Raw genomic sequence first — 57,671 nt, forward strand, 5'->3', positions numbered from 1 at the left:
AGGCCATCGCAGTCCCAGGCATGCCGCTGAAACCCCTCGGGCAGCGGCCAGTGACTGGACTGGTTATGTAACCGCCCTGCTGTTTCACCGATAGCAAAATAGAGGGCGGAAATCTGCGCAGCATTATCGCCCAGACCATGCTCGACTGAACCGAGCTGTTCACCGTCAATCCAGGCAAACAGATCGAGCTGCCGCGGCTCAGGAATGCCTTCTAACTGTTCGGTAATGAGCAGTTCGCCAGCTGCAGTAGGGATCACTTCCGGAACCAATACACCGACCTTATTCAAAGCCTCCATCCATTGAAGCTCTGAACGTAACGCTGCATCGCTGTGATATTCAGGACGATGAATACGCAGTGCGTAGCGAACGCCAGTGGTCGTCACCACTGCAAATACAGCGTTTTCCCGATATTTAATCAGCTCAATACTGCAGGCATCCAACTGCCAGTGACGCAACGCTTTTTGCGCCAGCTGTTGCAATCGTTCACACTGCTGCGCCGGACCTATCTCATAAAAGCTATTCATCCGGCCATCTCCCGACTAACGATTTCAAGCACGTCATCGAGTGTCGAAATCAACAGATCCGCATGTTCTGGCTGGAAAGGCATTGGCGGACGCAGTTTCAGGATCGAATCGGTGACGCCGATGGTGCTGATCAGTACCCCCCGCTCCCGCATCAGGTTAATGATCCGGCGAGACTCAATAATCGCTGGAGCTTTGGTGGTCCGGTCCTGCACCAGCTCAACCCCAAAGAACATTCCCAGATCGCGCACATCTCCGATCAAAGAATACTTATCCTGTAACTGACGCAGACCCGCCGTAACATAAGCACCGGTCGTCACTGCATTTTCCATCAGGCGATCTTCATGCAACGCATCAAGCACCGCCATGCCCACGGCGCAAGAGACCGGTGTCCCGCCGAATGTATTGAAATACATCGCCTCCTTGCTAAACGCCTCAATCATATCGGCACGGGCGACAACCCCGGCCAATGGGTGGCCGTTACCCATCGGTTTGCCCAGGGTGACAATATCCGGCGTCAGATCATACCGTTGATAGGCCCAGAAATGTGTACCGCTGCGGCCAAAGCCCGCCTGCACTTCATCGGTAATCATCACACCACCCGCTTTCCGCACCAGTGCAGTGGCTTTCTCAAGGAAGCCCTTGGGTACAGTTAACAAGCCTTCATTCGCGAAATCAGGACAGACCAGCATCCCCGCAACGTTTATCCCTTCCGCTTCAAACTCATCAATAGCTTGCTGTACTTGTGCTGCATACGCATCGGCAAGATCACTTTCAGCCACACCACTGATACCCCGATAGGCGTCTGGAATAGCAAAAGACTTAACCCGTTTAGTCGTCTTTGCTTCCGGCATAAAACCGGTACCCAGTTCGGCAACCGCTTCGGTATTACCGTGATAGGCAAAGTCGGTCACGATGATGCCCTGATTTCCGGTACAAAAACGAGCCATCCGCAGTGCCAGTTCATTCGCTTCACTGCCGGTACAGGTCAGCATCGCCATTGACAATCCATCATCGAAGGTTGCTGTGAGACGCTCAATATACTCAACGATATTATCGTGCAGATAACGGGTATGAATGTTAAGCGTGGATGCCTGCTTATACATTGCCTCTACAACACGGGGGTTACAGTGACCCACATGGGGGACATTGTTATACACATCCAGATAACGGTTCCCTTGATGGTCAAACAACCAGACCCCTTCTCCACGCACCAGATGCAAAGGTTTCTCGTAAAAAAGCGGAGAGCTTTTGCCCATAACATTGTAACGACGCTGTAATAACTCAGTATTTGTAGTGCTTGACATAAAGTTGCCCTGTATTTCTTCAGGTTCTGACCTGATTAGTTTTGGCAAACAGTATCTAAGTAAGAGGTATTAACCGACATCCACCAAAAGGTGGAAGCGGACAGATTAGCGCAATTATAGATGCGTTTTTCAGGCTTGCAGATCCAGCAGAACGCTGGCTATCAGTTCACTGCGAGATTGTACTGAGACTTTCTGAAAGATGTGATGCAGGTGAGTCTTAACCGTCGCCAGTCCAAGACCTAGATCAACCGCAATCTCTTTATTACTCGAGCCACTCAATAACAACTCAAGCACATCCAATTCACGTTCGGTCAGTGCGTATTTATCGGTAATTGAACTGCGTTCTGCATTCCGGTGAGGCAGATATACCGCATTCAGACTGTATTCGAGAAAGGGCTGTAGTTTACGTAATAGTTGCAACTCATCATCGCTATAGTTGCCCAATCGTTCTTCACGCAACATCGACAACACCGCAATAATGCGCTCTTCACTGCGAAAAAAAATATCCGCTACATAGCGATGATTATTGGGCACCATAAACTCCTGATAATAGATGGTCTGCTTCAGGAGGTGCGGCGACATCTGTGAATCAAGAGTGACCACCCGCTCGACGCTACGATTGAAACGTTCCGGATTTAACGGATCCATGTTTCTGTATGTCGTTTCATATTGCTTTTCAATATCAGAGCCACTTTTATACACCACGGCCCCGCGATGGCGCATATCGGGCTCAACCAGAAAAAACACCGATTCACTCAACGGGATCAGATCGTTAATCAGGTCCAGGGCTTTACGCTGAAATATATTTGGAAACTTAGGTTGTGGCATCTATCTAATCCAATATTTCATGATGAATGAACCGCCAATAAGGTTGCCAGACTCTGACAGGCAATACAAACATCACGATATCAACCATACGGTTGATTACTTTCAGCGTTGATTCCGGGTCGAATAAAGGCGTAGTTGGTCTGGTTATCTACTCCCTTCAATAACCGCTTCTGCTAAAAAAACAAAGAATCCCCGGAGGATCATGTCGATGACACAACACTTTAAACAAAAGCTCTCTGCTGTAGCGCTGGGTTCAGCCATTGCCCTGGTTTCAGGTTCAGCATCTGCTTACAACCTCTATAGCGAAAACGGTTCTGAACTGAATCTGGATATAGAAGCCGTTGTTGGCACATTCAGCAGCCAGGAAAACTATTTTGGCAAAAGCGGTAACAGCTCCAGCTGGCAGGAAGGCTACCTGAAGGCTGGCTTCAGTGGCAGCAAAGAAGTCTCTACTGAAAGCACCATCTATGGCGGTATAAATTTTGTTTCTTCCGGCACCTGGGGTGACGGCGATGCCGGTGGTAACACGAATGGTAGCGAGCGCCATACCGAAATTGAAGACGCCTTTGTGGGTGTCCGTACAGGCTTACTGGATCTCTCTATCGGTCGGCAGAATTTCTCCATTGGCGATGGCTTTTTAATCAACGGCGATGCGTTAAACCTCGGTGAAGGTGTTTTCCCTGATTCCAACCGTGGTGGCGCATACTGGCTGGCAGCCCGGAAAGCATTCGACCAGACCGTAATTGCCCGTATTGGTGGTGAAGACGGCCTGCGCGGAGACCTGTTTTACCTTGGGTCAGACAATAAGGCTCAATCCGAAATGGAGCTGGGCGGTGCAAACATCGAGTATGTTACTGAAAAAGGCACTTTCGGAGCTACATACATCAAGGGACTTAACGCCGTAGACAATGCCAAACGTGATGGACAGAAGACTGTCAGCGTGCGTTTCCAGGGTAATGCAGGTGTTGAAAACCTCTTCCTGTCTGCAGAATATGCTGATCAGTCTCAGGGCGACAGTTCTGCCGATGCGAATGCATGGTATGCAGAAGCGGGTTGGACCTTTGCCGATGTTGCCTGGTCTCCACAGCTGACTTATCGCTACACGAAGTACGATGAAGGCTTTGACTCCCTGTTCTACGGTTTCAACCGTGGCTACGGTACCTGGTTCCAGGGTGAGGTTGCGGCCAACTACGCCGGTCCGTTCGGTTCTTCTGCCGAAATCCAGCATGTGTCGCTTAAAGCCTCTCCTACCGAGATGCTGTCTGTTGGTGCGCTGTTCTTTGACTTCAGCAATTCAACCACGTTTGGCTCAAACTCCGATGGCCAGGAAGTAGATCTGTACGCTGAATGGGTTGTGAATGATCACCTGATCATCAGCCCACTAATCGGTGTTTATTCCCCTGATAGCGATAATGCTACCCAGAATACCAACGACGATAACTTCTACGCTCAGGTTATCGCTATCGTACCATTTTAAAAACCGGGCTCTATCTATATAACTATAACAGAGCCCTGCCTTTGCAGGGCTCACTTGTCTCCAGGAGAACCAAGATGCTGACCTCTTTTTCATTGACCATTAACGGTGAACAACTTGCTGGCGCAGCAGGCACCTTTGACGTAATCAACCCGGCGACCGAAGAGGTTATTGTTTCTGCCCCTCTCGCGTCGGTCGAACAGCTGGATCAGGCCGTTACCGCAGCCACCCATGCTTTTAAAACCTGGCAGCACACCTCCGATGCAGAACGCCAGGCTCTGATGCATAAGATTGCCGATCTGATTGAAGCCAAGGCCGATGAACTGGCGGAGATCATTGTTCTGGAGCAGGGTAAGCCGATGTTTCTCGCTCAGGCAGAAGTGGGTGGAGCTGTCGCCTGGACCCGCTACAATGCAGACCTGACTATTCCGGTAAAAATTATCGAGGACAGCGAGCACAAACGGATCGAAGCACACCACAAACCGCTGGGAGTGGTTGCCTCTATCACGCCGTGGAACTGGCCGCTGATGATCGCTATCTGGCACATCATGCCGGCACTGCGCACCGGTAATACCGTCATCTGCAAACCATCAGAATATACGCCACTGAATACCCTGCGACTGGTTGAGCTGATCAACGAAGTCCTGCCTGCAGGCGTGGTCAATGTGCTAACCGGACAAGCCGAAATCGGCGGCGCGATCAGCAGCCATCCGGGTATCAGTAAAATTGTCTTTACCGGATCAACCCCTACCGGACAGCGGATTATGAGCAGTGCCGCTGCCAATCTTAAACGTCTGACGCTGGAGCTGGGGGGTAACGATGCCGCCATCGTCCTGCCGGATGCCGATGTTGATGCCATTGCCGAGGGGATCTTCCAGACTGCGTTCCTGAATATGGGACAGACCTGCGCAGCCCTGAAGCGCCTCTATGTGCATGACGACATCTATGACGCCCTGTGTAACAAGCTGGCTGAGATTGCTCAGGCACAGGTTGTTGGTAATGGTCTTGAAGCTGGAACTACCTTCGGCCCGATACAAAACGCCAACCAGTTCAGAATTGTCAGCGAACTGGTTGAAGATGCAAAAGCCAATGGTGCACGCATTCTCTGTGGCGGTGAACCACTGGAAGGCAATGGTTATTTCTATCCGCCGACCATTGTTGCGGACATTACTGACGGTGTCCGCCTCGTTGATAAAGAGCAGTTTGGCCCGGTACTGCCTGTTATTCGCTTTACCGACGTGGAAGATGCTCTGGCCCGGGCGAACTCAGCCAATGTTGGCCTGGGTGGATCGGTATGGTCCGCAGATATTGAGAAAGCCACGCAGATCGCCAGCCAGCTTGAATGCGGTACCGCCTGGATCAACGGACACGCCGAAGTACTGCCCCACGCGCCTTTTGGCGGCTGTAAGATGTCGGGCTTTGGTGTCGAGTTCGGTGAAGAGGGGATGTTGGAATATACCCAAATGCAGGTACTCAATATCAACAAATAATTCCTCAGCCAGAGGTTATGCGGGGGCAGATTCCCCCGCTTTTCCCTATATCTATGACACAAAAACGATGACCGATATAAACCTTATTGACGACCTTAAAGGTCGTGGACTGATCGCCCAGCAAAGCGGCGATGCCGAAAAACTGACTGAACATCTGCAACAAACACGAACCCTGTATTGTGGCTTTGATCCAACCGCAGACAGCCTGCATATTGGCCACCTGGTGCCGTTGTTAATGCTTAAACGTTTTCAACAGGCAGGACACCGGCCTATCGCATTGATTGGTGGGGCAACCGGAATGATTGGCGACCCCAGTTTTAAAGCCACAGAGCGAAGTCTGAATACGGTTGAAACGGTTGATCAGTGGATTCAGAGCATCAGTGATCAGCTCGCCCGCTTTATCGACTTCGAGTGCGGCGCCGAATCAGCCATGATCGCGAATAATCGTGACTGGATGGGCAGCATGGATATCATGAGTTTTCTGCGTGATATCGGCAAACATTTCTCGGTGAATGCCATGATCAACAAGGAATCGGTACGTCAGCGTATTGAACGCCCGGATCAGGGGATCTCCTTTACCGAGTTTTCCTACAGTTTGCTGCAGTCTTACGATTTTGCCGAGCTTAACCGCAGCTATGAGTGTTCGCTGCAGATCGGCGGTAATGATCAGTGGGGCAACATCACCGCCGGTATCGACCTGACCCGGCGACTCAATGGTGCTCAGGTGTTCGGGATGACCCTGCCACTGATCACCAAAGCCGATGGCACCAAATTTGGTAAAACAGAATCCGGTGCTATCTGGCTGGCCCCTGAAAAAACCTCGCCCTACAGTTTCTACCAATTCTGGATCAACACCGCAGATGCGGATGTCTATCGGTTCCTGCGGTATTACACCTTTTTACCGCTCACAGAGATTGAACAGATTGAGCAAACCGACCAGTTGAGTGAATCAAAACCTCAGGCACAGCGCATCCTTGCAGAACAGATGACCCGCCTGGTGCACGGCGAGCGCTCACTTGAGCAGGCCCGGCGAATCTCTGAAGCGCTGTTCAGCGGTTCAGTCGATACACTTACGCGGGAAGAGCTACAACAGCTGGAACAGGATGGTCTGCCCACCTGCGAAGTCACTGAAGCGATGACCGTGACCGACCTGCTGGTCAGTTCAAGGCTGGCGACATCCCGCCGACAGGCACGGGAGTTTGTCTCATCTGGCGCAGTCCAGCTGAACGGGTCGGTGATCAATGAGGCGGACCTGGCGATGAACGCTGACCTGGCACTTCATGACCGCTTTATGCTGCTGCGTCGGGGTAAGAAAAACTTTTCGCTGGGCTGCCTGAATCCAAGTAGCTAATGAATCACAGTATCTCACGGCCCTGCAGATCATTGCAGCAGCACACTCTGGCTCAACCCTTTGGTCGATATCGGTCAGGCGGTAATGCTGGCTTAATAGCGATGTCTGTTGCACTGGCTTAGCAGACGCTTGCCAATACTGGCGGATGCTCGCAGCACGCACCTTGTCAACAGTATTGGGGAGCACCTCTTCTCTCATGAAGATTTTGCAGAGCTTACCCCGGTAAGCTCTTTTTTTATGTTCCTGCCCCAAATACTAAGCTCACCCCTTTAGCCCATAACGGCGATGGGCAAAGAGATGACCTGTTAAAAGCGTTAACGCGGTAGTGCTTCGTCATGAGGCACATTTTACAAGCCTGCTCTGCGGGCTTTTTTTTTAAAAAAATAGCACCTCAGTAATCCGGTCAACCTTATGGTTGATACTCAGTCGCAGAGTTTTGCTCTGTAATGAGAGATAAGAAGAATTCAACGGGAAGATTTAATCATGCTACCTGAGATCAACACAATTCTGTACGCCAGTGATATCAGTGAGGGCAGCCGACCTGCGTTTCGTATGGCGGTCAAGCAAGCGATCAATAACAACGCACAGATAATCTTCCTTCATGCCATTGAGCCAATGGACGATTTTATCGATGATTTTTTACCGGTAAACGCGTCACTCAAACATAAGAATCAGCTTATCGAAAGTTTCAAAATACGCATAGGTATGCGTATTAAAGAGTTTCTTAAAAGCGAGCTCGAAGAGGATTTCGAACTCCCCTATCCGCCCACGATTCAGGTATCTCCAGGAAAACCTGATCAGGTTATTCTCAAAGCGGCCGCACGGCTGAACGCCAGCATGATCATCATGGGCGACCGGGAAACCTCTTCGGTTTCCAGAGTATTTCTAGGCTCAACCGCTCAGAAAGTCATTCATCACAGTGAAATACCTGTATTGATTGTTCCATTGAAAAAACACACTAAACAAAACTAAGATTAACTCCCGAGGAATGTCTATGAAGAAAATAATAAAGGTATGTGCTCTCGCTGCGCTTGCAACGGCTCCATTTATGGGCTCAGTTGCAGAGGCCTCCGACTATCCTAATCGCCCGGTAAAGTTCGTAGTGCCATGGCCTCCAGGTGATCTTGAAGATATCCTGACCCGCATGATTGCGGAAGATATGGCCAAAGAAACCGGCAAGCCAGCCACCGTCGTTAACAAACCAGGAGGTGCAGGTATTGTGGGTGCATCTGACGTCGCCCGTGCCCGTGCAGATGGTTTGACTATCGGTTCTTTTGTCATTGATATTCTGACGACTCACCTGTTGTCAGGTAATGCCCCGTATGACAAAGATACCTTTGAGCCTGTCGGTATCTTCCTGGATTATCCATTTGTACTGGCCACGAAGGCGGACTCCAAGTACAACAACATTGAGGAGCTGGCCGAATACTCCCAGACTCACGATGTATCGCTGGGCCACTTTGGCTATCAGGCACTGCCCACAGCAATCACCTTTAAAGTTGCTGCGCAAGAGGGTATAAAATTCTCATCTAATGCGGCGTTTGATTCGAATGACTGCTCTACCCTTTCAAATGGCGATGCCGATGTTATTAACACCACCACGCAGCAGATTCTGGCGTGTCTGAAGTCCGGCGACGTTAAGCTGCTGGCATCGCTGACCCGCAGTCGCCTGAGCATTGCGCCTGACGTCCCAACACTCAACGAACAAACCGGTATCAGTCAGACAACCTGGAACGGGCTGTTTGTTAAGAAGGGCACCCCTGAAGCGGTTAAACAGCGTATCGCAGAAATTGCTGAAAAAGCCCTTTCCAGCGATCGGGTTAAAGAGCTGAGTGCGACGACCGGTGCAGGTATTTACTGGATCGGCGGTAAATTCGCAGAGGAGGTCGTTGCTAACGACTACGAAGCGTCTAAATCCTTACTGGATTACATGAAAGAGTAATCACGCCAGTCACTGCAGCAGGCACAGCTGCCTGCTGCAGTATTTCACCCTGTTAACCCATAATAATAATGGTATCAACTCATGAGCAGTCAGGTAAAAAGCACCGCAGAGATTGACACAGATGAGCTGACTCAGGAAAAACACTACGGTATTTACTGGTGTATCCTGGCTCTGTCCCTGATATTGCTGGGTTTACTGCCTTTCCAAGCACCGTTGATTCATACCAATCGCGGCTGGTTTTTACAGCCGATGTTCGGTTCATCTGTAGGGCTTTTGCTATTAGCGATATTCACCAGCGTCAGGGTGATCGAGTCATTAAAAAGCGGTTTTCTCAAGCGGTGGAATATTACTGAATCACTGTTTGACACCCTGAGCAGTTACCGTACAGCGCTGATCTCGGCGGCTCTGTTTTTTCTCTATATCAACACTCTGTCAGTGCTTGGCTTTGTACTCTCGACTCTTTTATTCACCACTACACTTTTGTGGATGTGTAGACTGCTGGACCGAACCTGGTTCCTGGCAACGCTGGGCACACTGACAGTCATGGTGTTGATTTTCCGTGTTGGCGTCAGTCTCTGGCTGCCGGATGTATGGCTGTACAGTCTGCTACCGGATGTATGGTCTGACTTTGCTAACCAATACCTTTAAGACGTGATTCTGCTATGGAAACCCTGCTATTAGGTTTGAATGAAGTCGGCACACTCAATGTGATGCTGGCTATTGTTATCGGCGCACTTATCGGCGTCACTATCGGCTCTATACCCGGCCTTGAACCCGCCGGTGTCATTGCAATCCTGTTGCCACTGAGCTTTTCAATGGAGCCACTGGCCGGTGTATCGCTGCTGCTGGGTGTATACGGAGGTGCCTGGTACGGCGGCGCAATCCCTGCCATTCTGATGAATACGCCAGGCACGCCTGTCGCGGTGCTAACCACCTATGATGGCTATCCAATGACGTTAAAAGGAGAGGGAAAGAAAGCCCTCTCTATCGCTTACACCTCCTCTTTTGTTGGCGGTATTATCAGTGTGTTATCACTGGTCCTGCTGGCCCCGGCTCTGTCTCAGGTTGCGCGCCTATTCGGCTCTGCCGAATTCGCCATGCTCTCGGCGCTGGGGATGATATTTGTGGTACTGGCACACCGTAAACATGTTGTCGAAGCCGCCATGATGCTGGGGCTGGGTATCTTTCTCGGCACCATTGGTCTCGACCGCTCATTCAGCACTCAGGTATACACCTTCCATCAGGAATGGCTGCTCAACGGTATTCCACTGGTGCCTGCGGTCATCGGCTTGTTTGCCATGTCTCAGGCATTTGTCTTGCTCTCTGCCCGCGGCAATGACTCCAGTGTCACCAAACTTGAGGGGGAGGGTCTGTTCGGCGGTTTTTTTGTACTCATGAAACACAAAATCACCGTACTTCGCTCTGCTGCTTTAGGGGTTGTCATGGGACTGCTGCCCGGCGTCGGCGAGTTTGGCTCGCAGTTCTTCTCCTATACCCTGGCACAAAAGTTTTCCAAAACACCTAAGCTGTTTGGTAATGGTGCCCCGGAAGGTATTATCGCATCAGAAACATCCAACAATGCAGTCACTGCGTCCGTGATGATTCCGCTGCTGGCATTTGGTATCCCTGCAGATGCGCTGATGGCAATGCTCCTGGCGGTATTCATGGTACATAACTATGTACCAGGCCCAACACTGTTCGCCGAGCGTCCCGAGTTTATTTCAGGTCTCTATATCTCACTGTTCCTGATGAATATCGTGGTATTTGTCTACCTGACGTTCGCGACTAAGTGGATCGTTAACCTCACCCGTATCCGGGGACGCTTTATCGGCGCTTTCATACTGGTGCTGGGATTTGTCGGCAGCTACAGCCAGAACTATCAGTTCTCTGATGCGTTGATAGCGTTGGGCTTTGCCGTGTTCGGCTATATTCTGCGTAAAAATGATATCCCTGCGGTTCCGATCATTCTCGGTCTGGTTCTGGGGCCCGTATTCCTGACACGTTTCCGTCAGGCAATGGGCGTGGCAGATGGTGACCTGAGTATTTTTATCAGTCGCCCTATCAGCCTGACTCTGTTCTCAATGATTGTGCTGTCAATTACGGTCTATCTATGGAGCACGCTTAAAGCAAAACGTCAGATAAGCTCCCCCTCAATGCCTCATTGATTGGCATTCAGACTAACAGCACCATGCGGTATCATTCGCCCGCCAAAAACAACTTAATATATTAATTTGTTTTTGGCGGCAAGTTGACGTATTCTGAATCTCTTGGTTTTAAATCAGGAGATCCGGTAATGAAAACAAACAATAATATTTACCCTGCTGGTCTGTACAGTTTTCAGGATGAGTGCCTGTCGCTCCTGACCGGGGTTCTTAATGTGTCCAAGGCTGTCACCTATCTGGTCGACAATCAGCGAAAACCTATCTGCTATAAAACATGGCAGCTGCAGCCGGCAATGCACCGGCAGTATATGGATACCTTCTATAAGATGGATCCCCTGCACCCGACCCAGTTTGTTGATCAAACTGACGCCACTGTGGTCAAAATGAACGACCTGGTGAACAGCCAGGAACGCTATCATCACCCCTACTATCGTGACTTTATCTCGCCCTGGGGTGTACAGGATATTGTCGAGCTGTTTTTACGGGTTGATAACAAACTGATTGCGGGATTTGCCCTGTTCACCTCAAAACAACAACCGGAGATGCGCAGTGAAGATCTTCGTAAAGCCCGGCAACTGCATCAGTTTATGCAGTTTTCTCTGGAACAGAGCCTGGATGCGCCAAAACATAGCCAGTTTGAAAGCTTTTGCGAGCAGTTTCAGCTCACCCCTAAAGAGCGCATGGTTGTCGAGCTGGTCAGTCAGGGACTGCCTAACAAAACCATCGCCGCCAGTCTTGATTGCAGTCTGGCAACGGTAAAAACCCATCTGCAGCATATCTTTTGCAAAACCGGGGTTAACAGTAAAACGGAAATAACCTCCCAGCTGTATAACCAGCACTGATCAGAATCTTCAGTTCAGGGATGAGCTGAACGGCCACAAATTGCCCCTTTATCAACCTTCTGGTTGATACCCTGTTCAACTGATCCATTCATACTTAACTCAACCCCGTAGCACTGCTGCAATGTTCAGCACACTCCCCTGTATCGCTACGGAATTAATAAAAGAAGCATCCGGAGTTATGTTATGAGTGAAAAATCAACAACGTTATGGAACCCGATGGTACATCCGGGCGTTCCAGGTTCGCACAGCACTCTTGAAATTGTCAAAGGTGACGGCAACTACGTGCAGAATCGCGAAGGTCAGTGGCTGGTTGACGGTGTCGGCGGTTTGTGGAACGTTAACGTCGGACATAACCGGACTGAAGTTAAAGACGCGATTAAAGCTCAGCTGGATGAACTGGAATATTTCCAGATCTTTGACGGTGTCACCCATCCCCGTGTCAAAGAACTGTCTGATCTGATCATCGAGATGACTAAGCCTGAAGGTATGGCGCGGGTCATGTACAGCTCCGGTGGCTCTGACGCGGTCGAAACCGCACTAAAGATTTCCCGACAGTACTGGAAAGCCATTGGCCAGGCGCAACGCTATAAATTCATCTCGCTGAAACAAGGCTACCACGGCGTTCACTTCGGCGGTGCTTCAGTCAATGGTAACACCGTATTCCGTACCAACTATGAGCCGGTACTGCCAGGTTGTGTCCATATCGATGCGCCGTGGCTGTACCGTAACCCATGGAACTGTGAAGATCCTGAAGAGCTGGGTCAGCTGTGTGCGAAACAACTGGAAGCTGAGATTCTCTTCCAGGGGCCTGAAACCGTTGCCGCCTTTATTGCTGAGCCTGTCCAGGGTGCCGGAGGCGTCATCGTTCCCCCGGCTAACTACTGGCCGCTGATTCGTGAAGTCTGCGATAAATACGGTGTTCTGCTGATTGCCGATGAAGTCGTGACCGGTTTCGGTCGTTCCGGCAGCATGTTTGGTGTTCGTGGATGGGGCGTGGCCGCCGACATCCAGTGTTTCGCAAAAGGTATCAACTCTGGTTATATCCCGCTGGGTGCGACCGTTGTTAACGAGCGTGTCGCTCAAGGTATCGAGAGCTGTGAAAACTTCAGCGGAGCAGTGATGCACGGTTACACCTACTCCGGTCACCCGGTCGCCTGCGCCGCAGCACTGGCCTCGCTGAAGATTGTTCAGGATGAAGATCTGCCGGGCAATGCCGCTGTTCAGGGTGAAGACCTGAAAACCAAGCTGAAAAATGCACTCAGCGACTTCCCATCCGTAGGCGAAGTACGTGGTAAAGGTCTGATGGTAGCTATCGACCTGGTCAGCGACAAAAAAACCCGTACCCCGATCGATCCGATGGGTGGCTTTGCCAATCAGATCGCCGCTGTCGCCCTGCGTGAAGGCGTTATTGCCCGTCCGGTTGGCACCAAAATCATCATCTCTCCACCGCTAACCATCGGTACAGAGGAGGTCGACAAAATGGTTGCAGCCCTGCTACAAGGCTTCACTGAAGTCGACCGTTAAGTATCATCTGCAATGGCATTCCGTCATTAGCCCCCCCCCTTCGGGACCGCCAGTTAATCTGGCGGTCTCATCACCCTTCCTGTATTCTGTTAACTTATTAAGTATTTTCAGTTACAGAATATGCCGACATCCAGCAATACCCAATCTGTCCAGATAAAAACCCCGATCGCCCTGTTAGCCGGCATGGCGATTGCCAGCCCGGTGGCCCTGAATGTATACGCGCCGGTCATGCCAGTGCTGGCTGAACAGTTCAACACCACCCCTTTTACGATTCAGCTGGGGTATACCTTTTATTTGCTAACACTGGCGATCGGACAACTGATCAGCGGCCCTTTAGCCGATCGTTATGGCCGCCGCCCGGTGTTTTTCTGGGGGTTTCTGCTGCATATATTCGGTTGCATCATCGGTGTTATGGCCTTCGAAGCCTGGCATCTCCTGTTGGCCCGTATACTTCAGGCTGCTGGCGGCTGTACCGGTATGCTACTGGCCCGCAGTATTATCCTTGATCAGCATGGCAAAGATAAAGCCGCCGGCATGCTGGGCTATATCACCATGGGGATCGCGACCGCTCAGGCGGTAGCACCCACCATCGGTGGTTATCTCAACCTCGCGGTCGGCTGGCAATCGGTATTCTGGGTCTCTATGGCACTGGGCACAGTCGTCTGGCTCGGTGCGCTGATCCGTTTACCGGAAACCGCCGGACACACAAAAGACACGGGCAGCCTGCTCAGTAGTTTTACCCGCTATAAGACCGTGCTCTCCTCCCGTAGCTATATCTACTGCGCGCTATCGGCCACCATGATTGCCTCGGGATTCTTTATCTTTATGAACAGTTCCCCGTTTATTGTCGATGCCATACTCAAGGGTAACTCCGCTGACTACGGTAACTGGTTTCTGATGGTTGCCGGAGGGTTCTGGCTTGGCAGTCTGGTCGCCGGAAAAATTTCCGCTACGGTTGGTACAAAACAGATGATGTTGATTGGCTGTGGCATCTCTGGCGGTGGTGCCCTGCTGATGCTGGCACTGTTTACCCTGCAGCCACTCAGTTTTACCGCGCTGTTTATGCCAATGGCGATCTTTACCTTCGGCCGTGGACTCACTCAGCCCAACGCCCAGGCTGCCGCCGTCTCATCCACCACCGGCGCCGTGGCCACCGCAACCGGCATGTTAGGTTTCATGCAACTGACCATCGGTTCACTGGTGGCTCAGATAACCCCCCTGCTGATCGCTATCAGTATCTATATGCTGCCAACGGCGCTGTTGTGTCTGGCACTGATGGCTTCGATTTTTGCGATCAAAGGCAGCCAAAGTGAACAGAACCACTAGTCCCTTAAACACTGAAAGGTTTAACCGAAAAACAGCTCATGCAGTAAACGCCCCGGCATTAAAACGGCCCCCATTGCCGCACCAACCGTGCCCAGATAAGCCCCGACGGCAAAGGACCGGTGGTAGCGGATATTACCTCGTCTGGCAGCGCTGACAGATACAACCACACAGATCAGTACCCAGAGCGAAAGCAGGTGAATCGGCCCATAGCCATAAAACCAGTCGATAAACCCGCTGATCCAGAATGAGGATACGGATGTAATGATCATCGCCGCCATCCAGGACCATCCCAACCCCTTATGCAACGCCGTTCCCTTACTTCTGAACAACTGGACCAGACCAACAAGCAACACCCAGAATGCCGCAGTAAGATGAATATAAGTGTGCATGTTCTCGCCTATGAAGAGTGTTGAAACTGATCAGGTATGTCGATCAGAAAATCAGTGACTCCGACATCAATATTTTCCTGACTCAGCAGGGTTGTTATCTGTCCCCGGTGATGGGTCTGATGATTAAAAAAATGGCAAACCAATTCACCAAAATTCCGTTCACTCACCACGCCTTTAGAGTTGGCATACACCAACGGTCGATTAAAATCAGCTACGCTAACCTCTTCAGACAACCACTGCCTGATCAATCTGTCGAGAGTTGTACGGACAGTAACCAAAGAGGATAGATCAGCATAAAGAATCTCATCCAGCGCCTGAGGCGTTGGCCAGGCACTGAGGTTACTCAGCGAGTGATAACGGTCAGAATGTACTGAAAACCGGGCCAACCAAAGCAGATCGCCCACTACTAGATGGTTAAGTGCTCCCAACAGAGAGCCGAAGAATGCCCCACGATCCGCGCTGAGCTTATCGGCACTAAGACCGGTACACGCATCGTATATCTGGCCATTCATCCGAATATTGTAGTCCGCCATCAGGATGAAATGCTCTCTGATATCCATACCCCATTTTTCCTTTTCAGTAATACGCTATCTATTTTCAGCTTTTATCGATTTTATTGAATCACTAAATTCACTCAGCTCGGCAGCACTGTACTGCGTGTGCACCCGCACCGTGGATGCCGGATGGTACTGCAACCCCACACCGTCGCGGTACACCTTGGCGGGACGAATTGGCCTCGGGCTAAAACCACCACCGCAATTAGGACACACATTATTAAGCAGATTCTCCACACAATCACGACAAAAAGTACACTCGTAACTGCAGATACAGGCTTCTGTTGAGTCCGGTGGCAGATCTTTATCACAGCATTCGCAGTTGGGTCGAATCGCTAACATAGACAGCTCCCTGATTAAGATAGATCCGGTTGAAGGTTTCACCTGAGACTATTACAACTGGTAAAGTTCCAGAGGTAAATGATCCGGATCACTGAAAAATGTATACTGCTTGCCGGTATATTCATCGATGCGCACAGGCTCAGCAGCAATGCCATAACCCTGTAAACGTTTCACCGCCGCTTCAATTGAGTTCACTGAAAACGCCAGATGGCGCAGCCCCAGAGCTTCAGGATAACTGGGCCGTGCAGGACGGTCTGGAAAGGAAAACAGCTCAATCTGGCCACCGTCGGGCAGCTTCAGATCAAGCTTATAGGAATCTCTCTCATGCCGGTAATTTTCAGCAATAACCTCTAAGCCTAAAATCGAAACATAGAAATGTTTCGACCGTTGATAGTCAGAGCAGATAATGGCGACATGGTGAACTCCAGCTAACATGCAAACTCCCGGTGCAACGAATAACCTTTAAACCGATTTAGGCGCAAACATAATAATAGCCATACCCAGCAGCGCGATACCCGCCCCGACCATATCCCAGGTGGTTGGTTTTATGCCATCCACCAGCCAGAGCCAGAGCAACGCTACAAAGATGTAGACACCGCCGTACGCGGCATAAACACGCCCGGCAGCGGTGGGATGCAGGGATAATAACCAGGCAAACAAGGTGAGACTGATAGCTGCAGGAATCAGCAACCAGACACTCTTGTCCTGCTTCAACCAGAGATAAGGCAGGTAACAACCGACAATTTCAGCAACCGCCGTTATCATAAACAACGCTATGGTTTTCAGTTCAAACATAAACAGGAGGATTCCAATTAAAGGGGGCTTTAACCGATTAAACATTCAACAATATCGTTCGCGTGCCAATCAAGCGTAAACGGCCTGATACACGGCGTAAGCGGTCAGCATGATAACAATCAGTACCGCAGCGACCACGGGGCGGTCTTCCCCCAGCTCATCGCTCAAACCATCACGTTTCGCTTTCGCCAAGTCATCGGGATGATAAACGCCCTTGCGACAGAAGAGAATGGTGACAAAAAACATTCCGGTTACCGCCATAAAAACATGCAGGGTATAGGTAAACGCCATCAGAGAGTCGGGGTTTTCTATCTGGGTCGCGCTCATTCCCAGAATCGATGCACAGGACATCATCGCGATAGCAAACAGATTAATCGGTGTTCGGGATCGGGTCACGGCTGACCAGGCACCACTCGCCCCGGTGCGGGACGTTGACGGTTGTACTGCAGCATCTGTCGGACAACCACAACTGATACAAACCTCTGCTTTATCCGATATAGCATGACCGCACTCTTCACATTTAATCATTGCCATTGTTCAGCTCCGCCAGTGTAATCAATAATACTACTGGATTATTGTCAGTCAGGCACGCCACTCTGATTAAAGAGCCCTCAGAGTGGCGCCGTGGCCTGAAAGTGCATCGCATCACGCCCCCAGAATGCTCCGGCAGACAACCAGCCCTCCTGTGCAAAGCATTCCATAACCTCAAGCGGCATCGTGGCGTTCACCGGCCATGAGGTTTTATTGCCATTTCGCCCGGCATTGATATCGATAGCATTCATCCAGGCATGCATCGACCAGGAGTTCAGACTGTTACGCTTTAAACGGGGATTATAGAGCCCATTATAGGTGAGTATGCCGGCAGCCCTGCGGGAGGCCTCATCGGGGTACACTGATGCCAATCTCTTAAATACCCGCAGCAGGCTATCCGCACATTTCTCATGCACCCATAGGGACTTAACCGGCTTATCACCATAATAGATCGTGAATGGCAGAGTGATTTTCTGACTGGGTGGACCGTACTCTTTATCACCATGTTTGCCGAAAAACGCTAAAAAATCCGGCGTTCCCTCCACCGGAAACGGGTGTGGTGATGGCATCATACTCTTAAGGTGCTTCTGGCAGGCGGCAATGCTCATCGGACCCCAAAAGCCATCCCCCAGGGTACCGATCCGTTCCTGAATACGAACTATCTCAGATCTGTTCATCGTTCATACACCCCCTATTTAATTGACTAAAGGTTGCTACTCAAAAGAGATCGGTTATCTGAACGCTTTCACTGCAGCATCAATATACATCCCGGTTTATATAGGGCTGCCCTACTTATCACTCTCATGCTTGCCCGATAGCTGACCGAGAACGTAGCCCGCTATACCACTCAGAATCGCACCGGTAATATTGCCTTCAAGCCGTCCGGCTAAGCTCAATACCACGGTTGCAGCGATAACCCCCATGACGGTGACCGTCTTAAAAAAGGATGGGCTCTTAAGTATATCCATTACATTCGACTGAGATTTGGCAACCGAGTGCCAGAATAATCCCCACATGGCGACTAAGCCAACGGTGGCCAGAATTGAAAGACCAACAATATATTCAGGTTTTAACTGAACGGCTCCCGCTGATATCTCATCCATTACCAACCTCCTCAGTTCACCTCATTTTTAAAGCGTTCCTAATAAGTCACAAAAATGAAAAAACCCGCAAACATTACTAAACAGAGCAATAACTCTGCGGTGTTTATCGGATACGGCTTTATTGAGTGTAGATGGAAATTAAACATTTGTTCAAAAATGTCTAAGGAGGGCGCAGCGAGGAAAAACAGGGGATATTCCGGACCGGCACAGTGCACCGACCCGGAGAGAGGTTTAGAAGCTCACACCGAACACCAGGTTTGCGAGCAGGGTAAACAAACCAAAGGCAACCGCGATAGCAACGATGTTCAACAGAAAACCTGCGCGAACCATATCCCGCAGCTCCATCAACTCATAGGAAAACACAATCGCATTGGGCGGTGTAGCAACCGGCATCATAAAGGCCATCGAAGCCCCCAGCGCCACCGGTACACAGAGCAACACCGGATCTAGTCCAAGGCCAACAGCGACCGCAGCCAGTATCGGCAAGAAGGTGGCGGTTGAAGCGGTGTTAGAGGTAATCTCGGTGAGATAGACGATGGCAACTGTCACCAGTAGTATCAGCACCAGAGTACTGACATCTACCCCGGCAACGGAATTGCCGATCCACTCAGCCAGACCGGTGCCTTTAAAGCCACCTGCCAGCGCCAAACCACCGCCGAACAACAACAATACGCCCCAGGGCACGTTACGCGCAGCTTCCCAGTCCAGTGCAAACTCCCCTTTGGTGCGGGAAATCGGTACTGCAAACAATACCAGCGCAGCCAGCAGTGCGATCATAGTGTCATCCAGGGGTAAACCGGTCAGGTCGACGATAAACTTGCGGAAAATCCAGCCCAGTGCAGCACTCAGGAAAACGAGTGCCACCAGTTTTTCGCCACGAGACATGATTCCTAGTGCAGCGAGTTCACGCTGTACTACAACACCCGGGTCTTTAATAGCGATCTGATGCGAGGGGAATAGAAAACGGGTCAGCAATAACCAGGTGATCGGCAACATAATAACGACCACCGGCACCCCCAGCAACATCCAGTCAAAGAAGGATATTTCGATGTTGTAGTTGCTCTGTAGAAAGCTCGCCAGCAACGCATTGGGCGGCGTACCGATCAGTGTACCCACACCGCCAATCGAAGCGCTATAAGCTATTGACAGCATCAGGGCAACGCCGAAATTACGCACCATACGCTTATCTTCTGTCTGCTTAGCAACAAAATCGATCACCGACAGACCCACCGCAAACATCATGATGGTGGTGGCGGTGTTAGAGATCCACATGGACAGAAAAGCCGTCGCCAGCATAAAGCCGAGAATGATCCTTGAAGGTGAGGTACCCACCCGACTGACAATCTGCAGCGCGATACGACGGTGTAAGCCCACATGCTGCATCGCCGCTGCCAACAGGAAACCACCGAGGAAGAGAAAGATTAACGGATGACCATAATTAGCCGCCACTGGCTTGATCTTATCAATTTCAAACAATGGCATCAGCACAATCGGCAACAGTGCCGTGGCAGGAATAGGCACCGCCTCGGTCAGCCACCAGATAACCATCCAGGTTGCCATCGCCACCAGACGCCAGGCCTCAGGCGGCATACCCGCAGGAGCAGAGATCATGAGGATCAGCGCGGCGGCAACCGGCCCACCCAGCAGTCCGATAAGTCGCAGACCGGTTACCGGCGATCCGCCAGGCTCTGCGCGGTCCTTATAATCAGGATCACGGCGATCTCCGGGGGATAGAAAATCTTCATCATGAGCATGGACGCTCTTGTCGTCGTTTGTCATCGGGTAGTATCTCTCTGAGTAGCAGGCGTATTAAACGGTCATTCACAGTATCTGTAATCTTAGGCCGGGTTCGTGAAAAAAACAGATGCATTCACGGGTTCCTCGTACAAATAATCATGCTGGCGCAAATAAGATCACTTAGCCTGAGGTGAATAAAGGCGATTGCAGGATAATCAAGAGACTGCCGATAGTAAACCTTGCGACTTTATATAATACGGTAAATCTGCCACTTTGCTGATACCACTCAAGAGACGATCCGGCGATAAGTTTCCCCCGCCCGCCGGACAGGGGAACAGGTCAGCCGTGTTAGCGCATCTGAAACAGTTCCTGATGGAAATGTCGGGCTGCGAGCCCTTTCGCCATAAACGCTTTACGCAATGACTGTCCAAACCCTGCGGGACCGCAAAACCAGACACTTGCCGCACGCCACTCAGGTATGGCTGCGAAAATTCTTTCGCAGTCAAGCCGACCATCTTTGCTACTCACCAACAGATGCAGTGTGACACCCGCCGCCGCTGCATCTGCTGTGAGCTTATCAATCGCGCGCTGATCATAATCAGCGGTTGGATGAAACAGGTCGATCGGTTTATCGCCAGGGGTCTTCGCCAGCTCTTTCATCCGCGCGATAAAGGGGGTAATGCCGATGCCTGCCCCGATCCAGATCTGCCGTGGCGGCGCATCATCAAAGTCGAAACAGCCATAAGGCCCCTCGACGGTGACCGGCATACCGGCTGTCAGCTGTTCGCGTAAACGCCCGGTATGATCACCCAGCGCTTTGGTAATAAACACAATGCGCGGATCCGCAGGGTTCCAGGCCGAGGCGATGGTGTACGGATGCGCCCCTTCCTTTCGGTTTGAGGTCACAAAAGCGAACTGTCCGGCAGCATGTCCCTGCCAGCCTTTTTCCAGCACCACCTCACTCTCCAGCACACGAAGACCATCATAGTGGCTGAGACTACCGATGGTTCCTTTAACCTTTCGACCGTTACCAATACGTCCGGTCAGTGCCAACAGTGCGGCTACCGAGCCACCTGTCAGCAGTGCAGCCAAGAGTATGCCGACCGGCTGCAGCCAATAATCAAATTTGATCAGCACCACAGAATGATACGCCAACACCAGATACGCGATAGAGATCAGTTGATGGGTCTTAACAAACAGGTGATAGGGGAAACGTTTAATCAAAGCCAACACCATCAGTGCGACAGCTGCATAAAACGCCCACTCTCCCACCGATTCAGCAAAGCCTCGCTGACTGCGAAACAGATCCTCTATAAACCCGAGAGTTTCCGTTGATCTGGGACCACGAACAGGCTTATCCAGCCAGCCCCAGCCAACCATCCATTTACTGCCCTGTGCCATCCACCAGTGAACCACAGAGGTAACCAGTGCCGTAATACCTAACCACTTGTGCAGCCGGTAACTTTTATCCAAACCGTCCAGATAGCGCTCCAGCCATTTAAGGCGAAGCGCCAGCAGCATCGCGACGCTCATCACCCCGATAGCAATCACACCACTGTACTGGATGAATACGCCGCGAAACGCGAAGTAACTGAAAGGCTCCGGCATCAAGGTATCAGCAAACAGCCACAAGGCGGTCAGTACCAGTAATAACAGGGCAAAGAAGATTTTAATCGGTTTCATTTTGCGTATCCTTTAGGAATGCGGACAAAAAATCCATCTCTTGTAGTTTGGCAGATGTGCACCACCATCTTCACCAGGGATATTCGGTGAGCAGGCCGACGGATTGTCGGAAGGTCCTGAATAACAGATCTCCAACAAGGAGTAACGGCTTAACCCACACCTCTATTTTATCGGGTATGGTGCTGCAGGAAGAAGCCCTGTCGATGTAATGTTGTGTAAAGATTTGCGAAGAAAAGCACCGGAGAGTATAGCTCCGGTGCTTATTTTGTCAGCTGATCCACGAGTTGATCAGAGACTCAGACTCATCAGAGAGCAGCACGATAGATCGCGGCAACTTCCGCATCTTTCAGGGTGCGGGGGTTGGTCAGACGACACACATCTTTCTGCGCATTAGCCACCATTGTTTCAATGTCATCATCTTTAACACCGAGTTCAGACAGTGTCCGCGGAATACCCACATCCTGTCCCAGTGTTTCAATGGCATCGATAGCCAGCAGCGCAGCATCACGCTCTGACAGCCCGTCGGTCACTTCGCCCAGGGCATCAGCAATATCGGCAAAGCGTTCGGTAGCGGCGATCATGTTAACCCGGCAGACATGGGGCAGCAGCAAAGCATTACACACCCCGTGCGGCAAGTTATAGAAGCCGCCAAGCTGGTGCGCCATCGCATGCACATAACCCAGGCTGGCATTATTAAACGCCATACCGGCCAGGTATTCCGCATAAGCCATCTTATCACGTGCTTCCATGTTATCACCCCGGGCAACCGCTTTACGCAGGTATTGTCCGATCAACCGGATAGCCTGCAGTGCACAGGCATCGGTAATCGGCGTAGCTGCCGTAGAGACATAGGCTTCAACCGCGTGAGTCAGTGCGTCCATGCCGGTTGCAGCCGTCAGAGCGGGCGGCATATCCACCATCAGCTCCGGGTCATTGATCGCAACATCCGGGGTTACACGCCAGTCAACAATCGCCATTTTGACGTGATTGGAGGTATTGGTAATGATGGTAAACCGGGTCATCTCGCTGGCGGTGCCCGCAGTGGTGTTGACCGCGATATAGGGCGGCAGCGGCGCTTTTGCCTGATCCACGCCTTCGTAATCGTGGATTGAACCACCACTGGACGCCACCAGACCAATACCTTTACAGCAGTCATGGGCGCTGCCTCCGCCCAGAGAGATCAGCATATCGCAGCCATGCTCACGATATACGGCAAGGCCCTCAGCAACGTTGTTATCGGTTGGGTTAGGCACCGTATCGTCATAAACAACACTCTCAATTGCCTGACTGCCCAGCAACTCAGTCAGACGAGCGGTATATCCCAGGGAGGTCATCCCTTTATCTGCAACCACCAGTGGCTTGCTACCACCGAGCATCGTTACGCGTTCCGGCAAACTGTTAAAACAACCTGGCCCCATCAGCGATACATTAGGTACAAAAAACGCTTGTGTAGTCATAATCTTAACCTCAATAAAAATATGAAAATCAACAGATCCTTCCGGGAAGAACAACTCACCGGAGACTTTCTTATTTTTTGTGCCCACTATAGTTGAGTACGAACCTCTTTATGTTGATCCAGACCATCTATTGCGGATTAACTGGCTTTTTAGTCAGGTTGTTGAGGGTCAGTCTTGCCGGACCCGGCACAATTGCAACTGCGATGAACTTTACTGCGGAACCGACGGCCATGGACTGCTAAGCATTCAGCGACGCTCTGATGCAAATCCCCAACTGAGGAATTTATACAGACATTCTGCTGAAATTAGATAAAATACAGAGCGTTAAAAACTAAAGAAGATGGAACAATGACAATCCTTGGGATCGATTTGGGCACAACCAACAGCGCTTGTGCAGTATGGAAAGATGGAAAAACGACGCTTATCCCCAACCAATTAAATGCGTTTCTGACCCCCTCTGTCGTTGGTATAGACCAGCAAGGAGAGATTCTGGTCGGCATGTCGGCCAGGCACCGCCTGATCAGCCATCCCGGAAATACAGTCGCTGTATTCAAACGCTACATGGGTACAGATTACTCGATCAATCTGGGTAAACGCAGTTTTACAGCGGCAGAACTCTCCTCGTTGATATTACGCAGTTTGAAAGAAGATGCAGAAGCCTATCTTGGCGAGACGATTACCCAGGCAGTGATCAGCGTTCCGGCTTATTTCAACGACGTTCAGCGCAAGGCAACCAAACTCGCCGGTGAGCTGGCGGGATTAAATGTAGACCGACTGATCAATGAACCCACCGCAGCGGCGATGGTTTATGGCCTGCATGATAAGCGCGATGGCGTACAGTTTCTTATCCTCGACCTGGGCGGAGGAACCTTCGATGTTTCACTGGTTGAGTACTTTGATGGTGTGATCGAGGTACATGCGTCTTCTGGTGATAACCACCTTGGGGGGGAAGATTTCCTGGAGATGCTGGTTAATTATTACTTTGAAAAAAACGGATTGGCTAAACGTTCGCTGACGGCCAACGAACTGCAACGTGTGTATGAAGTACTGGAAGGCGCCAAACGAAAACTAAGTTCTGAGCGCGAAATTGTCATCGAGCAGGCAGTGAAATCACAGCAACAGCCTTTTAGCCTCAGCCGTGAAGAGTTTGATCGCATCGTTCATCCTCTGCTTCACCGTGTACAACTCCCCATAGAGCGTACTTTACGAGATGCTGGGGTCAACCCTGCTGAGATTGACGAAGTCGTACTGGTCGGCGGAGCAACCCGAATGTTTGCCTTCCGTTCGCTGATTACCCGCATGTTCCGGCGAATGCCTGCAGGAAATATCGACCCTGATCTGGTGGTCGCGATGGGCGCTGGTATTCAGGCCGGTCTGAAGCAGAAGCACGCTGATCTGGATGATGTGGTCCTGACCGATGTATGCCCTTATACACTGGGTGTAGAAATACACAATGAGGGTGATAAAAATGATAAACAGGGAGGCCTGTTTATGCCAATTATTGAGCGCAACTCAATCGTACCGGTTAGCGTTGAACGCACGCTTTATACGGTGTGCGACAACCAGAAAATAGTCTCGATCAACGTCTATCAGGGTGAAAGCCGTCTGGTTAAAAACAACGTTAATCTCGGCGAGCTTGAGGTCAGAATTCCGCCAGCTAAAGCCGGAGAAGAATCTCTTAACGTACGCTACAGCTACGATATGAATGGCTTACTGGACGTTGATGTAACGGTCAATTCAACCGGCCTGACCCAGCACAGGACCATTATCAATTCAGCCAGCGGCTTAACAGATAAAGAGATCGAAAAATCCAGAGAGAAACTCGCTAAATTAAAGTTTCATCCGCGGGATCAGGCAGAAAACCGTGTCCTAATTGCACGGGCAGAGCGTCTGTATGAATGTTCGCTGGGCGACAAACGCGATTACATCAGTAATCTGCTGTCCCATTTTGAGCAGGTGCTGGAAAAACAGAACCCTGTTGAAATTAAAAAGGTAACTGCACAGTTCTGTGAAGTTCTCGATGGTCTGGAAGAAGATAACCTATTCTCATGAGTGACTGGCAGATACTGGGTATCGATAACACAACCGATCTGAAGGTTATCAAACGCGCCTATGCGGCCAAACTAAAGATCACGAAACCGGATGAAGATCCGGAAGGCTTTAAGCGCCTGCATGCGGCCTATAAACAGGCATGCCAATCGGCCAGAAATAATGCCTCAGCAGATAAACAAGCCGTACCTCACCGAGTTGAAGAGCCACCAGAGATTGAAACTCAAGAGGTTGAGACTCAGAAGATTGACGAGAGTATTACTACCGATGAACAACCCCGGAGTGAAGAGTATTTTGAGTTTGTTTTAGACGACTTTGAAGAGCCATCAGAGTATTCCCGCCAGGACTATCGAGACGCTCAAGCGTATCAACAAGAGCTGGAAGATATTGCCAGGATTGACCTGGACGCAGAGCAGGCCTTTTTAAAACAACAATGGCGCGACATCACGGAAAGCGTTGATACGATAATAGCCAGCGATAACACGCTCAACGAGACCGGGGCGTGGGCGTTCCTCAATGACCGGGAGGCATTACTGGATATCCAGTTCAAATCGGAACTATCAAACTATACCTTTGGCTGTCTTGCTGACCACCTTAGCAAGACACCCAAGCCGGTGCTTAACCACACCGTTTTTATCTTTCTGGATAGCCTGTTCCAGTGGAGTGATCGCAGAGATCTACTGGAAGATGAGTTTGGTCATGAAGCGGTTGAGACCGTGATGCAGGCAATCGCTGTAATCAAAGAACCGTTTTTCAAGTGGACATCGCCCGAAGTGCATGTAGGAGAGATGGTTCCCTGTAATTATTTTTTGCGATTGCTCGCCGCTTTTCTCGATTGGCTGCTGCTGGGATTCATTGCTGTTCTATTGAGAAAAATGGATATGCCAATACTCAGTACAGACAGCGACGGTCTAATACTCGACTTCATCGTTGGTGTTTTGTTCTATCTGCTATTGGCTCCGGTGATGGAGTCGTCTTCTTTACAGGGCACTCCGGGCAAAATTCTGTTTGGCATGAAAGTGGTTAGTAAGCAGGGGAAGCGACTCAATATCCTGCACACAATACTGCGCTCTTCCATGTTTATGCTGGCGATGATCGCATTCAAGCTGACGATCTGGATAAACATCTTCTTCCGCGATCAGCGCCTGTTACATGATCGCTTTAGTTATTCCAGAGTAATTGAACGCTGAATTTAAGCGAAGCTGATAGCAAGAGATCAGTCCTACCCTGGGCAGCTGCAACCACCGGTTAATCTGTTCAGTAGCGGGTAAATATTATTGCCCGGTTGAATATTAGACCTGTTTTTCCCTCACGAGCAGCGAGTACATATACCAGACAGTCGCCAGATTGACCGCCAGCACAGCGATACTTAACAGGCTGCGGTTAACAAGCAGCTCGTACATTTCAAACGGCAGATAGATGCCCTCGCTGGGCAGGGCAAACCATTCGGTCTATACCAGCCGGCGTCAGAGGCCATAGGCTTCGATCAGCCGAACCATTAGCCGAATGTAAGGAAAAAAACAGAGTGTGCTAGCCTCTTGGCTAACACCCCCTATATACGCTGCTGACTATCACTGAATAGCAAAGATGCTCAGCCTTTATCAGCCAGCTTCTTATGGATGTTATTCATCCGGTAGTTGCGTTCAGGATGAAGCTCAATCATCTCAAAACCAACGCTCATCCAGCGACGGTCAAACACCGGTTTAAGGCATTCACTGAAGGTTTCAAAGATTTTATCTGAAGCCTCTTTAAGCACTTCAGGCGTACGGCCAGACCCCACTTTAGCGGTCAGGTGTACAAAGGTGTTCTCAGGGTCACCCTCGCCTACGCGGAAATGCTCGCAGCGGATCGCCCGGCTGCGAATGCCACCAATCGGGAAAACCCCGGTAGCAATAGCCGTGGCGTTCAGCTTTTCAAACAGTGCCGGGATATCCAGATCATCATCCAGATTGGCTGAGTATTCCATAATAAAATGAGGCATAAAGTTTCCTGTGTTTAATCAATCTATCTAATTTATAGATCTACGCATCAGTCTCATAGCACTTAAAATCAAAAGCTGGCTAAGATTACTCTAAACCAGCTTTTAAGGCCGTGTAGCCAAACGCAATAGCTTGTCTAAGCGTCACGAGCGCAGATCAGACAAGGCGGAAGCAGGTGAAAAGCGCGCAAGTTTAGCCTGCTAAATGAGCCCTTTATGCCTTCTCTCAACACCATACGATCAAACGCAATAGCTGTCTAAGCGTCACGAGCGCAGATCAGACAAGGCGGAAGCAGGTGAAAAGCGCGCAGTTTAGCCTGCTAAATGAGCACTTTGAACCTGCTTCCAACGCCGTATGATCAAGCGCAGTAGCTTAGACGATTAGCGGCCGAGGACAGGGACCTTATGCGTATCATGGGCTATACACACATTCTTCGTTTCCATATAGAAATCGAAGCTCCAGTCACCACCGTCACGACCAATACCCGACATCTTAACGCCGCCGAACGGGGATGGCAGGTTACGGTTGTTTTCCGAGTTAACCCACAGCATACCGGCTTCTACTGCATGCGCCATACGCATTGCACGACCGGTGTTGCTGGTCCAGATATAGCCTGCCAGACCATACACAGTTTCGTTAGCCAGCTGGATCGCTTCCTCTTCGGTTTCGAACTCAATCGCGGTCAGAACCGGACCAAAGATCTCTTCCTGAGCGATGCGCATGCTGTTCTTCGCATCAACAAACAGGGTTGGGGTGACGAAGTTACCAGGGCCCATCTCATCACGCAGAGACTTGCCACCGACAGCGATGGTCGCACCATCCTGCTTAGCAATTTCGAAGTAGCTGGTGACTTTATCGTAGTGACCGGTATGAACCAGTGGACCCACTTCAGTTTCAGGGTCCAGCGGATGACCTACTTTGATGTTTTCTACACGCGCTTTCAGGGCAGCCAGGAACTTGTCCTTAATACCACTCTGGATCAGCAGACGGCTGGAGCTGGTGCAGCGCTGACCGTTCAGGCTGTAGATCATGAACACCACGGCATCCAGAGCACGATCAAAATCGGCATCATCGAATACGATAATCGGGTTCTTACCCCCCAGTTCCAGATGCAGACGCTTCAGCGTTTGTGCCGTCTGTGCCTGAATTAGTTTACCGGTGGCAGAATCACCCACCAGCGCGACCGCTTTGATAGCAGGGTGTTGGGTCAGCGCTTTACCGGCTACCGTACCAAAGCCGTTAACCATGTTCCAGACACCTTTCGGCAGACCCGCCGCTTCAGCACACTCAGCCAGAATGGATGCAGTGAGTGGGCTCAGCTCAGCAGGCTTGTGAACTACGGTACAACCGGATGCCAGTGCGGGTGCAATCTTCCAGGTAGACAGCATAAACGGCGTGTTCCACGGAGTGATTACAGCAACAGGACCGATTGGACTACGCACGGTAAAGTTGGTGTGTTCAGCCTGATGCAAAGACAGACCGTTACGCGCTTCAGGTGCCTGATCGGCAAAGAAACGAAAGTTAGCCGCACCACGAACAGCCGCCTGACGCATAAAGCGCAGCGCCTGACCACAGTCCATTGATTCAACCATAGCGATCTCTTCTGCGCGCTTCTCCAGCTCATCACCCAGACGGTGTAGAATCTTACGCCGCTCAGCGCCCGGCGTTGCAGCCCAGCCAGCCGCAGCCTCAGCCGCCGCCTCACAAGCCGCATTTACATCAGCTTCAGTGGCCGCAGCAACCTTACCCAGAAAGCTCTGGTCGAATGGCGTGGTGTTATCAAAGGTTTCGCCACTGCCCAGGGTCCACTCACCGTTAATATAATGACCCAGAGTGTTTTCTTTAAAACGCGCCAGGTAGCCTTCCGCTTTACTGATATTTTCTTGTAGTTGTGCACTCATCAATCTATACCTCAATACTTATCGCCGTAGAATGTTTGCTCAGACACGATGTGCGTTACCAGAGCCCCTACTTTTTCAATTTCACAGACAACCGTATCGCCCGGCTGCATATCTTTCAGACCTTTTGGTGTGCCGGTGGCGATCATATCGCCGGGTTTCAGGGTCATAATTTTACTCAGGTATTCCACCAGGAACGGCAGATCAAAGATGATATCCGCTGTGGTGCCTTCCTGAGTCAGCTCACCATTCACATGGGTGGTCAGTTTCAGGTTGGTGATATCACCCACATCCTCTTTGTCGATCAGCCAGGGGCCAATCGGACACAGTGAGTCACGGCTTTTAACCCGCAGGTTAGGACGATAGTAGTTTTCCAGATAGTCGCGGATGGCAAAGTCATTACAGACGGTATAACCGGAGATGTAGTCCATCGCATCTTCACGGGAAATATTCTTGCCCTCTTTACCGATCACCGCCACCAGCTCACACTCATAGTGTTGAAACTCTATGTTATCCGGACGATAAGCGTTCTGTTTGTGGCCGGTAAGAGTGTTAGCACCCTTGAGGAACACCAGCGGCTCTTTCGGTGGTTCAAAGGCCAGTTCAGCGGCGTGATCCGCATAGTTCAGACCCAATGCGAAGATAGTGCCAGGCGCTTCAACCGGACATAGCCAGGTAACATCCGCTTCATTGATCAGTTGACCATCAGTTTTCGATTTCAGCTGACCATCTGCCTCAACGGTTACATCCAGTGCAGAGCCATTAAAAAGTACGCGTGCGTGTTTCATTCTGAATGATCTCCTTACTGGCCAAGTGTGTTGTTGAGTTCGGTAACACCGTCAATCACGGAGTGGACCTTGTCACCCGGTGCAACCGGTGCCCGCTGACCCGGGAAACCCACTGCGATCACATCGCCCGGCTGCAGTGTCATGATGTAAGAGATTGTGCTGATCAGCTCAGCAACACCGCGCACCAGCTGAGAAACCGGCGTCTCATTGACGACCATGCCATTTACCGACGTAACAACCGTCAGAGCCTGCGGGTCGGCAACGGCAACCACATCAGCACCGATAGGTGCAGAGGTATCCAGACACTTGCCTTTGATATCAGGGCGGTAGTAGTTCTGCTCTACCAGTGAGAAGTCATGTACCAGGGTGTAACCCTCAACATAGTCCAGCGCCTCTGCCTCGCTGACACGGCAGCACTCTTTGCCAAACACCACCGCCAGTGAAGCACCCACCACCATCTGCTCAGCGGGTGAACCATCAACCTGTGCCCACTCAACCACGGCACCATCGGTACTCCAGGTGTTGTGGGGTTTAAAATAGAGAACCGGCTGTTGTGGTGCACCTTTATACGGTGCTTCAGCAAACTCGGCTTGCATGGCGTTGAACTGTTCAGCGTCGTTCAGCGCTACACAGACTAACTTACCTTTCACGATTGGATTTTTACTCATTACACTTTCACCTAAACCTGTATCTAAACTTGTGCCTGAATTTAATATCCGCTGGAGCCAGTGGCATCAGATTTGTTGTCCCCGGACTGAAAGCTTTCTGCCAGTTGTTTGGCCGCATTGCCCAGTAACAACGTATCGACTCCCACACCGACAAACTTCGCACCCTTCTCAACATAGTGATGCGCTTTAGCAGGATTGATACACAACAGCCCCGCCGCTTTGCCTGCCGCATTGATCACCTTAAAGCCGTTTTCAATCGCCGCGACTACCTCAGGGTGATCGGGATTACCGATATGGCCCATCGAGGCTGACAGATCAGAGGGTCCGATAAACACCGCATCCACCCCTTCAACCGCAGCGATCTCTTCAAGGTTAGCCATGGCGGTAACCGTCTCCGCCTGAACGATCAGACAGATCTCATCGTTGGCTTTTTGCAGATAACCAGGGATACGGTTCCAGTTGGCCGCCCGGGCCAGTGAACTCCCCAGCCCCCGCACACCCATGGGTGGATATTTAACCGCTTTAACCAGCTCCCGCGCCTGCTCTGCGGTGTCACACATCGGCACCAGCACCGTTTGCGCACCGATATCCAGAATCCGTTTCAGCAATGCGGTCCGGCCCTCCTCCGGGCGCACAATCGCAGGTACACCATAGGGTGCAATCGCCTGCAGATGACGCATCGTCGAGTCCAGTTCAAAGGGTGCGTGCTCGCTGTCGATCAGCAGCCAGTCAAACCCGGCCCCGGCAACAATCTCAGCGCAGGTTGCGTCGGGCAGCCCCAGCCACAACCCCCACAAAGGCTTGTCGCCTTTCAGGCCCTGCTTAAATTTATTAACAGGAAGATCCATAGCCACCTCTTAAACAAACTTCACTGAGATACCGCCCAGTGGGCCGTAATCTGCATGCACAGTATCACCGGCTTTAACCGGCACCGGACGGGTAAATGAACCGGCCAGAATCACCTGACCCGGGTCCAGCGCTACGCCATGAGGGGCAAAGCGTTTACATACCCAGCAGATACCATTGGCCGGATGACCAAGAACACCCGCGGCAATACCGGTCTCTTCAATCTGACCATTCAGATAGAGCAAAGCTCCGGCCCAGCGCAGATCCATATCCATCGGTTTGATCGGGCGACCGCCAAGAATGATCCCGCCATTCGCCGCGTTATCCGCGATCGTGTCATACACTTTGCGGGTATAGCCCGTTTCAGGGTCGGTACGGTGACACCGGGCGGCGATCAGCTCCAGAGAGGGAATCACATAATCGGTGGCATTGAGCACATCAAAGATAGTGACATCGTCACCCTCAAGTCGATCTTTCAGCACGAATGCCAGTTCCACTTCGATACGGGGATCAAGAAAGTCAGATGCTTTGATCTCAGCCCCATCGGCGAAGAACATATCATCCAGCAGCACACCGTAATCAGGCTGATCGATATTCACCGCCATCTGCATCGCCCGGGAGGTAAGACCGATCTTATACCCTTTAACCTTAGCACCGTTGGCGATCTTCTGATCAACCCAGGTTTTCTGCACAGCATAGGCATCAGCCATAGTCATATCAGGATAATCGAGCGTCAGGGCTGGGATCTGAACACGATCCTTCTCTGCCTGATAGAGCTTCTCTGCGGCTATTTTTATCTGCTGTTCTGTTAACATATCTGACCTTCCATCATAATGCTGACCGCTGCAGTCAATGACTGCAGCCTGAAAATTGTTTGCCGATTACCCTGTCCATTTTATCTTCCACACTGGAAAGGCTAACATATTAACGATAATATACTTAATATATTAAGTAAATTCCAGCTTTTATTTGCAGGTTATAGGATGACCACCAAGAGTATTACCAAAAATCTGATCAGCCACTGGCCGGGGGGGCGCATAGCCGGCATCACTGTTTTACTGATGTGCCTGCTGACACTGACAAATATAGTGCTGCCTCTGGGCTTAGCCGGCGTGGCAACCCTGCTGTGCTGGATCTATATAGTCATCGAAGCACCACGGCTTAAACCCAAGCAGCGCAAACAGATTGCGATGCTGTTTGTTGCGGGCATAGCGGCAGCGCTGCTGGCTTGGAGCCTGGGGTCGGATATGTCGTTGCAAACCCTGTTTGGTGCCCATCTGAAGCTGGCCATGTTACTCACGGCGATCAGCTTTATCGGCATGGCGAGCAATGTTGGCTGTGAAGTCAGCAAACCTGGCCTGCGCAGCTTTTTCACGACGCTATTAGGCATGCATTTCTTCTCCTCGGTCGCCAACTTCTCTTCAGTGATCGTTGTCGGTGACCAGATTAAGAAACATGAGGGGATCGATCAGTTATCACAACTGGTGCTCAGCCGGGGCTTCGGTATGGCGGTGCTCTGGTCCCCCTTTCTCAGCCTGTTGCCTCTGGTGCTGGAACAGGTTCCCGGTGTCGAGCTATCCCAGGTTTACCCGTTCTCTATATCCATTGCCGTTATCGGCCTGATACTGAGTATCATTGAAGCACGCTTTCGGGTGGCTACGGCCTTAAAGAGTTACGCCGGATACCCACTTAAAACTGAAACACTGGCCATGCCGGTGGTATTGATCGGCATGATTCTGCTGCTTAGCTGGCAGCAGCCTGAACTGCCGACTGTATTTCTGGTATCGCTGCTCTCAATCGTCGTGCCTGTCTGTCTGCTAACACTAAGAACTAACCTCCGCTCATCCAGTCAGAAAGTGTCGTTACATATCACAGAAAAACTATCCGAAAGCCGCGCGGAAATAAGCCTGTTTATGAGCGCCGGGGTATTAGCAGCAGGGGTAAAGGCCTGTATCGGGGTTGGTCTGATCAGCCTGCCCTTTACCGAAACCGATGCCGGTGTTGCCTCTCTGGTATTGATGATGATTGTCGGTCTGGCGTATTTAGGCATCCACCAGTTGGCACTGGTGGCGATCTTTGCGGGTCTGCTAGCCGATATAACCGTGACTCCCAACCTGATGGCAATCGCCTATATTCTGGGCACATCACTGGCGATGTCAGGCAGCACCTTCAGTGGCCTCAACTTCATCATGAAGTCCCGCTTTAATGCCACCGATAGTGAGATCATCCGCAATCAGTTGCCTTACAACCTGGTCATGCTGGCGGTTGGCTGTGGCGTTATCTATCTGATGCAGGCGATGGGAGTTCGTTAACTCCCTTTCCCTCTCTGGAGAATCTGATCAGCGATAGGTTGATCGTTTATAGGCTTCTATAATCGCTAAAGCGACCTGCTGAATAGGCAGCTTCTGATCCATCGCGCTTTTCTGTAAGGTTCGATACGCCGCGTCATCATCAAGATTCAGGTTCTCCTTGAGAATCGCCTTTGCACGTTCCACCAATTTTCTTGCTTCCAGCGCTTCTTTGGCTTGTTGCAGATCATTTGTCAGAGCCTGGATCTGTTTACGCTGCTCTAAAATCAGAGTCTGAACCGGATGTGATGGGTTCGCTGCATTGAGTAAACCGCTGCCAACCGGTTCGCCGGAGTCTGTCTTAAGGCCGGTGAGAAGCGCTATCTGCTCCTGAGCCGCAGAACGATTGCGTTTAGCCAGGTCGACCCGGTTATCACACAGCGTCAATATCTGATTCATCGCCTGTATTTCCAGAGCATGCAAGGCATCGATATAGAGTGTGGCTTTCTCATACCAGGTATCGGCCAGCTCAGGGTTCACCTGTTGCCCCTCGCGAAGCTTATCCCGCAGGGCTCTCATCTGCTTAAAATCAGCAATCAGTTCACTGCTCTCAAGCTGAGACAATGCGGCGTTCAACTCAGGTCGCGCGGTTTGCTGAAAACCACTGAATATCTCAACCTGCTGGTGATTAACCCGCTCCAGTCGTTCACATAAGCGGGGGGCAAAACTCCCCCGGGCAAACCCAACCACCGTCCAGGCCCGCTCCTGGCCCACCAGTTCCTTCCCCTGAATCAGATGGAACAGAGTACTCAGCCCCTGCGTCACCTCCGGGTCGGTGGCATGATCGGCCACCTCAAACACAATTAACAACAGATTTTCGATTAAGCGATTATATGAAGTGGTCGCATCAACCGGCTGGTATTTGTCATTTTCAATATCGGTTCGCAGACGATTTAAGCCCTCCAATGCCAGCAGCGCCGAGGCGATCAGGTTAAGCAGCTTCGCACTGACTGTGCCCTCCAGTGCGGATTGGTGGACGACAGTAAGCCCTTTTTTCATCGCCTCAAAGGCATCATCAGTCAACCGTAACTGTTCAACCCGCTGCTGCTTTGTTTTCTCCCCGCCCCCGACTAACAACCTGTTTGAAAGACCCCGCTCACGTTGTAACTGATGGATAAACTCACAGATCAAGTTCACCCATCTGAGCATCGACTTCAGTTCGATGATCGTGTTGATCTCTGACTGTTTGGCAGCCAGAAAAAAGGATTCGGGAGAGACCGTATTTTCTTTCATTGTTATGTGCGTATCGCATGAGATATGAACAATAGCTGCAGCAATAACAGTGCCACCGATCAATATGATTAGGCCCAGGGGCAAATCAGGCATATTCATTGCTTAGTGTTATTTAATATCGGTTAGTATTTTAAAAAATCTGAAGACGAAACTGCTTTCGTCGGGTAATGAAGCCCAAAGCTCCTCAGAGCTTTGGGCTTTTTTTTGTCTTTAAAGCGGAGAATGACCATGTTAAGTATTGATTTTATGCGCTACCTACGCGAATGGATCAGCAACAAAGAGGGTATGGGGAACAGGGCCTCCAGGCTGCGCAGCCCGCGCAAACACTTACCTCTCGGACGGGTCGATCTGGTAGGTGCAGGCCCCGGCGACCCTGAACTGTTAACCCTAAAGGCCTGGCGACTGATTAACGAGGCCGATACGATCGTCTATGACGCGCTGGTCAGCCGCGAGTTACTGGAAGGCATAAAAGGCAATCCTGAACTCATCTATGTCGGTAAGCGTATGGGCGATCATAGTGCAACCCAGAGCGAAATATGCTCAATTCTGGTGCATCTTGCAGCAGAAGGTAAGCATGTGGTGCGTCTGAAAGGTGGCGATCCTCTGGTGTTTGGCCGCCTGGGTGAGGAACTGCATGCACTTCGATGCGAAAACATCCCCTACAGTATTGTTCCGGGTATCACCGCCGCCTCCGGTTGCGCAGCCAGCCTGGGATTCCCACTAACTGAACGGGGAAAATCGACCCGGCTGAGACTGATTACCGCCCAGTTCAGCGAAACCCGTGAGATCGACTGGAACGACCTGGCAAAAACCGATGAAACCCTGGTGTTTTATATGGGGGTATCGAAAGCAGCAATGATCAGCTCAGAACTTATAAAAGCGGGTTTGCCTGCCGACTACCCGGCGCTGATCGTTGAGAACGGCACCCACAAAGAGCAACGAGCCATCGAAACAACTCTGAGTCAAATGACTACAGCAATCACTGCCAACCAGATTGAAGCCCCTGCATTAATCTATGTGGGCAGGGTTGTCACCGGTGTTCGCAAACAGATTCATAGCAGACTGGAAGCGAGGGTAATATAAAATATATCAGCGAAGCGAATACTCTTACATAAGTGCATTATATGGGTGCTTTACATCAGTGCTCTTCATAAGTGCTCTTCATAAGTGCTCTTCATAAGTGCTCTTCATAAGTGCTCTTCTTAGATTAGTGCTTTAGATTAGTGCTTTGGCATGTAGCAGGGACAAAACATCAATTTTTCTGCTCCGTCGCTGACTGGCAGTTAAGACATAAACGGCTGTCAGGCCGTGCCAGAAGTCGCGGCGGGCTAATCAACGCATCGCAGCTTTCACAATAACCATAGTCGGCCTCATCTATCTTCTGTTCAGCATGCAGTACCTCATGCATCCGCTGGTGGCACTGTTGCAGATTGGCCAGCGCCATATTCTGTTGCTGCAACGCATCGCCACGGGAAACCCGGCCAACGGCCTGTTGATCCAACACTACCGGCCTGGCACTCTGTTCCAGACTGCTGATCTCTTCGCTCAGCTCTTGTTTAAGTTTCTCCAGCGCCTCATGGCACTGTTCAAGCTGATCGCTATTCATCAGAGCGCTACCCCTCTGCTTGTTGCGGCGGCTGCAGCAGGTGGGTGATCAGCGCCCGCAGTTTGCCTGGTTTAACCGGTTTATTCAGCACCGGCAGTTGGCGTTCGCGGAACAGCTTTCGCCCCTCCGGCGAACGGTCTGCGGTAATGATAGCGGCGGGGATATCATAGCCAGCAAACGCTCGCACCTGATCGACCGCTTCCACCCCGGTGGCATTATTATTCAGATGAAAGTCCGCGAGAATCAGCTGCGGCTCTACCCCTTTACGCAGATATTTTTCAATCGCCTCGGCCGGATCGATAGCAACATAGACTTCACAGCTCCACTGTTGCAACAGCGCCTTCATACTCACCAGAATATCCGCTTCATTATCAATCACCAGAATCGGCCGACCACTCAGATCCTGATGAACCATCTGCTGCGGCTGCAGGATCGCCTCTACAGTATCGCTGCTGACAGGCACGGAAACGCTAAACATGGTCCCCTTGCCAGGCCGGGAGCTAATCCGGATCGGGTGATCCAGCATACCAGCGATCCGTTCAACAATCGCCAGCCCCAGTCCTACCCCCTTGCGGCCGGTCTGATACTGATGATCAATCTGCTGGAACTCTTTGAAGATATCCTCAAGCTTATCTTCGGGAATACCGGGACCGGTATCCCATACCTGCAGCTCAAGGTGGTCTCCCCGGCGGCGAACTCCCAGCAACACCCTGCCTGCCGGGGTATAGCGAAAGGCGTTGCTGAGAAAGTTGCGCAGTACACGCATCAATAAACGGCTATCACTGCGAATATTAAGACCACTGCCCAGCACCCGCAGCGACACAGAACGCTGTTCTGCCACCGGTTGAAACTCCACCTGTAGCATGCGGAACAGATAATTCAGCGGGATACTGGTCAGGTCAGGTTGCACCGCATTCTGATCCAGCCGGGAGATATCCAGAAGATCACTCAGCAACTCTTCAGCCCCCTCCAGCGCCATATGAATCCGCTCAACCAGATGATTATTTTCTGCTGCCAGTTCCCGCTCCTGCAGCGTAGATACCAGTAAGCGGGCGGCATTCAGCGGTTGCAGCAGATCATGACTGGCCGCGGCCAGGTATTTATCTTTACTCTTATTCGCCTGTTCGGCGGCATCCCGGGCCTCTTTAAGCGCCTGCTCAATGACACGCCGCTCATTGATTTCGTTCACCAGTTTGTGGTTCAGCGAGACCAGCTCCTCGGTGCGCTCGTCTACCCGCTGTTCCAACTCTTCATTGAGCTTCTTTAACTTATTCTGGGCCTTCTTACGTTCGGTGATATCGGCAACAAACGCCTCCATCAGGCCACCCTGATCATCATCCTTTATCAGCACATTGAGCGACACATCAACGGCACTGCCATCCTGACGTAACAACCGGGTTTCATAGCCAAACAGCTTGCCGTACAGCTTCAGCTTTTCCAGTAACAAAGGATATTCACCGGTATCAAACAGCAAACCCGAAGCAAATGAGTCAACCCGACTGCACAGCTGTTGCGGGTCGGTATAACCACAGATTCTCGCCAGCGCCGGGTTTGCGGCAATCAGGCCGCTATCAAACCGGGCCTGAAAAATACCATGCTGCGCATTTTCAAAGATCGACTTATATCGGTTACGCTCATCTTCAAGCTCTTCAATCTTAGCGACCAGTTCAGGATAGTGACTCTTGCGGGCTGACTGTCCGCCCAGCCCCATCAGACTCTCTATAGTGAGCCTGTCGCTGGGAGAGTACTCAGCCTCAGAGCGCTTCTTCATACACGACCTCGACATCCCGCTTACTCGATCTGCGCGGATTGGTCAGAATACAGGGGTCCTTGATCGCTTTAGCTGACAGGGTTGGGATATCGCTGAGGTTAACCCCCCGCGAGGCAAGCCCTTCGAACAAACCGACATCACGCTTAAGTTTAATCACCCGCTCCTGTAAGCGTTTGTGCACCATCTGGTTGTTCATTCCCCGGGTATCAATGCCCATAGTTTCAGCGACGACACGAAACTTATCTTCAGCGGATTTGAAATTAAAACCGATCACATGTTCCAGCAGCATCGCGTTGCACATCCCATGGGGCAGATCGAGAAAACCACCCAAACTGTGGGACATCGCATGCACTGCCCCGAGAATCGCATTAGAAAATGCCAGACCCGCCTTCATACTGCCGAGCATCACCTGCTCCCGCAGCTTCAGATCGGTCGGGTCTTTCACCAGTGCCACCAGATTGTCATTCACCAGTTTAATCGCATCCAGCGCGTGCATGTCGGTGAGTGGACCAGACCCTGTAGAGACAAACGCTTCAATCGCATGCACCAGCGCATCCACCCCAGTACAAGCGGTGAGAAAAGGGTCCATGGTGACTGTTGTTTCAGGATCGATCAGGGACACATCCGGCACCACCGCTTTACTGACAATGGAGATTTTCATCCTCTCCTGCTGGTCATTAATGATGGCAAACTGTGAAACATCGGCAGACGTTCCAGCGGTAGTGGGGATAAAGATCAGCGGCGGGATGGCCATCTCTATGGTATCCACACCTTCAAACTCGAGAATATGGCGGTTGTGGGTCGCTACGATGCCAATTCCTTTAGCGCAATCCATTGGGCTTCCGCCGCCAACGGCGACAATCAGATTACAGCCATGCTGGGTATAAATCTGAGCGCCCTTCATCACCTCTTCGGAACGGGGATTGGGGGATACGTCGGTAAACAGCTCATACTCAAAACCGGCCATCTGCAGATCCTGGGCAATCTCATCAACCCAACCGGCAGCCTTAACGCCCGGGTCAGATACCAGCAAAATTTTGCGCGCGCCAAAAGAGCGGGCAAAGTTGGCTACGGTTTTTCTGGCGCCAGCTCCAAAGACAATTTCGGGGGCGACAAATTTGCGCAGATTAGCGATGTCATCACTCATTTCAGGTTCCGGCTAAGGCGTTATCGCCATCAGTGTTATTGTTGTTCTATCGCATCATTAGCAATGCGCAAGGAGATGATTATATCAGTGTCACAGACATAAAAAAGGCGACCCGTGGTCGCCTTTAGGAACAGAAATGATAACCGCTTAATTGATCAGATTCAGCAGCAGTTTATTCAGACGGCTAACATAGGCAGCGGGATCATCCAGCTGACCGCCTGCGGCCAGTTGCGCCTGCTCAAACACCACCAGCGCCAGCTCACCAAAACGATCCTCATCGGCTTCATGATCCAGCTTGCTGATCAGTGGGTGCTCAGGATTGATCTCAAAGATCGGCTTGCTTTCAGGCACGGCCTGACCGGCGGCTTCCATGATCTTACGCATCTGCATACCCATATCATAGGCACCCAGTACCACACAGGCAGGTGAATCAGTCAGACGATGAGTGATACGTACTTCACTCACCTGAGCATCAAGGCTGCTCTTAAGGCGTTCGACCAGACCTTCCAGTTCTTTGGCGGTCTCCTCGTGAGCCTTCTTCTCCTCTTCGTTCTCGGTTTCACCCAGAACCAGCTCACCTTTGCTGACATCCTGGAATGATTTACCCTCGAAGTCGAACAGCTGGCTCATCAGCCACTCATCGACACGATCGGACATCAGCAGTACTTCGATACCCTTCTTACGGAAGATTTCGAGGTGCGGGCTGTTCTTAGCCGTATTGTAGTTTTCAGCAACGGCGTAATAGATCTTCTCCTGACCTTCCTGCATGCGGGCAATATAATCGTCCAGCGATACACTCTGTTCAGCGGAGTTGTTATGCGTCGAAGCGAAACGCAGCAGTTTAAGAACGGTATCTTTATTGGCGTGATCTTCCGCCGGTCCCTCTTTCAGCACTTCACCGAACTCGGTCCAGAATTTAGCGTACTGTTCTGGATCATTCTTAGCCAGTTTACCCAACATATCCAGTGAACGCTTAGTCAGCTGAGTTTTCAGCTTATCAACTACAGGGTCTTTCTGCAGAATTTCACGGGAAACGTTAAGGGAGAGATCGCTGGTATCTACTACACCTTTAATGAAGCGCAGATACATCGGCAGGAACTGGTCCGCCTGATCCATAATAAAGACGCGCTGTACGTAAAGCTTCAGTCCACGGGGAGTATCACGGTTCCACAGATCATAAGGGGCATGAGCCGGTACATAGAGCAGACTGGTGTAATCCAGCTTACCCTCTACCCGGTTATGGCTCCACTTCATCGGGTCCTGAAAATCATGGGAGATATGCTTGTAAAACTCCTTAAACTCATCGTCGCTGATATCGCTTTTAGAACGGGTCCAGAGCGCGGTCGCAGAGTTTACGGTTTCATCTTCAGGCGCAGCAGGTTCTTCACCCTCTTCCACCGGCGCCGCTTCTTTCTGCATAATCACCGGCAGAGAGATATGATCAGAATACTTACGCACCAGACTGCGCAGACGGTAGCTGTTAGCAAATTCCAGCTCATCCTCTTTCAGATGCAGAATAATGGTGGTACCGCGTTGCGCCTTTTCGATATTGGCAACGGTAAACTCACCTTCACCCTTAGACACCCAGTGCACACCTTCAGAAGCAGACTGGCCTGCACGGCGGGTAATCACTTCTACCTCATCGGCGACGATAAACGCAGAGTAGAAGCCGACACCAAACTGACCGATCAACTGAGAGTCTTTCTTCTGGTCACCGCTCAGTTGAGAGAGAAACTGAGAGGTGCCGGATTTAGCAATCGTCCCCAGATGCTCAATCACATCCTGACGGGTCATACCGATACCGTTGTCATCGATAGTAATGGTTTTTGCTTTCTCATCGAATTCGATGCGAATACGCAGATCGCCATCACCTTCATAGAGGTCATCGTTGGACAGTGCTTCAAACCGCAGTTTATCCGCTGCATCGGATGCGTTAGAGATCAATTCCCGAAGAAAGATCTCTTTATTTGAATACAGAGAGTGGATCATCAGGTGAAGCAGTTGCTTCACTTCGGTTTGAAAGCCAAGAGTTTCCTGCTGAGTTTCTGTGCTCATCTATCAATTCCCAATCTTACTGTTACAAAGATTTACTGTTTAAACGAAAATCGTTGACAGTAAAGATGGGGCCAGCCCCTCCCTTTTCAAGGGGCTATCAGGGAAAAAGCGGCACAAATTAATCCATGCGACTGATGACCAGCTGCCGCAACGTACTGGAATTAAACTCCCGACGGTAGAGAATGATAACCACACCACCAGCCATCAGCATAAACAGCCAGGGGTTAATAAACCATGCCAGAACAGAGAGACTGAAGTAGTAAGTACGCAGCCCCAGGTTAAAATTATTAGCCGCCATTGAACTCATAATCGCCAGGCGCGTGGCGTGGGATTTCATTTCCGTCTCGGTCGCATCGTTTGGCTGAGGTGCACCGCCTATCATGACTGAGGTGAAACCATACTGGCGTAAACTCCAGGTGAATTTCAGAAACGCATAGACAAACAGACAGATCAGCACCAGCAGTTTAAGTTCCCATTCGGTTTTGGTTGCATGGCTGGCAAAGGGGATATCGCCGATCACATCGATCGCTTTATCGGTCGACCCCAGCACCGTCATCAGGCCCGCTAAAATAAGCATGGTGGATGAAGCAAAAAATGATACGCTACGCTCCAGATTAGCAATGGCTGCTGTATCAGCGATACGCACCTCTCGGTGCAACATCCGCGTCATCCATTCGAGGCGATAGTTATGCATTACGCTGGCCAGACAGTGAGTGTCCCGGGCACGTTTGCGGGTATAGGTGTTATAACCCTTGAAACAGAGCAGAAACCAGCACAGCGCCAGCAGGTTAAGCCAGTTTGTTTCTAAAAAACCTATCAGCTGTTCCATGCGTGTTCCTGAAAAAGAAAATGTAAAGCTATTGTAATTAAAGCAACAGGATAGACAACCTTGATCAAACAATATTCGAACCTGTTGCTCGGTGCGGCCCTGGCACTGGCGACCACGATGATTATGAGTCTGGCTGCGGCTGCCACAAAATACACAGCCAGCCTGGTATCAATCGAGCAGATCGTATTAGTACAATATCTCATCTGTACACTGATAATGCTGCCCTGGCTGGGGCGCAAAGGCGTTCATGTTCTTAAAACCGAAAAATCCTGGCTACATCTGGCCCGGGGCGTTTCCGGATGGCTGTGTTTCTACACCTACTATCTTGCTCTGAATGAGATCCCCCTGGGTGAGGCCGCATTACTGAGAAATGCAGCGCCGTTAATTGTGCCGCTAGTCGTTCTCCTCTTACTTAAATACCGGATGCCGCTACTAAACTGGTTACCGGTTGTGATCGGTTTTATCGGCATAGCCCTGGTACTCAAGCCCGATGGCAGCCGTTTTGATCCATGGCATATTGCGGCGGTGGCTTCCGCTATTTTCTTATCAGTGTCCATCGTCACCACCCGGATGTTGACCCAGACAGAGCCAACGAACCGGATTCTGTTTTACTATTTTGCGCTCTCGGCACTGTTTTCCCTGCCCCTGGCAGTAGCAGACTGGCAACCGGTTCCAGTTGCCAGCGTCCCCCTGATGATCGGGATAAGCTTATCGATCTGGTGTACCATGTGGCTCTACACCAAAGCCTACAGCTACGCCAAAGCCACCGTGATCGCACCGATCAGTTATGTTGGCGTGCTGTTTGCCGGGCTGCTGGGCTGGCTTTTCTGGCAGCAGGTTCCTGATATGATGTCGGTTATCGGCGCGGCACTAGTGATTAGCGGCGGTATCGGTTCGGTATGGCTGGGAAGGGAGAAAAACTGATGTACCTGGAAATAGCTGATCTGTTCTGGCTCACGCTGATTGTGCTGCTTCTGTTGCACTGGTGGCAGTCGCTTAAAGTTAAGGAGATCGCACTTAAAGCAGCCAGTAACCACTGTAAAGAATTAGATCTTCAGTTACTGGACCAAAGCGTCTATCTGCGTGGCCTTTGGCTAAAACGCGATGACAATGGCAAGCTCAAAATCTGGCGTTCCTATCTGTTCGAGTTTACCGCCACCGGTGAAGACCGCGCCCGTGGCAGGGTTATTCTGTTAGGTCTAAGGGTCACCGGAATCACGCTGGATGCCCACCGAATCTGACCACTGCGCCCCATAAAAGCATCCTTTAGTGTTGATCTACTCCTCCGATCTACCCATCATCATAACAGCTGGAATCAGACCTTTTGATCTGCTAGGGTCTGCGTTTCCATCGATGAGAAGAATAACGGTTACGGCAGGTTGGGTTATCTCAGTTTAAGATGCCAAACCATTGATCTAGTGCAGTCATCTTAGTTGCTTTAACTGGATGGTATAACAATAGTAAAAGCAGAGAAGTTGTGAGAAAGCCGTCATGCCAGAATTAGACGACCTGTTAGAAAAAATTGATCAGAAAGAGTTTGTTCGACTATCTTCGGATATCCGCGCGGTTTTTCATCAGCATCAACACTGGTTTAACTCCCTCAATCTGGCGCTGATCACCCACGAAACAACGCTTTCAGAAGAGGACTACTGTTGCTGCGCTCATACCCGCTGCGCGTTTGGTCAGTGGATCCAGAAAACGTTGGATAATCCTATTTTTCGACACCCATTCTTTTTCAAACTCGAGAAGCAGCACAAAAGTTTTCATAAGATCGCAAGCCAACTGATCAATGACCTGAACGCGCAGCAGCCCCTCAATGTGACGGTCTATAAACAGCTTATTCAGGCGCAGCAGATGCTATCAACTCAACTGCTTAACTTGTTCGAGTTCAGTGTTGTCACTAACGGTCAATTTGATGCAATTACCGGACTGATGAATCGTCGCAGTGTGAATGCGGTTCTTGCATACGAGAAATACAGAATGTCCCGCAATCAAACCAGTCGCTGCTGTATTGCACTGGTTGATATTGATCATTTTAAACTGGTTAACGATACCTATGGCCATGACATAGGAGACTATGCGCTGGCGCAGGTCGCGTCAATTCTGCAGACTGTTACACGGCAAAGCGATACAGTCTCCCGTTTTGGGGGCGAGGAGTTCCTTTTCGTATTACCCGATATAAGCCTGGACGAAGCAATAACCAGCATAGAGCGGGTGCGGCGTAAGCTGGCTGAAACACCGCTGGAACTGTGCCAGGAAATGATTACGATTACCGCTTCGTTCGGCATCACCCAATTATGCAACGATTGCGATATTGAGCACTCAATCAAAAGGGCCGACGAAGCGCTATATCTGGCCAAACACATGGGCCGCAACCGCAGCGGTTATGTTGATATCGACAGTTTTTCAGAAGCCGACCGTCTGATCGCCCTGGGAGAGATCAACCCTGAATTTCAAACGATGCTGTCCCGATACTGTAAGCTAGTAAACTCAGAGCTGTAACACCAGAAGCTTAAGCGGAAACTGTCCATCCGGAGAGGGAAAGTCGCTCTCCGGCTCAAGACGGGTCACTTGCTGTACCGAACATCCGGCCTTATCAACACAACGCAAGACAATATCCAGCCAGTCGTCATAGGCAACACTGGCGACATTATTAGCACACAGCAACTGTCCACCAGGCCGGGTTGCGAGTAATGCGGGTTTCAACACGCTGGGATAATCACGGATCAGATCGACGGTGCCAAAAACACTTTTTGCCCAGCGAGGCGGGTCAAGAAACACCAGATCAAACTGCTCTTCATCAATCCTGGGGAAAGGCTTCGGCTTACGTCCACGTCCCACTCGCTGCTTAATCGGGATACCCGCCAACTGCTTGGCGGCGGTAAAAAAGTCACTTTGAAAAAACTCGATCTGCTGCTCATTCAGATTGTTAAGCCGGGCGTTTTCCCGGCCGACATCCAGCGAACGGGTGGAGAAATCGACATTCAATACCCTAGTCGCACCCGCGACAGCGGCGACAACACCGACACCACAGGTATATGAAAACAGGTTTAACACCGATTTGCCTGCTGCGTTTTGCTGAATCCAGCGACGACCGGCACGCATATCAAGAAACAGTAAAGGGTCCTGCCCCTCATGTTTGCCCTTTACCCGATAACTAACCCCCAGTTCATGGGCAACCCCTTCCCGGTTATCGACCCGGTAATCATCACTACGCCGCGAGTTTGCCGAGCTGCGATCGTTGTATACCATTTCCAGCGAGCAGTTAAGAAACGCTTCAACCGTACTGTGAATCAACTCACAATCGCCATTACTGATCGTCTCATGGAAGGTCTGAATCAGTAACTGCGGACCATAGCGGTCAACGGTCAGGCCGGGAACTCCCTCATTGACCCCATGAAACAAACGATAGCAATCACTGTTTTCAGCGTGTAGCGTTTGCAGTAACGGGCTGCGACTAACCAGCGCCGCTTGAATCAGATCAAACATCAGAGTTCCTTGAGAAGAGTGTAAATCGATTCCAGCCGCGCCACCGGACTATCAAGTTCCAGTAACCGCTGCTTATCTGCGCCGGAAAATGGCAGAAGCGCTGCCAACTGATAGCTGAAAGTGTCAGCGTTTTCAGCACTAATCTGAGCAGGGCTGAATGATAACAGAGGATGCTCTGCAAGATCAGAGATAATCCGTGCCAGCGTTAATGATTGTAGTTCTGAACACTCCCCACCATCGACGTTAAGATATTCCACCTCACCGACCAACAACCCATCACTCTCCTTTTGAATAGCGGATACCCTGACCCGCTGTTCACCCTGCAACTGAATGCCGATCATCTGATTTGGCAGCGGTTGCCAGTCCAGAATAGTGCCGCTGGTACCTATCCTATCGAAATCATCATCAGGCGCAGCCGGGTTTCGGCCGTGAACAATAACCAGCGGTGTCTGGCTGGCCAGGCAATCTTTCACCATACGCCGATAGCGCAGTTCGAAAATTTGTAGTGGCAGTAACGTTCCAGGGAACAGCACCACAGGAAGAGGAAACAGGGGTAGTTTTTTCATCTCCTCAGTATAGAGGGTAATAGTGCCAGCGACGATGCTTCAGGAGATAAAAAAGCACACCGCTGTTACAGCAGACAGTGCGCTTTATTCAGTCAGCAGGAAGGATTCAGAAATTAAACACCCGCGTCCCCTCAGCCATTAAAGCCTCCGCCATTGTTGCAGGCTTTGCACTGCCAACCCCCTCTTTAAGGGCCTCCATACCCACACCTTTATTTGGCAGGTATAACGCACAAACGTCGACCCTGGCACCGCCTGACATCAGTTTTTGCAGCAGTTGTTCCGGGGTGACATTCTTCGGTTTCAGCGGAGTTGACTGGTGCTCTTTAAGGGCCATATCACCGGCGCTATCACACAACAATACACTGACATGTGCCCCTTTAGCCTGCATTGCGTTGGCCAGCACCATGGCCATCCCCCGGGTCTGCTGCTCAGCACTGGTAAGCGTTATGACAACATTATCTGTGCTCCCGGCAGCAGCAGGTGCTATAGGAGAGATCAGGGCCGCAGCAATAATGGCTGGCATCAATAATTTTTTCATTATCTCTTATCCGTTAGTACAGAGCCCTGACAGGCTCTGGTAGAAAAAGTAGTTACTTCCCGGGTTGCCAAGCAACCGCAGGGTCAACCTTATAGCTCCAGGGTAGCCCCGAATTACGCCACCCATTAGAGGCGCGTACACCTTTAGATTTCCCCTCTTTCAGCTTGCCGCCTTCAAAACCATCAACGACTGTCCAGACGTTGCTATAACCCTGCTCAGCCAGCACATTCACCGCGGGCGCACTGCGGGAGGATCCCGAACGGCACATCATAATAATGGTCGTGTCCCTGGTGGCACCAAGGTCTTTCAGCCGGGCACTTATCTGTTCGGCGAAGTCAGGATTTTTCACCATTGTCCAGCTACTGTGCTTATCACTCCAGCCCTCAGGGTTAGCAATCATCCAGGGCACGTGAATCCGGGTTGGTGAGGCAAAACCCGTAAACTTAATTTCCACCGGATCACGGACATCAACCAGAATAGCGGTCTTATCCTGCTGTAACATATCCCAGGCTTCTGACGCGGTTGCATACAGATCCAACACCGTTTGCGCTGTTGCTTTTACGGGCTTCTCTGCGGCAAATAATGGCATCGTCAGCAGGCAGCCGGACAAGCTGACAGCGATCAATAGTTTTCTCATATAACGTCTCCACCAGAGTATCTTAATTGATGAAAAGCACTATATTAGAATTATCTAATAAATTAAAGCCTTAATTACATGCATGCCGATTACTGCCGGTTAAAAGACAAAAAAAACCACTCCGAAGAGTGGTTTATACGCAATTACGGCTTAGTCGAGATGACTCAGATCTGGTAGTCACTATCCAGCTTAAGCGTTGACAGTGTGCGTTTGCGGATAGTCCGCAGCAACTGACCATCTTTCGTCAGAGACTGGCCATAAGAGGGCACCATCTCTTTCATTTTCGCCTGCCATTCAGGTGTCGCTAAACGCTCAGGAAAGCAACGTTCAATCACATTGATCATGGTAGGCGTTGCGGTCGATGCACCCGGAGAAGCCCCAAGCAATGCTGCCAGACTCTTATCAGCAGAGGAAATTACTTCCGTACCGAATTCCAGCTTACCCTGCCCTTTCTCATTCTTCTTGATAATCTGTACCCGCTGTCCTGCATAAGACAACTCCCAGTCTTCATCCTTAGCATCGGGGAAAAAGCGGCGCAAAGACTCGACACGATCAGCATGAGACTGCATCACCTCACTGATCAGATAACGGGTGAGGTCCATATTCTTGGCACCCACCTGCATGATCGGCTTGAGGTTATTCAGACGCATACTCAACGGCATATCCATCACTGATCCTTGTTTCAGGAACTTGGTGGTAAAGCCAGCAAAGGGACCAAACAACAACGCACGTTTACCATCAATAACACGACTATCCAGATGGGGAACAGACATCGGCGGTGCGCCAATAGGGGCCTGGCCATAAACTTTGGCCATATGTTGTTCAACAATTTCAGGTTTTTTACACACCAGCCACTGACCGCTGACAGGGAAACCGCCGTAGCCATCACCTTCGGGAATACCGGACATCTGCAGCAACGGCAGGGCACCACCACCCGCACCGAAAAACAGGAATTTGGTGCGTATATGTTCAGATTTACCGGTGTGACCATTCTTCAGTTCCACCCGCCAGTCGCCGTCACTGTATTGAGACATATCCTCAACTGAGTGACTCAGCAACAGCTCAAAATCGCTCTGTTGCTCAAGATAACTGACCATACTTCTCGCCAACGCCCCAAAATTTACGTCCGACCCATAACGCATACGGGTGGCCGCTACAGGCTCTTTCAGGGAACGGTTGTGCATGATCAGAGGCATCCACTGACTCAACACATTGGTATCTTCGGAATACTCCATCTCAGCAAACTGAGGTGTAGCACTCAATGCTTCATAACGTTTACGCAGAAACTCAACATTTTCTTCGCCCATCACAAAACTCTGATGGGGAACATTATTGATAAAATAGTGGGGCTCAGGCAGAAATCCCTGCTCCACAAGATAGGACCAAAACTGCAAGCTGGTCTCAAACGCGGCGTTAATAGAAAATGCTTTGTCGGTATTAATACTACCGTCTTCGTTCTGCGAGGTATAATTCAGTTCACAATAGGCTGCATGACCAGTACCCGCGTTATTCATCGCGTCGGTACTTTCTATTGCCACATGGTCAAGACGTTCTACCATCACAATTTTCAGGGAAGGGTCCAGCTGCTTGAGCAAAACCCCCAGAGTAGTGCTCATCGCACCTGCACCAACCAGAAGTACATCAACAGATTTTGAGGTCATACTTACTTCGCCATTCAATTTTAAATAATGGAGGCTGAGAGATTTCAGAAACTGGCTTGTGGCCGCACAAGAGAATACCAACATTAAAAGTAATGATATAACTGCTTGATATATCTGAAACAATCCCGGACAACCAGAGTTCATGCGTGATATGTGTCTTAACAACAGTCAACGTCTATCTCTGATTCTTGCTGTGTCGCTGATTATACTCAATCCTGCGAAAAAATCTTGTGCGTTGCGGTAAATTGTCATCATCCCTTAGGCTTATTGTCATCCTAAAGTGGTATAAATCTAATAGATTTTCTATACAGATAATTTAAACAGTACATTCTTCTAAAAAAATCACTATTTATTAATGTTTCAGCTATTCTGGTGGTGAATTTTCAAAAAATACCGCCATTAAAATAGCGACATTAAACACTTTCAACTAAATAAATAGCGGTAACATTCTGATAGTAAACAAAAAGGGCCACTCGGGCCCTTTCTGGTATGTTGAGAAACGAGCGGCTGTTTACGCCACTTTAAAGCGTCCAACCAGCTTCTGCAGTTTCTCAGCTTCATGAGCTAAATCCTGCACTGCCTGGTTATTTTCCCGTGCGATCTGAGAGGACATCTCTGAGTGACCGGCAATCTCAGTCACCGTTTGGTTGAGGTTTTCACATACCTGACTCTGTTCCTCTGCCGCAGTTGCAATAACCACTGACATCTCCTGAATCAGATCCATATGCCCCGACACCTTAGACAACTCGGACATTCCCTTTTCTGATTGAGTCACCGCCAGATCTGACTGTTTAAAACTATGCTGCATGGTTTTCACAGCATCACCGGAAGCTTGCTTGAGTTTTTCAATGCTCTCATGTACCTGCAGTGTGCTCGCCTGTGTACGGGTAGCCAATGTACGCACCTCATCGGCAACAACAGCGAAACCACGCCCCTGCTCACCTGCACGAGCGGCTTCAATCGCTGCATTCAGCGCTAACAGATTGGTCTGTTCAGCAATTTCCTGAATGACACCAACCACCGATATAATATCCTGCACATTAATTTCGAGCGTAGAGATAGCCCGGTTTGAACCCGCAACATCATCAGCCAGGTTTTTCACAGCACCTGTCAACTCAACCACACTCCCCTCAGCCAGATTAAGATTATCCCGAGACTCGTTAGTAGAATTTGCCGTTTCTGCCGTATTGTGAGCGATATCCTGTGCAGTAGCAGACATCTGAGACATCGCCGATGCCGAATGTTCGATCTGGACTTGCTGCTGGTGTAGCAGATTGGATACGACGGTCATCTGTTCACTGATCGAAGAGGAGCGCTGAGTCACGCCTGCAGACAGGGTAACCACTTCGACAATCATCTTTTGCAGGGTATCGATAAAACGGTTAAAGCTATGAGCAAGGTCCGCTAACTCATGATCCCCATCAACCTCAAGCCTGGCAGTCAGATCTCCCTCTCCGGAAGACAGCGCTTTCATAGAATCATTAATGCTGTAAAGCGGGATCATCACCGAACGTTTGACTAAAGAGCTGAATATAACAGCCAGAATCAAAAGTACCAGACTTGCAAGGACAAAGTAGATCATCAACGTATCCAGACTATCTACAGAGGACTTTTCTATCTCACCTAAAATAGTATTGACATCATCCAGATAAAACCCAGCTCCAACCATCAGATTCCAGCGATCCAGATAGATCGCATAGGATAACTTCTCTTCTGCCACATCCCGACCCGGTTTAGGGAAGTAATAACTGACATAATCTCCACCCTGCTTACCCGCTTTGACGAGTTCACGTATCAGGGGGACACCATTCGCATCCTTCAGATCAGAAAAGTCCTTACCTATGCCTTTATCGGAGTTACCCATAAAGACCCGCACACCTTTGTCTGTATAGCCAAAAATGTACCCATCTCCGGCAAACGTCATATTACGCAGCGTAGGTAACGCATCCTCCAGTGAGCCACCGGATTCATAAATCTGTTGTATCGCGCCAAATGCCATCTGATTTATCGACTTCAGCTCTGCGCGCTTAATCTCTATCAACTTACTTTTAGTAATATCAAGCTGTACACGTCGCAGTTCGTTATTTTCAAATACGGTGAGTATTAGCAAAATAACGGCCAACAAAGTGACAGGTACTGCCCCCATAATAGTGAGACGTTTACTGATCGATAGAGCCATTTGGTTATATCTCGTTTTAGATTGAGTCAGTCTTATTACATACACAATTACAGTTGATTACAAAATAACTGTCACCATTTGGAGGAGCAACCTTGAGTTAAACAGCCTCCTGCTACCATTGGCTAATCAAGGGGCACAAAAAAAGCGGCATCAAGCCGCTTTCACCAGAGATGATCGACCTTAGATATCGATCACATCAAACTCGACCAGCGGACTCACGTCAGCATCGTAGTCTATTCCATCGAGACCAAAACCAAACAGCTTCAGGAACTCATCCTTATAAAACTGATAATCAGTCATTTCAAACAGATTTTCAGTGGTAATAGCGGGCCACATCTCACGACACTTTTGTTGAATGTCGTCACGCAGCTCCCAGTCATCCATACGCATCCGGTTGTCATCATCCATCTTGCCGGTATTACCCGCGATGCCGGTGCTGAACAGACGATACACCTGCTCCATACAACCTTCATGGACACCCTCAGCGCGCATAATCTTAAACACCATAGAGAGATACAGAGGCATCACAGGAATAGCTGAGCTCGCCTGAGTAACGACCGATTTCAGTACTGCCACATTAGCGCTGCCGCCCTTCTGTGACAGTTTTCTGTTCAGTTCAGCCGCAGCACGATCAACATCTTTCTTCGCTTTACCCAGTGCACCATCCCAGTAGATTGGCCAGGTGATATCGGTACCGATATAGCTGTAAGCAACACTCTTGCAGCCGTCCGCCAGAACACCCGCCTCATCAAGCATATTGATCCACAGCTCCCAGTCCTGACCGCCCATAACCGTCACGGTATCAGCGACTTCCTGCTCGGTTGCCGGTTCAACCTCTGCTTCAATAATCACATCTTTGTTGGTATCAATGGCGGTTGAACGATAAGGCTGTCCAATTGGCTTAAGGCATGAGCGAATCACTTCACCGGTGTCCGGCAGCTTACGTACCGGCGACGCCAATGAGTAAACAACCATATCGATCTGACCCAGGTCAGCCTTAATCAGCTCGATGGTTTTCTCTTTGGCTTCATTGGAAAACGCATCGCCATTCAGGCTCTTTGCATAAAGACCCGCTTCGTGGGCTTTCTGATCGAAGAAGGCAGCGTTATACCAACCTGCAGTACCGGTTTTTTTATCGCTCGCCGGCTTTTCAAAAAATACACCGATGGTCGCGGCGCCACAACCAAATGCAGCGGAGATACGTGACGACATACCGTAACCGCTGGAAGAACCAATCACCAAGACCCGCTTAGGGCCGTTTTCAATAGCCCCCTGCGCTTTGGTGTAATCGATCTGTTCCTGAATATTACGTTCACAGCCGGTTGGGTGCGTTGTCGTACAGATAAAACCACGAATCTTCGGTTTGATAATCATTATGGATCCACTTTACTTGTCATTCTCTCTGCCGGGCTATATTGCTCACCCATTGCAGTGATTTATGAAATCGTTCTTAAAATCGATGTCTGAAACAGCCGATAAAGATACCCGATTTTAGCGTTCTAATACAGATAAAGCGGTCTGAACCGCTATAAAAAAAGCCCGCTTTTACTGAAAAAAGCGGGCTTTTTCGATGTTAACACTGAGTTTATCAAGGTAAATGGATAAGCACTCGGCGCGGAAGCATCGGCGTAATCGGTTTAAAGTTTAGCGTCCAGTTCAGGCACCGCGTCAAACAGATCCGCCACCAGACCATAGTCTGCAACCGAGAAAATTGGCGCTTCCTCATCTTTGTTGATAGCAACAATCACCTTAGAGTCTTTCATACCCGCCAGGTGCTGAATCGCACCGGAAATACCAACCGCTATATACAGATCCGGCGCAACGATCTTACCTGTCTGGCCAACCTGCATATCATTGGGAACAAACCCCGCGTCAACCGCTGCGCGGGACGCACCCACCGCAGCACCCAGTTTATCCGCAAGAGACTCCAACAGGGCAAAGTTCTCACCGTTGCCCATGCCACGTCCGCCGGACACAATCACACTGGCCGCAGTCAGCTCAGGGCGGTCACTCTTAGCCATCGCTTCACCGATGAAACTGGATATGCCCGCATCATGAACAGCACTAACCATTTCAATAGCCGCACTGCCGCCCTCTGCAGAGCCCGCATCAAAACCGGTTCCGCGAATAGTGATGACCTTGATTGCATCCAGAGACTTAACCGTGGCAATCGCATTACCGGCATAAATAGGACGGGCAAAGGTATCGTCGCTATCGACACGGATAACATCCGAAAGCTGAGCCACATCCAGCAACGCCGCTACCCGGGGCATCAGGTTTTTACCACCGGTAGTTGCAGACGCAATAACATGACTGTATTCGCGCCCCAGCTCGGCCACCAACAGGCTAACATTTTCCGCCAGCTGATGCTCATAGGCAGCGTTATCAGCCAGTAAAACTTTACTTACACCCGCAACTGCAGACGCGGCATCAGCAACCGCCTGACATCCGCCGCCGGCAACCAGAATGTGGATATCCCCTCCGATCTGAGAGGCAGCGGTAACGGCGTTAAGTGTCGCACCTTTAAGAGTGTGGTTATCATGTTCAGCAATAATCAGAGTAGCCATCAGATCACCTTCGCTTCGTTCTTCAGTTTATCCACCAGCGCCTCAACGGAGGCCACTTTAATACCCGCCTGACGCTGTGCAGGTGGTTCAACTTTCAGCAGCTGAGTATGCGCTTTAACTTCTACACCCAGATCTTCAGGTGTTTTCGTATCCAGCGGCTTACGCTTGGCTTTCATAATATTCGGCAGAGATGCGTAACGTGGCTCGTTAAGACGCAGGTCGGTGGTTACTATCGCAGGCAGACTCAACTCTACGGTCTGCAGTCCACCATCGACTTCACGGGTTACCTGAACCTTATCTCCGGACACTTTCACTTCAGAGGCAAAGGTACCCTGCGGCATGTTAGTCAATGCAGCCAGCATCTGGCCGGTTTGGTTGTTATCGGTATCAATGGCCTGCTTACCCATAATCACCAGTCCCGGCTGCTCCTCTTCAACCACTTTAGCCAGCAGTTTAGCGACAGTCAGTGACTCCAGGTTTTCATCGGACTGCACCAGAATCCCCCGGTCAGCGCCCAGCGCTAAAGCGGTACGGATCTGTTCCTGTGCGGACTGAGGCCCCAAGGATACCACCACAACTTCGGTCGCTATTCCAGCCTCTTTAAGGCGAACAGCTTCCTCGACGGCGATCTCACAGAACGGATTCATCGCCATTTTTACATTACTCAGATCAACGTCACTGTTATCCGACTTCACCCGTACTTTTACGTTGTAGTCGATAACACGTTTGACAGTTACCAGCACTTTCATCTGTCTACCGCCTTGCTTTTCTATTATGAAAATTTAGTGGATTGAATTCCCACACCCAAAAAAATAAGGGAATACACCTATTTTACAATTCCTCTGCTAATACGCAACAACTCAAAAAGTCTACAACGCCTCGGCAAATACGCAACAACCCAAAAAGGGGAGCTGGTAATAGGTGTCATTGCCCCTATACGTCTGATATTGATGAGACTGCACCCAATCATCGCCACTGTCAGAATACAACGAACACCTGCTTAATAAAGAAAAAGGGGCCGAGCTGCTCTTTCTAGCAAGTGGCGAAGCCACGTTCTAGCCAGCTGCGCAGCAGCGATCTAGCAACGTTTACCAGACAATCACCAATCCAGCCCAATCTACTACTTATCCAGTAAATACACTATCCACAGACACAACCCCCCCACAATCATCCGGAGAATACCCCGGCAGTTTCATCACCGCCTGCTGAAACGCCTCACCGCGGATGCTCTGCAACAGCCGCAACATAGCTTCCTGCTTCAGGGTTTTGTTATGGCACACCAACAGGTAATGCTCCGAAGATAACGGTATAAAATCAAGACCAAACTGACTGGCGGCGGCTTTTACCCCCATGCCAACATCCGCCATGCCTGCGGCGACAAAAGCGGCTACCGCCGAGTGGGTAAACTCCTCATCGGCGAAACCGTTTATCCGCTTGCTGCTGATACCCTCACGGCGCAGCAGCTCATCCAGCAGAGCACGGGTACCCGAGTCTTTCTGCCGGTTGATAAATTTAACCTCTTTACGCTGCAGATCCTGCAGCCCTGTTATCTGTCGAGGATTACCGGGTTTTACCATCAGCCCCTGCTGTCGGGTGATAAACTTAACGATCTTATGTCCCCGGGGTTTCAGGTGGCGACTGTAGGTCTGATAGAGTGCATCACTCATCCCCCCTTCCCGACCATTGACCGGCACATGAAAACCAGCTACATCACACACACCCCGGTTAAGAGAAGCCAGTGCGTCTTCGGCACTTTTATACTGCAGATCCAGTTGAATATCGTCAGAAAAACCGGGTAACAGGGCCACTGCATATCCATAACTGGCATGCAATCGCAGCAGGGGGCTAACCCCCTCAAGAGCACGATGAATTTCCAGATTGAGCTCCGAAGCCAGACTGTCTAACTGAGGTTCAAGGCGCGCCAGAACCCGCTGTTCAGCCCATAGCAGCTTTTCCCCCAGTGCGGACAGTGTTGCCCCCTTACCCTTCTGCATATTCACCAGTGGCAGGCCAAAAAATGCAGCCCAGGTGTTGAGAAGATTCCATCCATGACGATAGGAAATACCTATTTGCGACGTGGCCGCCGTGAGCTTGCCAGTCTCATGAATCGCAGCTAACAGTGAAAACAATTGGGGATTCAACTGGTTACCGCCAGAGTCCCGGAATGACCAGCTTGGAACAACTTGAATTCGCTTCATATGCACAATATTTCATATTTTGTAGATGATCAACTAATGCTACTTTAAACATTACGATAAAGCACATAAATCAGCTTATACAGTCACAATTGCAGCCATATATGTACTAAGCTGCATATGTTTAAGAGAATAAGAAAATGACCGCAGTTAACCAGCAGTTGTTACCGGTAGTGACCGACGTCATCGCCGGTCTGAAACACAAACCCGGCGCTTTGCTGCCAATCCTCCATGAGATTCAGAACCGTCTGGGCTATATCCCCCCGGAATCGGTGTCACTAATTGCAGAATCACTGAACCAGTCCCGCGCCGATATCCATGGGGTGATCAGTTTTTATCACCAGTTTCGCTCTACCGCCCCGGGCCGACACACCGTTGAGGTCTGTCGCGCTGAAGCCTGTCAGTCGATGGGTTCGCGCCAGCTGGAGGCCCATGCCAAAGCTACCCTGGGGGTGGACTATCACGGTACCACCAGCGATCAGAATATCACTCTGGAAGAGGTTTACTGCCTGGGTAACTGCGCCTGCTCCCCCTCGATACGTATCAATGATGAGATCGTCGGCCGGGTGACCCCGGAGAAGTTTGACCAACTGATCGACGGGCTGCGTTCACAAAAGCTGGAGGTAAACTGATGACCAGTTCAGTAACAAAGAATACAGCGACAAAGATCTTTATTCCCCGGGATACCACCGCACTGGCCATGGGTGCCGACCGGCTGGCCCGCGAAATCGCAGCTGAAGCCGCGAAGCGTGGCGCAACCATCGAGATTATCCGCAACGGCTCCCGTGGTTTGTTCTGGCTGGAGCCGCTGCTAGAGGTGGAAACCACTGCCGGACGGATCGCTTACGGCCCGGTCGAATCGCACGATATCGACAGTCTGTTTGATCAGGCGTTTCTCAGCGGAGAAACGTCACACCCACTGTGTCAGGGGCTCACCGAAGATATCCCCTACCTGAAGAAACAGCAACGACTGACCTTTGCCCGCGCCGGCATTACTGACCCGGTGTCACTGGAGGATTATCAGCAGCTGGATGGTTTTAATGGCCTGAAAAAAGCGCTGCTGATGGACCGCCAGTCGATCGTCGATGAGGTAAAAGCCTCCGGCTTACGTGGCCGGGGCGGTGCAGCTTTTCCCACCGGCATCAAATGGCAGACGGTGCTCGATGCGAATCCTGGCAAAGCTCGTAACGAAAAGCTGGATCAGAAATATATCGTCTGTAACGCAGATGAAGGTGACTCAGGTACCTTCGCCGACCGGATGGTA

56 protein-coding genes (2 of these 56 cut by a window edge) are annotated in these 57,671 nt (G+C 50.5%); 19 read left to right on the top strand and 37 right to left on the bottom strand.

Annotated elements, in window-relative coordinates; translation table 11 throughout:
• The 3 genes from Q0499_RS11995 to Q0499_RS12005 form a co-directional block, all read right to left on the bottom strand.
• On the bottom strand, positions 1-524 hold the 5' portion of the coding sequence (locus tag Q0499_RS11995; protein ID WP_299199662.1) for a phosphotransferase. Its footprint begins 499 nt before the window's first position; 524 of the gene's 1,023 nt are visible here — the first part of the coding sequence; it begins with the start codon at positions 522-524; its stop codon lies off the left edge, out of view.
• Positions 521-1,828 carry an aminotransferase class III-fold pyridoxal phosphate-dependent enzyme gene (locus Q0499_RS12000; RefSeq protein WP_299199663.1) on the bottom strand — a complete coding sequence of 436 codons (1,308 nt, stop codon included), beginning with the start codon at positions 1,826-1,828 and terminating at the stop codon, positions 521-523. The genes Q0499_RS11995 and Q0499_RS12000 overlap by 4 nt, the downstream gene beginning before the upstream one ends.
• Positions 1,829-1,957: 129 nt before the next feature.
• Positions 1,958-2,656 carry a LuxR C-terminal-related transcriptional regulator gene (locus Q0499_RS12005; RefSeq protein WP_299199664.1) on the bottom strand — a complete coding sequence of 233 codons (699 nt, stop codon included), beginning with the start codon at positions 2,654-2,656 and terminating at the stop codon, positions 1,958-1,960.
• 208 nt (positions 2,657-2,864) lie between these two features.
• On the opposite strand from Q0499_RS12005, the gene Q0499_RS12010 reads away from it, so the two are divergent.
• The 10 genes from Q0499_RS12010 (at position 2,865) to Q0499_RS12055 (ending at position 14,767) form a co-directional block, all read left to right on the top strand.
• On the top strand, positions 2,865-4,133 hold the full coding sequence (locus Q0499_RS12010; protein ID WP_299199666.1) for an alginate export family protein: 1,269 nt from the start codon (positions 2,865-2,867) through the stop codon (positions 4,131-4,133).
• Positions 4,134-4,207: 74 nt separating this feature from the next.
• Positions 4,208-5,620: an aldehyde dehydrogenase family protein gene (locus Q0499_RS12015; protein WP_299199668.1), complete on the top strand. Its 1,413-nt coding sequence runs from the start codon at positions 4,208-4,210 to the stop codon at positions 5,618-5,620.
• 67 nt (positions 5,621-5,687) lie between these two features.
• The gene (gene tyrS, locus Q0499_RS12020) at positions 5,688-6,971 is read left to right on the top strand and encodes a tyrosine--tRNA ligase (RefSeq protein ID WP_299199670.1); all 1,284 of its coding nucleotides are present in this window, start codon (positions 5,688-5,690) and stop codon (positions 6,969-6,971) included.
• Positions 6,972-7,454: 483 nt separating this feature from the next.
• Positions 7,455-7,943 carry a universal stress protein gene (locus Q0499_RS12025; protein WP_299199673.1) on the top strand — a complete coding sequence of 163 codons (489 nt, stop codon included), beginning with the start codon at positions 7,455-7,457 and terminating at the stop codon, positions 7,941-7,943.
• 22 nt (positions 7,944-7,965) lie between these two features.
• Positions 7,966-8,913, top strand: a complete 948-nt coding sequence (locus Q0499_RS12030) for a tripartite tricarboxylate transporter substrate binding protein (RefSeq protein ID WP_299199675.1) — start codon at positions 7,966-7,968, stop codon at positions 8,911-8,913.
• 81 nt (positions 8,914-8,994) lie between these two features.
• Positions 8,995-9,561, top strand: a complete 567-nt coding sequence (locus Q0499_RS12035) for a hypothetical protein (RefSeq protein WP_299199678.1) — start codon at positions 8,995-8,997, stop codon at positions 9,559-9,561.
• Positions 9,562-9,575: 14 nt separating this feature from the next.
• A complete protein-coding gene (locus tag Q0499_RS12040) occupies positions 9,576-11,078 on the top strand; it encodes a tripartite tricarboxylate transporter permease (protein WP_299199680.1) in 1,503 nt (500 codons plus the stop codon).
• Between the two features lie 128 nt (positions 11,079-11,206).
• The gene (locus Q0499_RS12045) at positions 11,207-11,917 is read left to right on the top strand and encodes a LuxR family transcriptional regulator (RefSeq protein WP_299199682.1); all 711 of its coding nucleotides are present in this window, start codon (positions 11,207-11,209) and stop codon (positions 11,915-11,917) included.
• Between the two features lie 183 nt (positions 11,918-12,100).
• The gene (locus tag Q0499_RS12050; RefSeq protein ID WP_299199685.1) at positions 12,101-13,441 is read left to right on the top strand and encodes an aspartate aminotransferase family protein; all 1,341 of its coding nucleotides are present in this window, start codon (positions 12,101-12,103) and stop codon (positions 13,439-13,441) included.
• A 120-nt stretch (positions 13,442-13,561) separates the two neighbouring features.
• Positions 13,562-14,767: a multidrug effflux MFS transporter gene (locus tag Q0499_RS12055; protein WP_299199686.1), complete on the top strand. Its 1,206-nt coding sequence runs from the start codon at positions 13,562-13,564 to the stop codon at positions 14,765-14,767.
• A 20-nt stretch (positions 14,768-14,787) separates the two neighbouring features.
• Here the strand turns inward: Q0499_RS12055 and Q0499_RS12060 are convergent, their stop codons facing one another.
• The 11 genes from Q0499_RS12060 to Q0499_RS12110 all read right to left on the bottom strand — a co-directional run bounded on the left by Q0499_RS12060 (position 14,788) and on the right by Q0499_RS12110 (position 23,358).
• Entirely contained in the window at positions 14,788-15,156 is a 369-nt protein-coding gene (locus tag Q0499_RS12060) for a DUF2306 domain-containing protein (RefSeq protein WP_299199687.1), read from the bottom strand.
• Positions 15,157-15,164: 8 nt separating this feature from the next.
• Positions 15,165-15,716 (bottom strand): DinB family protein, encoded by a 552-nt coding sequence (locus Q0499_RS12065; protein WP_299199688.1) that lies wholly within the window; start codon positions 15,714-15,716, stop codon positions 15,165-15,167.
• Positions 15,717-15,743: 27 nt separating this feature from the next.
• The gene (locus tag Q0499_RS12070) at positions 15,744-16,052 is read right to left on the bottom strand and encodes a DUF1272 domain-containing protein (protein ID WP_299199689.1); all 309 of its coding nucleotides are present in this window, start codon (positions 16,050-16,052) and stop codon (positions 15,744-15,746) included.
• A 51-nt stretch (positions 16,053-16,103) separates the two neighbouring features.
• Positions 16,104-16,487: a VOC family protein gene (locus tag Q0499_RS12075; RefSeq protein WP_299199691.1), complete on the bottom strand. Its 384-nt coding sequence runs from the start codon at positions 16,485-16,487 to the stop codon at positions 16,104-16,106.
• 27 nt (positions 16,488-16,514) lie between these two features.
• Entirely contained in the window at positions 16,515-16,847 is a 333-nt protein-coding gene (locus tag Q0499_RS12080; protein WP_299199693.1) for a YnfA family protein, read from the bottom strand.
• A 69-nt stretch (positions 16,848-16,916) separates the two neighbouring features.
• Complete coding sequence (locus Q0499_RS12085) at positions 16,917-17,381, bottom strand: hypothetical protein (RefSeq protein ID WP_299199696.1); 465 nt, start codon at positions 17,379-17,381, stop codon at positions 16,917-16,919.
• Positions 17,382-17,458: 77 nt separating this feature from the next.
• Complete coding sequence (locus Q0499_RS12090; protein ID WP_299199698.1) at positions 17,459-18,055, bottom strand: M15 family metallopeptidase; 597 nt, start codon at positions 18,053-18,055, stop codon at positions 17,459-17,461.
• Between the two features lie 111 nt (positions 18,056-18,166).
• The gene (locus Q0499_RS12095; protein WP_299199700.1) at positions 18,167-18,481 is read right to left on the bottom strand and encodes a hypothetical protein; all 315 of its coding nucleotides are present in this window, start codon (positions 18,479-18,481) and stop codon (positions 18,167-18,169) included.
• Between the two features lie 231 nt (positions 18,482-18,712).
• A complete protein-coding gene (locus Q0499_RS12100) occupies positions 18,713-20,260 on the bottom strand; it encodes a DASS family sodium-coupled anion symporter (RefSeq protein ID WP_299199702.1) in 1,548 nt (515 codons plus the stop codon).
• A gap of 306 nt (positions 20,261-20,566) precedes the next feature.
• A complete protein-coding gene (locus Q0499_RS12105; RefSeq protein ID WP_299199704.1) occupies positions 20,567-21,901 on the bottom strand; it encodes a ferric reductase-like transmembrane domain-containing protein in 1,335 nt (444 codons plus the stop codon).
• A 305-nt stretch (positions 21,902-22,206) separates the two neighbouring features.
• Complete coding sequence (locus Q0499_RS12110; protein ID WP_299199706.1) at positions 22,207-23,358, bottom strand: iron-containing alcohol dehydrogenase; 1,152 nt, start codon at positions 23,356-23,358, stop codon at positions 22,207-22,209.
• Between the two features lie 348 nt (positions 23,359-23,706).
• Between Q0499_RS12110 and Q0499_RS12115 the strand changes: the two genes are divergently transcribed.
• Positions 23,707-25,410 (top strand): molecular chaperone HscC, encoded by a 1,704-nt coding sequence (locus Q0499_RS12115; protein WP_299199708.1) that lies wholly within the window; start codon positions 23,707-23,709, stop codon positions 25,408-25,410.
• Complete coding sequence (locus tag Q0499_RS12120) at positions 25,407-26,597, top strand: RDD family protein (protein WP_299199711.1); 1,191 nt, start codon at positions 25,407-25,409, stop codon at positions 26,595-26,597. The genes Q0499_RS12115 and Q0499_RS12120 overlap by 4 nt, the downstream gene beginning before the upstream one ends.
• 102 nt (positions 26,598-26,699) lie before the next feature.
• Here the strand turns inward: Q0499_RS12120 and Q0499_RS23685 are convergent, their stop codons facing one another.
• The 7 genes from Q0499_RS23685 to hpaH all read right to left on the bottom strand — a co-directional run bounded on the left by Q0499_RS23685 (position 26,700) and on the right by hpaH (position 32,401).
• Positions 26,700-26,843: a DUF2127 domain-containing protein gene (locus tag Q0499_RS23685; RefSeq protein WP_363317797.1), complete on the bottom strand. Its 144-nt coding sequence runs from the start codon at positions 26,841-26,843 to the stop codon at positions 26,700-26,702.
• Positions 26,844-26,998: 155 nt separating this feature from the next.
• Positions 26,999-27,388, bottom strand: coding sequence for a 5-carboxymethyl-2-hydroxymuconate Delta-isomerase (locus tag Q0499_RS12125; protein ID WP_299199713.1), 390 nt, complete (start codon positions 27,386-27,388; stop codon positions 26,999-27,001).
• A 378-nt stretch (positions 27,389-27,766) separates the two neighbouring features.
• Positions 27,767-29,287, bottom strand: coding sequence for a 5-carboxymethyl-2-hydroxymuconate semialdehyde dehydrogenase (gene hpaE, locus Q0499_RS12130; RefSeq protein ID WP_299199715.1), 1,521 nt, complete (start codon positions 29,285-29,287; stop codon positions 27,767-27,769).
• An 11-nt stretch (positions 29,288-29,298) separates the two neighbouring features.
• On the bottom strand, positions 29,299-30,072 hold the full coding sequence (locus tag Q0499_RS12135) for a fumarylacetoacetate hydrolase family protein (RefSeq protein ID WP_299199717.1): 774 nt from the start codon (positions 30,070-30,072) through the stop codon (positions 29,299-29,301).
• 14 nt (positions 30,073-30,086) lie between these two features.
• Complete coding sequence (locus tag Q0499_RS12140) at positions 30,087-30,740, bottom strand: fumarylacetoacetate hydrolase family protein (protein WP_299199719.1); 654 nt, start codon at positions 30,738-30,740, stop codon at positions 30,087-30,089.
• 41 nt (positions 30,741-30,781) lie between these two features.
• Positions 30,782-31,588 carry a 4-hydroxy-2-oxoheptanedioate aldolase gene (hpaI, locus tag Q0499_RS12145; protein WP_299199721.1) on the bottom strand — a complete coding sequence of 269 codons (807 nt, stop codon included), beginning with the start codon at positions 31,586-31,588 and terminating at the stop codon, positions 30,782-30,784.
• A 9-nt stretch (positions 31,589-31,597) separates the two neighbouring features.
• The gene (gene hpaH, locus Q0499_RS12150; RefSeq protein ID WP_299199723.1) at positions 31,598-32,401 is read right to left on the bottom strand and encodes a 2-oxo-hept-4-ene-1,7-dioate hydratase; all 804 of its coding nucleotides are present in this window, start codon (positions 32,399-32,401) and stop codon (positions 31,598-31,600) included.
• Between the two features lie 168 nt (positions 32,402-32,569).
• Between hpaH and Q0499_RS12155 the strand changes: the two genes are divergently transcribed.
• Positions 32,570-33,898 carry a hypothetical protein gene (locus Q0499_RS12155; protein ID WP_299199726.1) on the top strand — a complete coding sequence of 443 codons (1,329 nt, stop codon included), beginning with the start codon at positions 32,570-32,572 and terminating at the stop codon, positions 33,896-33,898.
• Positions 33,899-33,925: 27 nt separating this feature from the next.
• On the opposite strand, the gene Q0499_RS12160 is transcribed toward Q0499_RS12155, so the two are convergent.
• A complete protein-coding gene (locus Q0499_RS12160; RefSeq protein WP_299199728.1) occupies positions 33,926-35,167 on the bottom strand; it encodes a nitrate regulatory protein in 1,242 nt (413 codons plus the stop codon).
• Between the two features lie 228 nt (positions 35,168-35,395).
• Between Q0499_RS12160 and cobA the strand changes: the two genes are divergently transcribed.
• A complete protein-coding gene (gene cobA / locus Q0499_RS12165) occupies positions 35,396-36,250 on the top strand; it encodes a uroporphyrinogen-III C-methyltransferase (protein WP_299199730.1) in 855 nt (284 codons plus the stop codon).
• A 169-nt stretch (positions 36,251-36,419) separates the two neighbouring features.
• Here the strand turns inward: cobA and Q0499_RS12170 are convergent, their stop codons facing one another.
• The 5 genes from Q0499_RS12170 to Q0499_RS12190 all read right to left on the bottom strand — a co-directional run bounded on the left by Q0499_RS12170 (position 36,420) and on the right by Q0499_RS12190 (position 42,575).
• The gene (locus tag Q0499_RS12170) at positions 36,420-36,773 is read right to left on the bottom strand and encodes a TraR/DksA family transcriptional regulator (RefSeq protein ID WP_299199731.1); all 354 of its coding nucleotides are present in this window, start codon (positions 36,771-36,773) and stop codon (positions 36,420-36,422) included.
• A gap of 7 nt (positions 36,774-36,780) precedes the next feature.
• On the bottom strand, positions 36,781-38,544 hold the full coding sequence (locus Q0499_RS12175; RefSeq protein WP_299199732.1) for a NahK/ErcS family hybrid sensor histidine kinase/response regulator: 1,764 nt from the start codon (positions 38,542-38,544) through the stop codon (positions 36,781-36,783).
• Entirely contained in the window at positions 38,528-39,691 is a 1,164-nt protein-coding gene (gene ercA / locus Q0499_RS12180) for an alcohol dehydrogenase-like regulatory protein ErcA (RefSeq protein ID WP_299199735.1), read from the bottom strand. Before ercA ends, Q0499_RS12175 begins: the two co-directional genes overlap by 17 nt.
• 147 nt (positions 39,692-39,838) lie before the next feature.
• Entirely contained in the window at positions 39,839-41,746 is a 1,908-nt protein-coding gene (htpG, locus tag Q0499_RS12185; RefSeq protein ID WP_299199738.1) for a molecular chaperone HtpG, read from the bottom strand.
• Positions 41,747-41,864: 118 nt separating this feature from the next.
• On the bottom strand, positions 41,865-42,575 hold the full coding sequence (locus Q0499_RS12190) for a DUF599 family protein (protein WP_299199740.1): 711 nt from the start codon (positions 42,573-42,575) through the stop codon (positions 41,865-41,867).
• 60 nt (positions 42,576-42,635) lie between these two features.
• On the opposite strand from Q0499_RS12190, the gene Q0499_RS12195 reads away from it, so the two are divergent.
• The 3 genes from Q0499_RS12195 to Q0499_RS12205 all read left to right on the top strand — a co-directional run bounded on the left by Q0499_RS12195 (position 42,636) and on the right by Q0499_RS12205 (position 45,077).
• Positions 42,636-43,499 carry a DMT family transporter gene (locus Q0499_RS12195; RefSeq protein WP_299199742.1) on the top strand — a complete coding sequence of 288 codons (864 nt, stop codon included), beginning with the start codon at positions 42,636-42,638 and terminating at the stop codon, positions 43,497-43,499.
• Positions 43,499-43,816: a DUF3301 domain-containing protein gene (locus Q0499_RS12200; RefSeq protein ID WP_299199744.1), complete on the top strand. Its 318-nt coding sequence runs from the start codon at positions 43,499-43,501 to the stop codon at positions 43,814-43,816. The genes Q0499_RS12195 and Q0499_RS12200 overlap by 1 nt, the downstream gene beginning before the upstream one ends.
• A gap of 250 nt (positions 43,817-44,066) precedes the next feature.
• Entirely contained in the window at positions 44,067-45,077 is a 1,011-nt protein-coding gene (locus Q0499_RS12205) for a sensor domain-containing diguanylate cyclase (RefSeq protein ID WP_299199746.1), read from the top strand.
• Here the strand turns inward: Q0499_RS12205 and Q0499_RS12210 are convergent.
• The 10 genes from Q0499_RS12210 to Q0499_RS12255 form a co-directional block, all read right to left on the bottom strand.
• Complete coding sequence (locus tag Q0499_RS12210; RefSeq protein WP_299199748.1) at positions 45,066-46,064, bottom strand: class I SAM-dependent methyltransferase; 999 nt, start codon at positions 46,062-46,064, stop codon at positions 45,066-45,068. The genes Q0499_RS12205 and Q0499_RS12210 overlap by 12 nt on opposite strands.
• The gene (locus Q0499_RS12215; RefSeq protein WP_299199750.1) at positions 46,064-46,630 is read right to left on the bottom strand and encodes an LON peptidase substrate-binding domain-containing protein; all 567 of its coding nucleotides are present in this window, start codon (positions 46,628-46,630) and stop codon (positions 46,064-46,066) included. Before Q0499_RS12215 ends, Q0499_RS12210 begins: the two co-directional genes overlap by 1 nt.
• Before the next feature lie 106 nt (positions 46,631-46,736).
• Entirely contained in the window at positions 46,737-47,168 is a 432-nt protein-coding gene (locus tag Q0499_RS12220) for a DsrE family protein (protein ID WP_299199752.1), read from the bottom strand.
• Between the two features lie 52 nt (positions 47,169-47,220).
• Positions 47,221-47,805, bottom strand: coding sequence for a rhodanese-like domain-containing protein (locus Q0499_RS12225; protein ID WP_299199754.1), 585 nt, complete (start codon positions 47,803-47,805; stop codon positions 47,221-47,223).
• 164 nt (positions 47,806-47,969) lie between these two features.
• Complete coding sequence (mqo, locus tag Q0499_RS12230) at positions 47,970-49,610, bottom strand: malate dehydrogenase (quinone) (RefSeq protein WP_363317792.1); 1,641 nt, start codon at positions 49,608-49,610, stop codon at positions 47,970-47,972.
• Between the two features lie 367 nt (positions 49,611-49,977).
• Positions 49,978-51,645 (bottom strand): methyl-accepting chemotaxis protein, encoded by a 1,668-nt coding sequence (locus Q0499_RS12235; RefSeq protein WP_299199758.1) that lies wholly within the window; start codon positions 51,643-51,645, stop codon positions 49,978-49,980.
• Positions 51,646-51,825: 180 nt separating this feature from the next.
• On the bottom strand, positions 51,826-53,019 hold the full coding sequence (fabV, locus tag Q0499_RS12240; protein WP_299199760.1) for an enoyl-ACP reductase FabV: 1,194 nt from the start codon (positions 53,017-53,019) through the stop codon (positions 51,826-51,828).
• Between the two features lie 263 nt (positions 53,020-53,282).
• Entirely contained in the window at positions 53,283-54,212 is a 930-nt protein-coding gene (locus Q0499_RS12245; RefSeq protein ID WP_299199762.1) for an FAD-binding protein, read from the bottom strand.
• Complete coding sequence (locus tag Q0499_RS12250) at positions 54,212-54,961, bottom strand: electron transfer flavoprotein subunit beta/FixA family protein (protein ID WP_299199765.1); 750 nt, start codon at positions 54,959-54,961, stop codon at positions 54,212-54,214. Before Q0499_RS12250 ends, Q0499_RS12245 begins: the two co-directional genes overlap by 1 nt.
• A 375-nt stretch (positions 54,962-55,336) precedes the next feature.
• The gene (locus tag Q0499_RS12255) at positions 55,337-56,410 is read right to left on the bottom strand and encodes a substrate-binding domain-containing protein (protein ID WP_299199768.1); all 1,074 of its coding nucleotides are present in this window, start codon (positions 56,408-56,410) and stop codon (positions 55,337-55,339) included.
• 137 nt (positions 56,411-56,547) lie between these two features.
• Here Q0499_RS12255 and Q0499_RS12260 point away from each other — a divergent pair, with 137 nt between their 5' ends.
• Together Q0499_RS12260 and Q0499_RS12265 are read left to right on the top strand one after the other, a co-directional pair.
• Positions 56,548-57,039: a formate dehydrogenase subunit gamma gene (locus Q0499_RS12260; protein ID WP_299199769.1), complete on the top strand. Its 492-nt coding sequence runs from the start codon at positions 56,548-56,550 to the stop codon at positions 57,037-57,039.
• A protein-coding gene (locus Q0499_RS12265) for a formate dehydrogenase beta subunit (RefSeq protein WP_299199770.1) crosses the window boundary here: on the top strand, positions 57,039-57,671 show its 5' end (the start). 978 nt of this gene lie beyond the right edge of the window; 633 of the gene's 1,611 nt are visible here — the first part of the coding sequence; the start codon lies at positions 57,039-57,041; its stop codon lies beyond the right edge, outside the window. Before Q0499_RS12260 ends, Q0499_RS12265 begins: the two co-directional genes overlap by 1 nt.

This window comes from uncultured Amphritea sp., from assembly GCF_937127095.1.
In the GTDB taxonomy this organism is placed as follows: domain Bacteria; phylum Pseudomonadota; class Gammaproteobacteria; order Pseudomonadales; family Balneatricaceae; genus Amphritea.

Bases quoted from the DNA above. Each gene is read 5' to 3' on its own strand.
- Q0499_RS12005 (WP_299199664.1), bottom strand. From the start codon at position 2,656: ATGCCACAACCTAAGTTTCCAAATATATTTCAGCGTAAAGCCCTGGAC.
- Q0499_RS12250 (WP_299199765.1), bottom strand. From the start codon at position 54,961: ATGAAAGTGCTGGTAACTGTCAAACGTGTTATCGACTACAACGTAAAA.
- Q0499_RS12260 (WP_299199769.1), top strand. From the start codon at position 56,548: ATGACCGCAGTTAACCAGCAGTTGTTACCGGTAGTGACCGACGTCATC.
- Q0499_RS12040 (WP_299199680.1), top strand. From the start codon at position 9,576: ATGGAAACCCTGCTATTAGGTTTGAATGAAGTCGGCACACTCAATGTG.
- hpaI (WP_299199721.1), bottom strand. From the start codon at position 31,588: ATGGATCTTCCTGTTAATAAATTTAAGCAGGGCCTGAAAGGCGACAAG.
- Q0499_RS12110 (WP_299199706.1), bottom strand. From the start codon at position 23,358: ATGACTACACAAGCGTTTTTTGTACCTAATGTATCGCTGATGGGGCCA.
- Q0499_RS12190 (WP_299199740.1), bottom strand. From the start codon at position 42,575: ATGGAACAGCTGATAGGTTTTTTAGAAACAAACTGGCTTAACCTGCTG.
- Q0499_RS12205 (WP_299199746.1), top strand. From the start codon at position 44,067: ATGCCAGAATTAGACGACCTGTTAGAAAAAATTGATCAGAAAGAGTTT.
- Q0499_RS12015 (WP_299199668.1), top strand. From the start codon at position 4,208: ATGCTGACCTCTTTTTCATTGACCATTAACGGTGAACAACTTGCTGGC.
- Q0499_RS12235 (WP_299199758.1), bottom strand. From the start codon at position 51,645: ATGGCTCTATCGATCAGTAAACGTCTCACTATTATGGGGGCAGTACCT.
- Q0499_RS12025 (WP_299199673.1), top strand. From the start codon at position 7,455: ATGCTACCTGAGATCAACACAATTCTGTACGCCAGTGATATCAGTGAG.
- Q0499_RS12090 (WP_299199698.1), bottom strand. From the start codon at position 18,055: ATGAACAGATCTGAGATAGTTCGTATTCAGGAACGGATCGGTACCCTG.
- Q0499_RS12080 (WP_299199693.1), bottom strand. From the start codon at position 16,847: ATGTTTGAACTGAAAACCATAGCGTTGTTTATGATAACGGCGGTTGCT.
- Q0499_RS12120 (WP_299199711.1), top strand. From the start codon at position 25,407: ATGAGTGACTGGCAGATACTGGGTATCGATAACACAACCGATCTGAAG.
- cobA (WP_299199730.1), top strand. From the start codon at position 35,396: ATGTTAAGTATTGATTTTATGCGCTACCTACGCGAATGGATCAGCAAC.
- htpG (WP_299199738.1), bottom strand. From the start codon at position 41,746: ATGAGCACAGAAACTCAGCAGGAAACTCTTGGCTTTCAAACCGAAGTG.
- Q0499_RS12085 (WP_299199696.1), bottom strand. From the start codon at position 17,381: ATGGCAATGATTAAATGTGAAGAGTGCGGTCATGCTATATCGGATAAA.
- Q0499_RS12100 (WP_299199702.1), bottom strand. From the start codon at position 20,260: ATGACAAACGACGACAAGAGCGTCCATGCTCATGATGAAGATTTTCTA.
- mqo (WP_363317792.1), bottom strand. From the start codon at position 49,610: ATGAACTCTGGTTGTCCGGGATTGTTTCAGATATATCAAGCAGTTATA.
- Q0499_RS12220 (WP_299199752.1), bottom strand. From the start codon at position 47,168: ATGAAAAAATTATTGATGCCAGCCATTATTGCTGCGGCCCTGATCTCT.
- Q0499_RS12255 (WP_299199768.1), bottom strand. From the start codon at position 56,410: ATGAAGCGAATTCAAGTTGTTCCAAGCTGGTCATTCCGGGACTCTGGC.
- Q0499_RS12065 (WP_299199688.1), bottom strand. From the start codon at position 15,716: ATGGATATCAGAGAGCATTTCATCCTGATGGCGGACTACAATATTCGG.
- Q0499_RS12140 (WP_299199719.1), bottom strand. From the start codon at position 30,740: ATGAGTAAAAATCCAATCGTGAAAGGTAAGTTAGTCTGTGTAGCGCTG.
- Q0499_RS12000 (WP_299199663.1), bottom strand. From the start codon at position 1,828: ATGTCAAGCACTACAAATACTGAGTTATTACAGCGTCGTTACAATGTT.
- Q0499_RS12215 (WP_299199750.1), bottom strand. From the start codon at position 46,630: ATGAAAAAACTACCCCTGTTTCCTCTTCCTGTGGTGCTGTTCCCTGGA.
- tyrS (WP_299199670.1), top strand. From the start codon at position 5,688: ATGACCGATATAAACCTTATTGACGACCTTAAAGGTCGTGGACTGATC.
- Q0499_RS12035 (WP_299199678.1), top strand. From the start codon at position 8,995: ATGAGCAGTCAGGTAAAAAGCACCGCAGAGATTGACACAGATGAGCTG.
- Q0499_RS12060 (WP_299199687.1), bottom strand. From the start codon at position 15,156: ATGCACACTTATATTCATCTTACTGCGGCATTCTGGGTGTTGCTTGTT.
- hpaE (WP_299199715.1), bottom strand. From the start codon at position 29,287: ATGAGTGCACAACTACAAGAAAATATCAGTAAAGCGGAAGGCTACCTG.
- fabV (WP_299199760.1), bottom strand. From the start codon at position 53,019: ATGATTATCAAACCGAAGATTCGTGGTTTTATCTGTACGACAACGCAC.
- Q0499_RS12045 (WP_299199682.1), top strand. From the start codon at position 11,207: ATGAAAACAAACAATAATATTTACCCTGCTGGTCTGTACAGTTTTCAG.
- Q0499_RS12200 (WP_299199744.1), top strand. From the start codon at position 43,499: ATGTACCTGGAAATAGCTGATCTGTTCTGGCTCACGCTGATTGTGCTG.
- Q0499_RS12030 (WP_299199675.1), top strand. From the start codon at position 7,966: ATGAAGAAAATAATAAAGGTATGTGCTCTCGCTGCGCTTGCAACGGCT.
- Q0499_RS12245 (WP_299199762.1), bottom strand. From the start codon at position 54,212: ATGGCTACTCTGATTATTGCTGAACATGATAACCACACTCTTAAAGGT.
- Q0499_RS12210 (WP_299199748.1), bottom strand. From the start codon at position 46,064: ATGTTTGATCTGATTCAAGCGGCGCTGGTTAGTCGCAGCCCGTTACTG.
- Q0499_RS12160 (WP_299199728.1), bottom strand. From the start codon at position 35,167: ATGAAAGAAAATACGGTCTCTCCCGAATCCTTTTTTCTGGCTGCCAAA.
- Q0499_RS12225 (WP_299199754.1), bottom strand. From the start codon at position 47,805: ATGAGAAAACTATTGATCGCTGTCAGCTTGTCCGGCTGCCTGCTGACG.
- Q0499_RS12095 (WP_299199700.1), bottom strand. From the start codon at position 18,481: ATGGATGAGATATCAGCGGGAGCCGTTCAGTTAAAACCTGAATATATT.
- Q0499_RS12010 (WP_299199666.1), top strand. From the start codon at position 2,865: ATGACACAACACTTTAAACAAAAGCTCTCTGCTGTAGCGCTGGGTTCA.
- Q0499_RS12170 (WP_299199731.1), bottom strand. From the start codon at position 36,773: ATGAATAGCGATCAGCTTGAACAGTGCCATGAGGCGCTGGAGAAACTT.
- Q0499_RS12105 (WP_299199704.1), bottom strand. From the start codon at position 21,901: ATGAAACCGATTAAAATCTTCTTTGCCCTGTTATTACTGGTACTGACC.
- Q0499_RS12075 (WP_299199691.1), bottom strand. From the start codon at position 16,487: ATGTTAGCTGGAGTTCACCATGTCGCCATTATCTGCTCTGACTATCAA.
- Q0499_RS12050 (WP_299199685.1), top strand. From the start codon at position 12,101: ATGAGTGAAAAATCAACAACGTTATGGAACCCGATGGTACATCCGGGC.
- hpaH (WP_299199723.1), bottom strand. From the start codon at position 32,401: ATGTTAACAGAACAGCAGATAAAAATAGCCGCAGAGAAGCTCTATCAG.
- Q0499_RS12135 (WP_299199717.1), bottom strand. From the start codon at position 30,072: ATGAAACACGCACGCGTACTTTTTAATGGCTCTGCACTGGATGTAACC.
- Q0499_RS12115 (WP_299199708.1), top strand. From the start codon at position 23,707: ATGACAATCCTTGGGATCGATTTGGGCACAACCAACAGCGCTTGTGCA.
- Q0499_RS12055 (WP_299199686.1), top strand. From the start codon at position 13,562: ATGCCGACATCCAGCAATACCCAATCTGTCCAGATAAAAACCCCGATC.
- ercA (WP_299199735.1), bottom strand. From the start codon at position 39,691: ATGAGTGATGACATCGCTAATCTGCGCAAATTTGTCGCCCCCGAAATT.
- Q0499_RS12155 (WP_299199726.1), top strand. From the start codon at position 32,570: ATGACCACCAAGAGTATTACCAAAAATCTGATCAGCCACTGGCCGGGG.
- Q0499_RS12125 (WP_299199713.1), bottom strand. From the start codon at position 27,388: ATGCCTCATTTTATTATGGAATACTCAGCCAATCTGGATGATGATCTG.
- Q0499_RS12175 (WP_299199732.1), bottom strand. From the start codon at position 38,544: ATGAAGAAGCGCTCTGAGGCTGAGTACTCTCCCAGCGACAGGCTCACT.
- Q0499_RS12070 (WP_299199689.1), bottom strand. From the start codon at position 16,052: ATGTTAGCGATTCGACCCAACTGCGAATGCTGTGATAAAGATCTGCCA.